The sequence below is a fragment of the Calothrix rhizosoleniae SC01 genome (genome assembly GCF_900185595.1).
In the GTDB taxonomy this organism is placed as follows: domain Bacteria; phylum Cyanobacteriota; class Cyanobacteriia; order Cyanobacteriales; family Nostocaceae; genus Calothrix_A; species Calothrix_A rhizosoleniae.
The window spans coordinates 1-40639 of the sequence record NZ_FYBH01000172.1; the positions used below are offsets into that span (position 1 = coordinate 1).

A 40639-nucleotide genomic window follows, 5' to 3' on the forward strand; every position below is an offset into this window, starting at 1 on the left:
AGCACCCCATACCCTGTTCTTGGTTATCCTTATCTGACCAACACCCAATTGTAAAAAGCCTACACCTGCTCCCTGCTCCCTGCTCCCTGCATTTCAAGCGATTGATTATTTTTTTATTTGGAAGTCCCTTAAACTATCCCACCGACTTTATTAACTCTTTACAACCAAGTAGCAGAACTTATCAGCATTTTCGCTGACAATAGCCTACATAGGCTATACATTTAAACATATAACTCAATAGCTCAACTCAAATCCTGATGAACTCGAATTCAGAAAGAATTTGTAGATAGAGTGTATCGTGATATTCTCCAGTGTGACTGTGTGTGGAGTGTTTAAACTTATGGTTTCATCAATAATTCGCAATCAAAGTCCTGTAGGATTGACTGGGAAATTAGAAAATATTGAAGGCAGTTTACCGAAGGATGGTATCACATTACCAAAAACACCACTCTTTGGTACAGATGGGATTCGAGGCAGAGTCGGGGATTTACTGAGTGCGCCTTTGGCGTTACAAGTTGGTTTTTGGACTGGTGTAGTGTTGCGTACTTATGCATCTAATCCTGGGCCGATAATTCTCGGACAAGACTCCAGGAACTCCAGTGATATGTTAGCAATGGCATTGAGTGCTGGGTTGACTGCTGCGGGATTAGAAGTTTGGTATTTAGGTTTATGTCCCACTCCCTGTGTCGCTTATTTGACAAATACGACTAATGCTGTGGGTGGGGTGATGATTTCTGCCAGCCATAACCCCCCAGAAGATAATGGCATTAAAATTTTTGATGCCAAGGGTGGAAAACTATCCCCAGGACTCCAAAGAGAAATTGAAGCTGGAATTAGAGGTAATATATCGACCGCAGACAATGTAAATAACTGTGGTAGACATTACTCTCGTCCAGAGTTAATCAGTGATTATGCTGATAGTTTAAAGCAACCCTTCCAGAGCAATCATTTCCAAGGGATGAAAATAGTCTTAGATGTTGCCTGGGGTGCGTCGGTAGGCTTAGCTCTATCTGTGTTTAAGTCTATGGGTGCGGAAGTTATTTGTCTACATAACAAAGCTGATGGCGATCGCATAAATGTTGATTGTGGTTCCACCCATTTGCAAGTTCTGCAAGGGGCAGTAAGAGAACATGGGGCGGACTTGGGTTTTGCCTTTGATGGCGATGCTGATCGGGTTTTAGCAGTGGATAATCAAGGGAGAGAAGTCAATGGCGATTATCTTCTTTTTTTATGGGGCAATAGCTTAAAGCAAAAGCAACAGTTGCCAGATAACTTAATTGTTTCCACCGTCATGGCAAATCTCGGCTTTGAGAGGGCATGGAAACAACTCGGCGGCAAATTTATTCGCACTGCGGTAGGTGACCAATATGTACAAGCAGAAATGCGAAAAACTGGCGGTATGCTGGGTGGGGAGCAATCAGGACATATTCTTTGCCGTCACTATGGAATAACCGGTGATGGTTTGCTAACAGCATTACATCTAGCTGCCTTAGTTCAAGAATCTGGTATGTCCCTGGCAGATATGATCGATGGAAGTTTCCAAACCTACCCCCAATTGTTACAGAATGTGCGAGTAGAAGATAGAAACCAACGCATTAATTGGAAAAAATATCAACCATTGCAAGATGCGATCGCTGCAGCTGAAGCTGCTATGGGTGACACTGGTAGAGTTTTAGTACGTGCCTCTGGTACAGAACCAGTAATCCGAGTCATGGTAGAAGCAGAATTAGCTGATGTGGCTAGTTATTGGACTCATGAATTGGTATCAGTTGTACAGCAACATCTCACTTAAAAATAGGCAATCAAGCTAGTAGGGGCATGATATCTCTCGCCCCTACATTTTATTTTGTTTCCACAAATAATTGCTTGTAGAGTGCTCCAAAGCTTAAGTGGTATTAATTTTTACATACATCCATTGACACATAAGAATTTATACATGGTATAACAGAGATGAATTGGTGAACAATGAAATAACTTGGTCTAACTTAAGGAATCATTTTGATTGTTTAAACATTCATTCATCTTGCGAAAATACAATACCATTTTAGTGATTATGATTTAATACCAATTTTAAAAATGATTGCGACAGATGGAAATTTGAAAAGCTGATGTAGTAACTCTTTCATAATCTCGGACAGTTGTTCATGAGGGAAACCTCCAAGACTACACTGTCCTCAAAATCTAAAATCTAAAATCCAAAATGATTTAAGTTAATAATGCTTGTCTTTGTTGTACCTCTAAAAAGTCGGCAAGTTTCCAAATCATGGGAGCATGTCTCCAAATTATTGGAAAGATGTGTTAAATCTATTTGTGCTCAAACCTCACCAGAATTTAGAGTCATTGTTGTTTGTAATGAAAAACCAAACATTACATTCACTCACCCTCATCTGACATATGTTGAAGTTAATTTTGCATTGCCAAATGAAGTAGAAACTGTAAATAAAGGACGCACAGATAAAGGTCGTAAAATATTAAAAGGACTAATAGAAGCGGAGAAATTCAATCCTACTTATACAATGACAGTTGATGCTGATGACTGTGTCAGTAAAAATTTAACTCAATTTGTCAATTTAAACCCTGATTGTAATGGTTGGTTTATTAATCGAGGATATAAATATCAAGAAGATAGTCAATATATTTATATCAAGCGTAAAAATTTTTATAAAATGTGTGGTAGTTGCAATATCATCAGATATGATTTGAACTTCTTACCCAAAAATCCAGAATATAATCGAGGTTACGGTTATTATAAATATTATATAGATCATGCTCAAGTCAGGAAAATATTAACAAATAAGGGGAAATCCATACAACCATTACCATTTCCTGGAGCAATTTATATGTTGGGAACAGGAGAACATAATTTTTACGATCCGACAAAATTAGGATTTAATATTATTAATCGTAGGCTATTGAATCAATCAATTCAAGAAGAATTTGGAATATATAAGGTATAAAAAATATTCTCATAATTACTTTTATTTTAGGCAATTACGAACAAGTATCTCATGCCAAAATCCAAAAAGAAAAATCAATCAGTCAAACAACAGTCAAACTCAAAAAAAACAACTTTAACTCTCAAGGAGAAATTCGCTCAAAAGCGCCAAATTGCCCGACAACGGAAAGAATTTACTAACCTGCTGACAACCGCCATCTTTGGCGGTTTATTCTTGGGATTTATTCTTTTCTTTGTCGGAGGAATTAAGGCAGCAGTTTCGGCATTATTGGGGACTATCATCATGTCTTTTTCTTATAAATATCCCCGTCTTGCTCTTTATACTTTTATCATTTATATTCCCTTCGCAGGTACTATCACCTACTACATTGGAAGTAGCCCTGTTTTACAACTGGCAAAAGATTCTTTTTATATTCCAGCATTAATTGGAATTTGGCAAACTTGTCGCCAAAAAAGACTACCTGTAATTCTGCCTACAGGTATTAAAACACCGCTATTTATATTTCTAGGTTTATGTATGCTAACTTTCCTATTTGCCAACGGAATGCAGCAGCTAAACCCTAAATCAGCAGAATTATTTCAGAAAGCACCCCAGGAATTACCCATAGGTATGGGAATTTTAGGATTAAAAGTATTATTAGGTTATTTTCCTGTAATTACCTGTATATATTATTTAATTCGCAATCAGAAAGATTTTTTATCTCTTTCGCGCCTACAAGTTAGTCTGATTCTTATTTGTTGCACCCTAGGATTAATTCAATACTTACTATTATTAACAGGTATATGTCAAGGAACTAGAGAAGCAACTGGAGATGCTTTATTTAAAGCAACAGTAAAAGCTCGTTGTTATTTTGGTGGTGCTTTATTATATAGTCCTAGTCAAGGAGTGATTCGTCTACCAGGAACCTTTGTTGCTCCTTGGCAATGGGCATGGTTCTTAATATCTAGTACATTTTTTGCCTTTGCTACTGGCTTTGGTGATCCTAAGATAAAATGGCGAACAGTTGGTTTAGTTTCTATGGCATTAATTTTTGTTAATGCTGCAATTTCCGGACAGAGAATTGCCTTAGCATTAGTGCCATTTTGTTTCTTATTATTATTAATAATTACTGGTAAGATTGGTGATCTCAAACGCTTTATTCCCATTGGTATAGGGCTAGCAATAATTTTGGGAATTGCCATAGTAAATTATCCAGAAATTGTTCAAGAAAGAATAGATAGCTTATTTGGGCGTTGGGAAGCCTCCCCTCCTCATGAATTTATTATTCAGCAATTTGAAGATACTTGGAAAGAGCAAAGAGGTTTTTTTGGTAGAGGATTAGGACGCGCTACTAACTCTGCTCGTGCATTAGGTAAAACCCGCCTAATCGAAACTTATTATCCTAAACTTCTATACGAAATCGGAGTATTAGGTACTTTGGGATTTTTAGCTTTAGTCACAACCCTAACAGTAATTTGTTATGGACAATATCGCAGGATAAAAAACCGTAATTTCCGCAGTTACGCAGCAGCTATGTGGACGTTTATACTGTTTATTAGTTATAACACTTACTACTATCCTTTAGATGTAGATCCGGTTGCCGTATATTACTGGTTTTCTGCAGGAATACTTTTGAAATTACCAGTCATAGATAAACAAGAAAAAATTTTAGAAAATTCTCAAGGAACTAAACGGAAAAATACTAAAATACCTAAATCTATATCATCTTAATTAGCAATTTTGGCTTTGAAATTTGTATTATAGATTATGGGTCATATATAAACCCAAACCATAAATTTAGCATTATCAAACATAATGTGAAATTAAAGGATATTAAAGTTTTATAGGTATAAAAATCATGAATGACTATCCCTTAATTTCTGTGATTATCCCCACTTATGGTCGTGAAGAAATATTACGAAGCACTGTTACAGATGTTATCAAACAAGACTACTCAAATTTTGAGATATTGGTTGTGGATCAAACTCCCAAACATCAGCCAGAAATTACCAATTACTTAGAAGAATTAGCAAAACAGGATAAAATTAAGTGGTTTCATCTGACATGGGCTAGTTTACCAGGTGCTAGAAATTATGCTATCCGGCGTTCTCTAGGGGAAATTATTTTATTTATTGATGATGATGTACAACTAACTCCTAATTTTTTAATTACTCATGCTAAAAATTATCGAGATAATCCTGAAATTGGAGCAGTTGCAGGGCGCGTTTTTGATAGAATGAAATTAGGAGAATCTGGAGGAAACTTACAGATTGATTATCTACCTCCCCAAGCAATGGATCCTGGTATTGCTTGGTATAATATTGATTTGGTACATACAGTTAAACCCCAACAAGTTCTATCAGCAAGGGGTTGCAATATGTCATTTCGCCGCGATATTTTCACAAAGTATGGATTGAATTTTGATGAGAGATTTCGTGGTAGTGCAGTGCGAGAAGAATCTGATTTTTGTTTGCGTGTAAGACAAACAGGATACAAAATTTGGTATGACCCAGAAGCTTATCTGGTGCATTTAGGAGAAGAAACTGGGGGTTGTCATGATATTAGTACCCGTTCCACACAATATCAATTTACTTTCTACCATAATCATTTTTTGATGGGTTTGAAAAATTTGACTTGCATACAAGCTTTACGTTTTTATGGACGTTTATTTGATTGTCACGTTCTTGGTAGACCTCCTTGTCATAAAAGTGGATCTCCGATCAAAATATTTACCCGCTTTATATTCTATTGTCTAGGTTTTCTCAAAGCTATGGGAACTATGTTCAAATCTCTCTGGGATGATGGTCAAATATATAGTCGCATGGATCAGCAATTATAGAGATATAGATCTACAGGTAAGTAATAAGTAACAAGTAATAAGTTTAGTTCTTCAATAATGTCTTAATTTATATAGGATTGCTATAAATTATTAGTTTAATGAGGATAGGGTTAATTATTAATTAAAATGATGATTAAATAGAGCTTTTCACCTATTTAATATTAACATTTACATTCAGCCAATAATGAATAAATTATAATGAGAATTATAGTTGCTAGTCATACGTATATTGTAGAATTAAATTGTGAAAAGTTGCGTATATTATCACAATTAGAACCTAATTTAGAGGTAACAGTTGTTGTCCCGAAAAAATGGCAGCCAGGTGGGGTACAAAATCAAGTTATCGAAACTGAATATAAAGAAGAAGGTAATTTCAGGGTAGTTCCAATTTCTAATTTTAGTGAAAATCACCAAGGATTATTGACTTTTGGTACAGATTTAATCTCTTTATTAAGAGAGTTTAAACCTCAAATAATCCAAGTAGAACAAGGCTCAAGGGGATTAGCACATACCCAAATGATTATCTTGAATCAAATCTTAGGATTAAAAGCTAAAAATATATTTTTCACTTGGTGGAATATTCCTTACAAGTTAAAATTTCCTGTATCTCTATTAGAACAATATAACCTCAAACATAGTCATGGTATTATTGCTGGTAATCAAGATGGAGCAAAAATTCTCCATCAACAGGGATATACGGGTCATATCAAGGTTATGCCTCAACTAGGTGTAGATGAGACCTTATTTAAACACCAACGGCAACCAGAATTATCTCAGGAATTAGGTATTAAACCGGAAGATTTTGTCATTGGATTTGTTGGTCGATTTGTTCTAGAAAAAGGAATTTTAACTCTCTTAAAATCATTGACAATGATTCAAGATAAGTCTTGGAAGTTATTACTACTAGGACGAGGTAAATTACATACAGAAATTATCCAATTTGCTGTAGATAATAATTTACAAGAAAGAGTAATCATCAGAGAAAGTGTTCCTCACGATAGGGTTTATCAGTACATCAATGTTATGAGTACTTTAGTTTTACCTTCAGAAACAACTTATAACTTGAAAAATTTAACTTCCATAGGCTGGAAAGAACAATTTGGTCATGTACTAATTGAAGCAATGGCTTGTCAAATACCTGTAATTGGTTCTGATTCTGGTGAAATTCCCCATGTAATTGGGGATGCTGGCTTAATATTTCCCGAAAGGGATGCTTCGGCTTTAGCAAATTGCTTATCGCAATTGATGAATAATCCAGAATTAGCTCACAAATTGAGTAAAATGGGTTATCAAAGAGTTATCGCGAAATATAGTAATCAAGCCTTAGCAAAAGAACAATTAGATTTTTATCGAGAATTAGTCATGATTAATTAGAAATTACAAAAATTATAAAAATGCGTATATTGCAAATTGTACCTTCAATTTCTTTAGTATATGGGGGTCCCAGTCAAATGGTTTTAGGACTGGCTCCTGCACTAGCTCAAGCAGGAGTCAAAGTTACAGTTATTACTACTAATAGTAATGGCGATAATGGTCAAAAGCCTTTAGATGTACCTTTGAATTTTCCGATTCAGCAAGATGGCTATGAAATAATTTATTTTCGCTGTTTTCCTTTCCGGCGCTATAAATTTTCCCTTGATTTGTGTAAATGGTTAAATCGTCATGTATCTACATATGATTTAGCTCATATTCATGCTTTATTTTCACCTGTAAGTAGTTTATCTGCCATGATTTGTCGGCAACAAAAAATACCTTATATTTTACGCCCATTAGGTACATTAGACCCAGCCGATTTACATAAGAAAAGACAATTAAAACAAATATATGCAGCAATTTTAGAACGTCACAATTTAGCTGGTGCAGCAGCAATTCACTTTACTAGCAATCAAGAAGCAAAAATTTCAGCCAGATTTGGGGTATCTACCAAGGATTTAGTTATACCTTTAGGAGTGAATCAGGTTGATGAGGGGAAAAATAGAGGAACAGAGAGTTCTATCCGCCAGCAATTAAATATCCCTGATAAGATTCCTTTAGTGTTGTTTATGTCGCGCATAGATCCCAAAAAAGGTTTAGATTTGTTAATTCCAGCCCTGGAGAAATTAGTTGCAAATGAATTGAAATTCCATTTTGTTTTAGCAGGAAGCAATCCCCAAGATCCCAATTATGAAGCAAAAATTCGATTACAGATCCAAAATTCTACCTTGCGATCGCATACTACCATAACCGGATTTATTACAGGTGAGTCAAAAACTGCTTTACTGCAAGCTGCTGATATATTTGTTTTACCCTCTTACTACGAAAATTTTGGGATTGCAGTAGCAGAAGCTATGGTAGCTGGAATACCAGTGGTAATTTCTGACCAAGTACATATTTGTCAGCAAGTGCGAGATAGTCAGTCGGGATGGGTGGGGAGAACAAATATAAACAATCTGATAGAATTATTAACACAGGCTTTGCAAAATCCCCAAGAGCGGCAAATCAGGGGAATCAGGGCAAAAGAATATGCATTACAATATTATAGTTGGAAGGCAATCGCTCGTCAGATAATCGCAGCATACACTGAATTTATTCCCCTCTCTTAGAGACTTAATTATACAAATACTTGACTATGAAATCGTAAAAATACTGAAATTGCTAGTTAGTTTTCAGTATTTTCTACAATTCGGATTCCAATTACTTGAGATACAAATTGATTATATACTAAGCTCTTATTGCTTGATTTCCGCTAGTAACATTAGAGTATTATGTAATGTATGCAATTTGATGGATAAAATTTTATAAATTCTGCAAAGAAACTCAGTTTGTGCTATAAATCATTAATTTAAAAAATAGACATCTACAAAAAAATCAGGTTTCTGCCTACCCTTGGTTCAGTGCTTATCTGATTTAATATAATTTTGAATATTCTCATCAGGGTGTATAGATGCAATAAAGTCTTAGCTTAAGTTCTAAAGTCATTAAGATTATTACATGCTGTTTGAACAAAACACAGTATTGGTGACTTCCATAAGCATAAGCTTCACATTCCTCTGACTAGAATAAATTCCAATGAGTAACATTGCCAAAATATTTATAGAGCCTGAAGAAATTGTCAATTTCCTCAAAGCAAAAATGTCTTTGCGGAAAATTTATGAAGAAATCTTATTTCAAAGAATCATAAATTCTAGTGCTGCTCTGAAAGGAGTCAATGTTACCATTGAAGAAATTGAAGCTGAAGCAAATCGCCAACGTCGAGAAAAACATTTAGAAAAAGCAACTGATACTCTAGCTTGGTTGTCAGAACAGTTAGTCACTCCCAATGATTGGGAAAATGGCATCAGAAATCATTTGCTAGCTGAAAAATTAGCCGAAACATTATTTTCTAAAGATGTTGAAACTTTTTTTTTCCAACATCGTCTAGAATTTGAGCAAGTTGTACTTTATGAAATAATTGTTGCTGATGAAAAACTTGCCCAGGAACTTTATTATCAAATTGAAGAGGGTGAAATTAGTTTCTATGATGCTGCCCATCGATATCATATAGACGAGCAATGTAGACAAAAATGTGGTTATGAAGGGGAAGTGTATCGCTGGTCTATGCAACCAAATATAGCTGCAATTATATTTAGTATACCTCCACAACATTTAATCGGCCCAATAAAGACTGATAAAGGCTATCATCTAATGATAATTGAAGAAATGATACCCGCAGAGTTGACAGTTAATAGATATCAAGAAATTCTACATCAAATGTTTCAACAATGGTTAGTTTCTGAATTAGAATATCTACTTTACTCTTCTTGATTTTAGCTAATTCTATATAACAAAGATAACCTTGCTGACTGCATTTTGTAAGATTAATATGTGGCAGTAGCTAAACTGTCTACTCACTATGCAATATAGTCGGTTAGAATAAAATGTTGACCTGCTCAATTTAACAACTGATGCATAATTTAGAAAGGATATAACTTAGCAAAGAATTGATAGTTCAAAGTAGTTAAGTAGGTTGGCGTAAAAAATTATCGTTTGGATAAGGCAGGGGGCAGGGAGCAGGGAGCAGGGGGAACAAGGGTTTTAGGCTTATTTACTATTCTTCACATAGTTTGGTTTTATTGTGCCGACTTACTTACTAAATAAATATTTTTCATAATTGATTTGGAACCTTTTGGTTCGATTAACGACATGGGATATAAAATCAACACTCAATAAAAATTTGGTGAAAATTATGCCACGTTTTATCAAATCTTTAGTGACAATTTCTGTATTGTCCTCCTTTATCGCTGCACCTTTAATTCTTTCTGCCGAACAAGCTACTGCCAAACCCCGACGAGGTACTAATGCTAACTACATTGGTGCTGGGGTGGCTGCTGGGGTTACTAATGGCGGTAAAAACGGTGATGCTGGGGATGCAGCAACATTCGGCGGTAATCTTTCTGGTCGTGTGAAGTTAGGCGACCTTCCAGTTTCTGCCCGTGGTCAAGTACTCTGGAGCGATGATACTACAGCTATCATTCCTCAAGTTTCAGTGGATGCGCCCATTGCTAGAGGTACTAATGCTTATGTAGGTGTTGGTTATTCTTTTGTCGAAAAAGATGGTAAAGCTACTCCTCTAGGTAACAAAGATGCCCTAGCTGTAACTGCTGGAGTGGAGTCTGAAGTTGGTAGAAACTTCCTAATTTATAGTAACGCCACCGTCGGTGTTGATGCCTATAAAGATAACTCTGCTTCCGCCGTCAGTATCAATGGTGGTGTTGGCTATCGCTTTAGATAATGGCTAATAGTTTTTATGGCAATCAATTAGCTATTATTTTTTGATAATTATCGCCCAATGTTGTGATTATGTCTACCTCTGCCGCAAGCCAGGGCAGATATGATTTGTAACTAAAAATAGATAATTAATAACTAATATTGCTGGGTTTACTAAGTGTTGCATCGCTGAGGAACCCGGCTTTTTGCCGTGGTAAAATATATTATATTCTTCTAAAATCCGACCGGATTACCGGGGAAATAAGCCGAATGGATGCTGCAAAATTCCTACTTCGGTAGTTGCTGATGCCTTATTGAGAAAACTATAACAATTGCAATGGTTAAATCTGCTCCTCCTGCGACAAATATTCATAAGCCTTCTAAGTTAGAAGGAATTAAGGAACGCAGTAATTTTCTGCGGGAACCTGTAGCAACTGAGTTGCTTCAAGATACAACTCACTTCACTGAAGAAGCCATACAAATTTTGAAGTTTCATGGCTCTTATCAGCAGGACAACCGTGACAATCGAGTCAAGGGGCAGGAAAAAGATTATCAGATGATGCTGCGTACTAGAAGTCCTGGTGGCTTTATTCCACCGGAGCTGTATTTGACTCTAGATAAATTATCTGATGAATATGGCAACCATACTTTGCGAACCACCACTAGACAAGGTTTTCAACTGCATGGAATTTTGAAAAAAAACCTCAAATCCACCATTGCTGCCATTGTCAAGAGTATGGGTTCAACTCTGGGAGCTTGTGGGGATTTAAACCGCAATGTGATGGCACCACCAGCACCTTTTAAAAATAAGGCAGAATATCAATATGCCTGGGAATATGCCCATAAGATTGCCGATTTGCTCACGCCACAAACAGGAGCATATTACGAAATTTGGCTGGATGGAGAGAAAGCAATTAGTGGGGAAGAAAGCCCAGAGGTAAAAGCAGCTAGACAGCGTAATGGGAATGGTACTATTTCCCACGATGGGGAAGAACCGATCTATGGTACTCATTATATGCCCCGGAAGTTTAAAATTTCCGTCACAGTTCCAGGGGATAATTCTATAGATTTGTACACCCAAGATTTGAGTCTGGTGGTAATTACAGATAGTCAAGGAGAGCTAACAGGATTTAATATCTTTGCCGGTGGCGGTATGGGTAGAACCCATAATAAAGAAGAAACATTTGCCAGGATGGCAGATGCCATCGGTTATGTGGCAAAGTCAGATGTTTACGATTTAGTCAAGGCTGTTGTTGCGACTCAAAGAGATTATGGCGATCGCACAAATCGTCGCCATGCCCGGTTAAAATATTTAATCTACGATTTGGGTGTGGAAGAATTCCGGTCAAAGGTAGAAAAATACTTTGGTAAAACCATAGAGCCATCCCAACCTTTACCGGAGTTTAAATATCAAGACTTCCTCGGCTGGAATAAACAAGGAGATGGCAAGTTATTTTTAGGAATTTCCATTGATAATGGTAGGGTGAAGGATGAAGGTAGTTTTCAATTGAAAACCGCTTTACGGGAAATCGTTGAGCAATTTAACTTACCGATTCGTCTCACTCCTAACCACAACCTATTGCTGTATGAGATTGCACCGGAACACAAACCAGGAATTCAGGAAATTCTTGATCGTTGTGGGATTATTACTAATGCCAAGGATATTGAACCCTTAGTTCGCTATGCTATGGCTTGTCCAGCCTTACCCACCTGTGGCTTAGCAATTACAGAATCAGAACGGGCAATACCAGGGATTATAGAACGGATTCGGGCTTTATTAAATAAATTAGGCTTAAAGAAAGAGCATTTTGTCATCAGAATGACTGGTTGTCCCAATGGTTGCGCCCGTCCTTACATGGCAGAATTAGGTTTTGTTGGTAGTGCTCCAGAATCTTACCAACTTTGGTTAGGGGGTTCACCAAATCAAACCAGATTAGCACAACCTTATACCCAGCGGTTGCACCACAATGATTTGGAAAAATTCCTAGAGCCAATTTTTGTCTTCTTTAAAAAATCTCGGGAGAAAGGGGAGAGTTTTGGTGATTTTTGTGCCCGTATTGGTTTTGATACCATTCGTGAATTTTCTGCTAATTATAAGCCATCAGCTAGCAGGGGGAAAAATACAGGTGGTCATCGCATAACTGTGCGCGATGATGTTTACAATCAATTAAAAGCTACTGCTGAAAATCAAGGTAAATCCATGACTGAGTTGTTGGATCAGGCATTGAGGAATTATTTGAAAAGTGAAGAATAGTAATATCTACATCAGAAATAAAAGCCTGTAATAGTATCAAATTAGCCCGTGAAAGCGGGCTATATTTATTCTTGAGTTTGTTGTTGAAATATATTTTCTCCTCTTCTCGAGTACCGATTCAGTAATGCCAGAATCTCTGATTAGATGAGATGGGGAAGAGGGAAAGAGGGAAAGAAGTGTGGGAAGTGTGGGGAGATAAAATAACTAACTATCAACTATCAACTACCAACTCCCAACCATCAACCATCAATCCTCACTTTCTCACTCTACACTCTCTCACTCCCACACCCCCTAAACATCCCACGCTCCCCGATTCTATGGCACAACTGCAACGCATAGCGATCGCATCCTCTCAAATTCAAAATGGGCAAATTGCCCTCACATCCCCACAGCAGCATTATTTATACCGGGTACTACGGTTACAAGCAAGGGATAATTTTATTGCTATGGATGGTATGGGACAATGGTGGCTGGCACAACTAACGGGTACAGTCGCAGCAATCATTCAACCCCTGAATGTAGCCACAGAATTACCAACAGCTATTACCCTCATGGCAGCTTTACCCAAAGGAAATGCCTTTGATGAGGTTGTCCGTTTTTCCACTGAATTAGGTGTAACTTGTATTGCTCCATTATTGAGCGATCGCACCTTACTCAAACCTAGTCTGCAAAAACTCCAACGCTGGCAAAGAATTTCCCAAGAAGCGGCAGAACAATCGGAGCGAGCTTGTATACCGACAATTTTAGAACCAGCTACATTTAGGAATGTGATACTAAATACTACTGCAACCCATCGTTATCTTTGTGAAAGCCGTGGTAACTATCCTCACTTAAAAAATATAATTAACGAAATCTCTGTCCCCGATGAAATTGCCATTGCTATTGGACCAGAAGGAGGATGGACAGAAGCAGAAATAGAATTTGCGATCGCTCATGGATTTCAGCCTGTATCCCTAGGAAAGCGTATCTTGCGAGCAGTCACTGCTCCCATCGCAGCCTTATCTATTGTCACAGCTACACTAGAATCAGTAGTAAACTAAGTACATTAAGCTACACTAAAATGCCAGAATATGCTTAATTATTATCAGCGTTCTGGTTTCATCTACCAATACACTCAATTTTTATCTGTATAAATTTATTTATGATTGACCAAGTTGCTACTGCTTTTGCTAGCGAAGACTATCGCACCGCAGCCAAATTAATTAAGCGATTGCTCAAAGAATCCCCAGAAAATCCTTGGGTGCAATTTTATCTAGGAAAGCTACAGGAAGTATCCGGGAAACATCAAGATGCAGAAAAAATGTATCTTCAGCTACTACGCAGTACAACTAACTCCAAAATATTAGCTCAAGCTCGTCAAGGAGTAAAAAGGTTACAAGATATTAAAGAAGAAGAAACCAAACAAGCCATTGCTCAAATCAAAACAAACCGCATTAATAGTGAAATAGGGGTATTAATTTTAGAACCAATTAACAGCGAACTCAAAGCCCAAATTGCTCCTAAATTTGCTGAAATTATGCAAATAGATCCCTACAGTGCTCGCCTAACCATACCTAGTCGAGGCTGGCGCATGTACCGTAGTGGAGGAATGGGAGAATTACAATACTACGGCGAACATTTACAAAATGCAGGTATTCCCTGTTTCTGGGCGAAATTGGCTGATGTACAAAAAATTCAAGTCTTTCAAGTTAATTATTTTACTGAATCTGCTAACCAAGGTACTGTAGTTTGTCGTAATGCATCTAATCAAATGGGTTCATTGAACTTTAACTGGTCAGAAGTTAAACAAAGGGTAATAGGGCTAATACCTATATTTGAAGAAGTAGTAGATCTTGATATCAGAGGAAAACTAGAAAGAAAAACTCAAATCCAAGATTACTTTCATTTTTGTGACTTACATCTGCCCAGTCGCCATTGTATTTTAAGAATCTACGATAATGCCTATGAATTCCAGCAAGGGGTACCATTAGTTTCCCAGCCTAGCCAGAATACTATTAGAATGAATTGGAATAGTTTACTAGACTGGATCGAAGGAAAATTACCCTCAGGAAAAGTTTGGTCTGAGTTTACAATCTTTGCAGAAACTGTTCTGGAACAAAAGGAACTATTGAATAAAATTCCCTCCCATATGCACATATTTCGTCGGGAAGCAACTGCTTGGGATCCAGCTTTTCAGCTATATAGTGGATTGGCTTTTGTGCGGAATGTATAGCGCTAGAAAACTGATTCAGTGCCAAAATTCCTGGTTAGGTGAGAGAGGGAAGAGGGGAAGAGAGAAGGAGGGAAGGAGGGAAAGAGGGAAAGAGGGTAATTTATACTCATCTTCCCATCACTCCATCACTCCCCACACTCCCCACACTCTCCACACTCCCCTCTCTAAGGCTCTAACTAGTCTTCCCGCTACCAATTAAATACAACAAAGCCATACGTACAGCCACCCCACTAGTAACCTGATTCTGAATCAAACTAAACTCTAGATCATCCATTAAATCAGAACTAATTTCCACACCCCGATTTACTGGTCCTGGATGCAATACCTTAACATTTGATTTGCATAGTTCTAGCTTTGACCTAGTAATACCAAAATAATGGTGGTATTCACGTAAAGAAGGCAATAGATGAGCAGTCATGCGCTCCTTTTGTAAACGCAAAGTCATGACAAAATCTGCATCCTCTAAAGCTGATTCTAAATTCCAATGGACAAATAATTTTCCTGGTCTATCTTGACCACATTCTGCAAATAACTTGGGTAATAAAGTGGGTGGTGCGGCTAAATGTAGTTCTAAATCCGTGGCTGTCAAACTCCAAATATTAGAACGAGCTACCCGAGAATGGAGAATATCCCCCACAATGGCAATTTTTTTCCCTTTTAATAGGTCCAAACGGGGATTGTTGGGGTCTAGTAAGGAACATATGGTAAATAGGTCTAGGAGTCCTTGGGAAGGGTGTTCGTGTTGCCCATCTCCAGCATTCAGGACACTCACCTTCACCTCTAAACGATCCATCTCTTGGGCGATCGCTTGAGGGACTCCTGCTTGCTGATGGCGGATCACCATAATATCAGTTCCCATTGCCAAATAGGTTTTAGCAGTATCAAGAATTGTCTCTCCCTTAGTCATGGAAGAGGTGGAGGAGGCAAAATTTAGGGTATCTGCAGAAAGACGCTTGGCAGCGATTTCAAAGCTACTGCGAGTACGAGTAGATGGCTCAAAAAATAAATTTGCTACCACCTGTCCCTGTAAGCTAGGAACTTTCTTTGTCCGGCGCGATAGCACTTCCCGAAAACTAGCAGCAGTTTGTAGAACGGTATTATATTCAGTTGTAGTGAAGTCAGCCAGGGAAAGAATATGTTGACGACTCCAGGTACTAGCAGGCATAAATTTTCAGTTTTTCTGTAAATATGCGATCGCTTATCTACAGTTTTTTTAATGTACATATGCAGAGCAAATCATACCATCTGTTATTCCCAGCAATTCTAAATCAATTGTGAATATGCTGTTGTGTAGGGTGTAGGAGGGAATGCCGTTTTCCCCTGCTCCCCTGCTTCAAAATGAAAGTTGAGCCTTAAAATTCTCATGAAAATACAGGAAAAACAACCTGAAATACACTTCCTTCTTCTAACTTCGATCGCACCGTTATATTTCCCCCCATTCCTTCTACCAGAGTTTTCACAATAGATAAACCCAAACCAGTACCACCAGCCCGGTTTCTGGCTTCATCTACCCGATAAAATCGTTCAAAAACGCGAGATTGTTGTTGTAGGGGGATACCATAACCGCGATCACACACTTGCATAATAGCTTGTGTTCCTTGTTGCTTTAATTTAAGGGTGATTGGTGTACCATCATCGGAATATTTCACCGCATTATCAATTAAATTAAGCAAAATTTGCTTCATATACTGATAATCGAGTTTTACCTCAATTGGATTAGCTTCTGCTTGAATTACAATTTGGCGATCGCTATGTTGGTTTGCCATTCCCACAATTTCAGCAACTAGATCGTTAAGTACACAAGGCTGCATCTTATAGTGTAAATAGCCACTATCAGCCCGTGCTAGTTCTAGTAAATCCTCTAGCATTTGGATCGTATTTTCTGCTTCCAATGCAGCAGTTTCTAAACCTTCTATTTGGGTTTCTGTCAAATTTTGCCGTCTTCGCAATACACTTTGTAAATAACCATGTACTATAGTCAAAGGTGTGCGTAATTCGTGGGAAATATTACTCACAAATTGTCGTTCTTTTTCCCAAGACTCTGAGAGACGCATTAACATTTGATTGCAGGTTTGAGCCAATTCTTTGACTTCACTGGGTGCATTCTGAAAATATAATTGTGCCTTGCCCAAATCTGATACGGAAATCACTTCTGTCATGCGACTTACCTGACGCAAGGGTCTTAAAGAGCGGCTAATGTAAAATGCAATTGCTCCAGAAATAATCATAATTACTAAAAGGCTGGCAACACTAGAACTCTGTACCATTGCCATAAACATAGTTTGTTCGCGGGTAATGTCATGTGCGACTGATAATTCACCTATGAGCTTGCCTTTAATTTCTAGGGTATTGCTACATAAAATAAAATAATTTTGATCAATTTTATGTACTTGGGGAGCAACAGGCATTTTAGTCAGATTAATTAATGTTTTTTTCGTAGAATCAGATGCCTGTTGAAATGATTTAGATGTAACTAAAATTTTCTTATTTTGATTTTTTATCCATAAAAAGTATTAGTATTAGTTAAATTTTTCACGCTTTTTTCCAAGGAATCTTGTAATGAATACATATCGGTGTAAACCTGTACATCCTGGGGTAAACGTTCTGTTAATTCTTGCAAATTTTGCTTATGACTATCAATTAAAATATGCTGCACTTTCCAATTAGTCCAAATTGCCAGACTACCTAAGCCGATAGCAGAAAGTGCAGCGATAACAATGGTTAAACGAACTCTTAAGGAATTAGGATCTACCTGCTTTAAAATATGATTTATGTACTTCACTGTGATGGTTTAGGGTTGGGAGTAGGACAAGTTCTATTGGCAAAATTACACTGATAAACATGGGATTCCTGCCAACTGAGAGGAATTTCGAGTAAATCCCTAGTACCGGTAAAACCTTGACCGATAAATAATAATAGAGCAATACAATTTAATATGGTGTGGATAATGCGCCAGCGATGAGTCCTATCTTTATAAATTTCTTGGATAATTGCTAAAGAAAAATCATTAATAAGGCGGCGATAATACCATAGTAATAATGAGACCAATACCACTCATCGGTACGACGAAATACTCCATCTTGAAGACCAAGAACTACTAAACCAACACCAGTTAAAGTGGCAAAAACTCCGCGCCATAGCTTCTGTTTTGCCCGGTAAAGAAAGACTAATGAGGCAATAGTAGCTGCAAACATTAACAAGATAAAAATACTTGTGGGAGATGACCAAAGTTGGTTTTTAACAATATTTTTGCCAATTGGGTAAGCCAATCCTAACAAAGTCAACCCCACCACTGCACCAGTGAGTAACTCTCCTAAACGTCGATGCTCTGGACCAGATACTGGAGGAATTTTACTTTTACCTTTATTAGCAGTTTGTAAGCGACGTTGACGTGCTTGCCATGCTAAATTAGCTACATTGCCAATCAACGGAAACACAAAAATAACTGCGATCGCGGGATGAATTAAACTCAGAAAATCTGTAAGTTCCATAAAATATCTATTAATACAACCTGACTCGGTGCAGTAGCATCATACACTGCAAAAACAAGCTTAATATGATTATTTCCAATCTTTGGCTTTAGACATCGGGTGGCAACTCCTGGGTTTCCTAGTGACTTGACTCTTGCAGAGGAGCTACTCTCCTAATACCAAGAGAGAAAAATGATTGCGACATATGAAAATATGAACAGCTTATGTCATCAGAACTCTTTCAACATCCAAAATCGTTCGACTGAGCGCTTACGACAAAGTCTAAAATCTAAAATCTAAAATGGTATAACGTCATTGCGGGATCCCTCGTCAATCCAAAATCCAAAATTGCATGACTAAATTTTTAAGGGAGCATAACCAAAAGTAGCGTTAAATTTGCGACACCAAATAGCAACAGATTGATATTTTTTCAAGTCTACCCCTTGAGGGATTGCATATTGTTGAGTCCCACTAGTCTTTGTTAAAGGGGCAATGCTAGTGTAGTCTGTTTCTTTAATGCCGGAAATTGGCAGCTTTTTATCCTTATGTAAAATTACGAATAAATCTGGGCCACTGTCAGTCTTGAAACTAGCATCAAATTCTAAGTATGATTTTCCATTCTTCGTAACTACTTTGACAATCCCCTGGGTAGGATGCTCTCCGTCTTGGAATACACCTGATGGAGAAGTGTTCTTAGCAACTGGTTTCGATGCAGTTGTTTCCACCGGAGTTTGGCTATCTGGTTGTTGGGAAATATTATTTTGGGAACAACCCACCATGAGTAAGGCTGTCAGGCTGATAATCATCCAAGATGGTGACTTCATGGATATAACCTCTATAAAACTTTCATAATTACAGTCTAGGATTTTATGGTGGTCACAACATTAATATAGGCTGAGAAGTTGTTAAAAATTTAACGATTTTTTTGAGAATTTTCTTATCTGATTTTAATCTAATCTTTATGATGTTCAAATGATATTTATCGTAATACCCGTATAGGTTAATACATTTTTGAAGCTCCCAACATATGAGCAGTAAACTTATTACTTATTACTTGCGCATAGCGCTTCCTTTGGGGCATCCCTAATTAATATTTAAACAGTAATTAAGCAGTAATCGTCAAATCGTAGTTAATTGAAGATTGCTGCAATGATAATTGGATTGGTGACATTTTATTTTAATTCAGAACATCTAAACTAGAAGTAAGAAAGCAGTATCAGCGATATTATGAAAAAAATTAAAAACCTAAATTATTCAATTTTTTATAGCTGATAGCTTTTTCTTCATCAATTATTCCCTACCTCATACCCAGACTTAACTTCTGGATGAACTTCACACACTAATTCATAAAAGGAAGTTGTTGGTGTGTGGGTAAACAAGGGACTCATTTGCTTTAAAATAGCTTGGTAAGCATCACTTTGATTGGCTTGCATATCTTCTAAGTTTTCCCAAAAAATGACAGCAATCCCTTTATCAGTACCTGGTTCTTGCAGTAAATAAGCTCCTTTAAACCCATGTGTGTAAGTTGACACAGCCTGTTCATAGAGGTGCTTGGCTTCTTCAAACTTACCTGGTTTAAATTCTCCCACAGCAACATATGCATATTGATGTTTCAGAAAGTCTTGGAAATCGCTCATTATCCTCTCCTTATGCAAAGAATTGTCATTTTTTAATTTTACTTCAGTTGTGTTTGAATTTATTACTATGGGAATATCCCCAATGTTTGAACTGTCAGCAATTTGAAAAAGTATGGCGATAGATAGATAGAAAGAAAATGTATTTTGCTGGGGAACATGCTAACTCGTTCTATGAGCGGTAAGGTTTTATGGAAGGTGCTGCTATTTCAGGTATGGTTTTTGCTAAGCAAATTCTGAAATTAAAGTAGTATTTTTTACATACAATCTAATAGTTTTATGATTCACGGTGTTAGGCTTAAGTCTCTCAAATCATTTCTCTATCAGAGCTGTAAATCCCATGTATCATTTTAAATCTATTTGTGCCACCGTAATTGCAACAACTCTTATCCTGGGTGCTACCGAGTATCATTCTCCTGCCTTGGCTGGAACTTGTGCATCCCAGTGTGGTCCTCGTCCCATTCAGTTTACCCCTGGACAACGCATTCGTATAGAAGTAGTTAATCGCACATATAGGGATGTGAAATTACAGAAACCATTTATTATTGATCCTGTTTCCCTGAAACACGGTGAAGCAATGCTATTAGAGCATGGAGATGGAACTCTAGATAATGTCTCACTGTTGTTTTGGCATGAAAATGGTTATGCGATTAAAGCCACTGTATCTAAACCCAATTTTGCAACTTTGCGGGTAGAATTACGTCCTGAACGGCGTACCCGTGGCGATCGCTCTATCTATATACTAGATAATGGTCGCATTCAAATTTTGTAAATTAGTTTATTCTACTCCTTGCCAAAGTCCCAGAAACAGAAGAATGGTTTTGCATCTTTATTCTCGTTGCAAATATATGTTTTTGCAACGGGTTTATTATATATTGACAAGATTATGATTATGCTTCGCCCTAATTATAATTTTGTTCAACCAACATGCAACTGTGTCAGTAGAAACCCGTAGAAAAGTACCGAATCAGCGTTGGCAAATTTATCCCCAAAAGGATGAATTGGCACAAAATTTGGCAGAAGTTACCCATGTATCCCCTTTAATCTGTCAATTGCTGATTAATCGTGGTATGGAAACCCCAGAACAAGCACAACTATTCTTAAATCCAGAATCTCTTGTTTTGCCTTCCCCCTTGGAAGAATTTCCAGATTTAGCTATTAGTTTAGAGTTATTGCAAAATGCCATCGCTTGTCAAACAAAAATTGCGATCTGCGGTGACTATGATGCGGATGGGATGACTAGCACAGCTTTATTGTTGCGGAGTTTACGTTGGTTGGGGGCAAAGGTAGATTATGCTATTCCCAGTCGGATGCATGAAGGTTACGGCATTAATAACCGGATTGTGGAAGAATTTGCCGATGAAGGAGTACAACTAATTCTCACCGTAGATAATGGTATTTCTGCATTCGCCCCTATTACTAGGGCTAAGGAGCTGGATTTACAGGTAATTATTACTGACCACCATGATATTCCCCCAAAATTACCTCCAGCTGATGGGATTTTGAACCCCAAGCTAATTAATCCCCAGTCTCCCTACTATGGGGTTGCAGGAGTGGGAGTTGCCTATATTTTAGCTGTGTCTTTGGCTCAACAAATAGGGGATGGTTACAAGGGTTTATTTAAGCCAATGTTAGAGTTATTTACCCTGGGAACTATTGCAGATTTAGCTCCCTTAATCGGTGTAAATCGCCGTTGGGTAAAGCGAGGTTTGCGACAGTTACCAAAGTCTCAATTATCTGGGATCCAGGCTTTGATTCAACTGGCTGGGGTGCAGGGAAGGAAGAGGGAGCAGGGGAGCAGGGAGAAGGGAGCAGAGGGAGAAAAGATGAGTTCCCAAACTTTGAAACCTGATGATATTGGCTTTCGGTTGGGTCCTCGGATTAATGCGATTGGCAGAATTTCTGATCCACAAATTATCATTGATTTGTTGACTACTGATGATATGGGAATCGCACTGGAAAAAGCAATGCAGTGTGAAACTATTAACCGTCAACGTCAGGAAATGTGCGGACAAATTGAACAGGAAGCGATCGCAATTGTGGAAACAGAATATATCCCATCTCTACAGGATGACAGGGTATTGGTAGTGGTTGCTCCTCATTGGCATCATGGTGTAATTGGGATTGTTGCTTCCCGTTTGGTAGAACGGTATGGTGTGCCTGTGTTTATTGGCACATACGAAGATGAAGGTCAGATTCGCGGTTCGGCTCGGGGAATTCCGGAATTTAATGTATTTGACGCATTAGAATATTGCCGAGATTTATTAGGTAAGTTTGGAGGACACAAAGCGGCGGGGGGATTCTCCTTACCGGCTGCAAATTTACCAGAATTGCGATCGCATCTGAGCAAGTTCGCCAATCAATGTCTGGAAGTTCAACATCTCAAACCTCTGCTGAAAATTGATACCCAACTTCATCTCCATCAAATTAACCAGGAACTCTATCAACAACTCCACTCCCTAGAACCCTGCGGAATTGAAAACTCCAACCCCATATTCTGGACAACCAACGTTACAGTGGTGGAACAGCAAATAGTGGGTAAGAATCATATAAAATTGACAATAGGAGAACAAATTGGCGAGACTCCTTCAGAGTCGCTACGCGAACGCCACTATACAATCAAAGCGATCGCTTGGCGTTGGCGCGATTATTTCCCTTTACCATCCCGCCTTGATATTGCTTACAAACTGCGGGAAAATACCTTCAACGGCAATACCACCATTGAATTAGAACTATTAGGAGCTAGGCTACCCAATCAACCCCAATTTTCCTTCGATTCTATCCATAAATCTGCCAAAACTTCCTTTGTATATCGCCAGCGCCGCTACACTTGTGGGATGTATGACAACGGCTCTGTACCCGAATTAAGGATTAAAAACCCAGAAGGTAAAGTCCTAGCTATTCATCCTCATAATTCTACAGGCTTATTAGGTAGCAATCGGCAAAATGCAAAAGAGGTTGATATTTCTCAACCCCCTTATGAAAACATTATTCAAGCTGCATTTGCAGCTTTATTTATCCTAAGTCCAAAGCAGTGAATTTACATTTATTTACTCAAAACTCAGAAATCTTACATATCACCATTGCGGAATGCCAGCACAAAAATGACCACAGGACCAGACAACATAATCAGTGATACAAATAGCAGTTGAAAAATAACTTCAAAATTTATGTTGTTGAAAACGTCAAAAATACCGCCTAAACTGTCAAACATTGTGCCTCCTAACTATTTTCAAAAATCAATCACACAGTTGCTAATCCCGAAAATCATCATATCCGGCTGTAGCAGGTGGATTTTAAGTTACTTAACAAAATTATAGAAAACAACATACAACTGTAAAACTCTGAATTTAAATAAAGGTAAAAAATATGGCTACTTGGCAATGTATAAAACAATGTGGAGCCTGCTGTCACCTCGATCCTGAGGAACGTCCAGATATATATGAATATTTACTACCAGATGAGTTGGAATTATATCTGAGTATGGTGGGAGAAGGGGGATGGTGTGTCAATTTAGATCGAGAAACCAGAGAATGCAAGATTTATGCTCACCGTCCCCGTTTTTGTCGGGTAGAGCCAGAGGTATTTGAGGATATGTATGGTATCCCACCAGAGGAGTTAAATGACTTTGCTATTGAGTGTTGTCGTCAGCAGATAGAAGCGGTTTATGGCTGGCGCAGTTTAGAACTTTTACGTTTTGACAAAGCTGTAGGGATTTAGGTAATTTCTAGAATTAGAATTACCACAATTGGAGGTTTTGATGACAGACCCACAGATTGAAGATATTTACGCTCGTTTAGATAGCCTTACGGAGGAAGTAAATTCCCTCAAAACCCAGATTGGTGTAGTAGGTACAACCCAGTATGCAGTAGTACAAATTTTAGATCGCTTGGAGCGAGTTGAGACTACCCAAGCCCAACACACTCAATTACTCGCCCAACACACTCAATTACTCAATGAGATTTTGCAGATACTCCGTGATCGTAATGGCGGTAGTGGGATATAAGGCGATCACTTTACCTTTGAAATATTGGAAACAAAATCTTTAACTGTCACTTTCAGCATAAGCCTCATACACACCCTTGACGTTATACCAATTGAGAAAAATCCGAGCAACTTCTAATGCCAACTGGGGTTTACCTAAATCAATCAACCATTGTAAAAAAGGAGCCATAGTCCGCTCATTTAACAATCCATTGAGGGAGAGTATCCCCCATAACAAACGGTGTAACCAAGTCATTTGGATCATCATTCTCACTTCCCATGTCGGGTGTTTTTGATAGAACAAAACCCCCATGCGCCCCCGTTGTATCTCTTTATCAATTAAACTGGGTATTTCCTTTAAACTAAAGGCTGGATGCCAGTGATAGCCTACTGCACCTGGACACTTAATTAGTTGTAAACCTAATTTTTTCAGTCGCACACCTAATTCTAAATCTTCCCACCCATATAATTGAAAGCTGCTGTCAAACAGCCCAACTTTTTCTAACCAATGCTTGGGAATAGCAACATTACCAGTGGCAAAAAAAGCGGCGGAAAAATCTGTAATTTTATATGGCTCGGTAGTAGGATTACTGAAATTACAAGTATTAACTACAGCACCGTATGTAAAAAAGCGATCGCTCCCCAATTTTTTCTCACCCTCCACCAATGCATCTGCGTGAGCTTGGAGGAAATTCTCTGTAACTACTAAATCGCTATCAATAAAAATAATCCGATCACCAAGAGCCTGTTGAACACCCAAATTTCTAGCTGCGGCTGGTCCTTGGTGTTCTTGCTGAAAAACACGTACATGGGGTAATTCTGTTTTATATCTTTCCAACCATGACAAAGTTTCATCGTCAGAACCATCATCCACTAAGACAATCTCATAATCCCTAATCACACTAGATTCACTCAATACCTGAGCTTCTAAAGCCTTGAGACATTTTGCTAAAATTGGTTGACGATTGTAAGTTGGAATTACAACACTAAAAAACACAGTTTTCCCCACAACATTTATTACCCATCTCCAGCATAAGACAAGGCTGAATTTCCAACAGTTCCTGACCTAAAAATATAACCGAAAACTGAAAATAAATCCGACCAAAGTATATATAAAAACTATCGTAAATTATCAATCAGTATAATTACAGAAGAGAATATACTGAGATTAATTAGATAATATCAAATCGTCGTTTTGCAGCATTTAGAAATTACCAATGGGTCACGCCAAAAAGGTTGTCTTAGCATATTCTGGTGGAGTAGATACTTCAGTGTGTATTCCCTACCTCAAACAAGAATGGGGAGTAGAAGAGGTAATCACCTTAGCAGCAGATTTAGGTCAAGGGGATGAATTAGAGCCAATTAGAGAAAAGGCACTGAAATCAGGAGCCAGTGAATCCTTAGTGGTGGATGTCAAAGATAGTTTCATCAAAGAATATGCTTTTGGGGCAATTCAGGCAAATGCTCTTTACGAACAACGCTATCCTTTGGGAACAGCATTGGCTCGTCCTTTAATTGCTAAAGCTCTGGTAGAAGCAGCAAGCAAATATGGTGCTGATGCCATCGCTCATGGTTGTACTGGTAAGGGTAATGACCAAGTTCGTTTTGATGTTTCCATCGCAGCACTCAATCCCAACCTGAAAATATTAGCACCAGCCAGGGAATGGGGCATGAGTAGGGAAGAAACCATTGCTTATGGCGAACGGTTTGGTATTCCTTCTCCAGTCAAAAAATCTTCCCCTTACAGTATTGACAAAAACTTACTTGGTCGTAGCATTGAAGCTGGTGTCTTGGAAGATCCAACGGTAGAACCACCAGAAGAAATTTATGAAATGACAAAAGCGATCGCGAATACCCCAAATGAACCAGAATATATTGATATTGGTTTCACTCAAGGTATTCCTACCGCACTCAACGGTACATCTAAAAATCCAGTCGAATTGATTGGACAGTTAAATCAATTAGTAGGGAATCATGGTGTTGGGCGAATTGACATGATCGAAAATCGCCTAGTAGGGATTAAATCTCGGGAAATCTACGAGTCTCCGGCAATGATGGTATTAATTCAAGCACATCGGGATTTAGAAAGCTTGACTTTGACAACAGATGTCACCCATTACAAACGGGGAATTGAGGAAACATACAGCCAAATAGTTTACAACGGTTTATGGTATAGCCCCCTCAAAGCAGCCCTTGATGCCTTTATTCAGCAAACACAGGAGCGAGTATCAGGGAATGTCAGGGTAAAACTGTTTAAAGGTAACGCTACCATTGTTGGACGTGATTCCCAAAATTCCCTTTACACCCCTGATTTAGCAACCTATGGTGCAGATGATAAATTTGACCACAAAGCTGCTGAAGGTTTTATCTATGTTTGGGGATTACCCACTCGGATTTGGGCAAAAGGTTAAATAGTAGAAGGAGTGAGGAGTAATGCAATCAAAACACATCATTCCTCACTCCTGACTTCCTTCACTTGGCGAGATTCTAACCACAGAGGTATCAGTATTAAAGCCAACAGAAGCAATAAAGCCAAAAGGGCAAATTGGCTTACCCAAGTTACTAATTGCTCTAGAGAGATGATTTTGCCGGCGAAAAAAGCCAATGTCACCATCACACTAGCCCAAGCTGTAGCTCCTGCTAGGTTATACATCATAAATTTTCCAAAAGGCATTTCTGCTATACCAGCTAGTGGAGCAGAAAAAATTCTGAGTAGTGCAAAAAAACGACCAAAAAACACTGCTTTAGCAGCATTTTCACTGAATTGCTCCTTAATATTAACTATTTTGGCTTCTGAAATCCTGAAAACCCCTGCTAGTTTCACCAACAAAGACCACCCACCAATCCGACCAATCCAGTAACCAAAAGTACCCCCAATTACTGCACCCGCAGTGGCATCACTGAGAACTAACCAGTAATTCAGCTCATCACTACCAGCAAGAAACCCACCTACTAGGGTTACGGTTTCACCAGGAAGGGGAATACCTAAATTTTCTAACAAAATTCCTAAAAAAATCGCCCAGTAGCCATACTCGTGAGCAATGTCTTGGATATTTTCTAGTGATACGAATTCAAGAGACATCGACCACCACAGCCTTTACAAATGTTTATTTTTATCATCTATCTTGGCTTGGATTGAGGTGTGGTGTCAACGTGAAGGAAGAGGGAAGAAGGAAGAAGGAAGAAGGTTTTTATATTTGTCAGAAGCTTGGATTCCTCCCAAACTCCTTCCGTCGTAGACGACGGGGCTTTTACCCACGGGCTGTTGGGGCTGTCTGTTTCCCCAACGGGACTTGGCTTAGTATTTAGAATTGGACAAACCATAACTAATATCTAATATCAAGTATAGATTTTTGACTATTTTATTCAGAAATCGGTTACCACATTTATGAATTTAATGAACAAAATTTTCAATATTTCATTAAAATTTCATATAATATTGCGTTAATGATAAATTTTTTGTAAAAAGTAAAAATGTTACCATTTTTCTCCCAGTGTTATGAATATATTTATGGAAGATTTAGACAGTTTATAGGGCATGAGTACTGATTACACTTTCCTCAATTGTATATCAGTGACAAACTAACTATTTGGGTAAGTCATTGATATTTAATTTGTGATCAACATTAGTACTTGTGTCAATTTGTTTTTTTTGGAAATTAGTTTAAATTACTCGGTTAAAAATATGCTCCTAACAAAGGAAGTTCAAATAGTTTTATTCAAACCAGAAGGACGTATTGATTTACAGGGTGGAATGGTTTTGAGTGCCAAAATGACGGAAGTTGAGCCCCAGCCAAACCAACTGTGGATCATCGATTTGCTAGCGGTAGATTTTATGGATAGCTCTGGCTTATTTTCCTTAGTTAAAGGATTAAAAGTTGCTCAACAAAGTGGTTGTCGTTTGGTAATTTGTAACTTACAAGCATCTGTACGCTTGGTTTTAGAGCTTACACAATTGGATTCAGTATTTGAAATTTTTCACACTTATGAAGATGTACTCATGACTCTAGACAACAAGAGTATGACTTCTGCTCACTAGAAATAATATAACTTTTTGCCTGGTTGTCAGGAAACTAAGCAGTAGCTTTACCAAAAAATTAGATCTAAAGCCCCGTCCTTTGAGGACGGCTTTTTGATATGATTGTATTGTCTGAGTTAAAATATCCAACCATACAGGACGACCCAAATGGGTGAAACACGATGGGTAGGGAAACAATAAAGACAGCTCGGTAGCGAACACGAGTGTAAACATAGCTGGCGAAATCAACAAAGTAGCAATCCAGAAAAGTTAAAGCTTTTCCACTCTTGTCTGATCAAATAAAATGTATCGTGGGGCGCACGATAACTCTAGGCTGAATATTCTAGTACGCCTCTGGAGACGCTACCCTCTGGGATTATCTAAGTTAAGCCTGCTAATTGTTTCTATTGAACTATTAGACGGTTTAAGTATTGCTCGCAAGAGATAGATGATTTAAAGGTCTGTTTAAGAAAGAGGAAACCTAAATAGTGATATTTAGAATCTCCGCTCCTTGAGGATGGAGAGAACGTCAAAGCCAGACAATCCAATTTAAGAATTTGGTACTGGAGAAATATTGCTTTCAGCAGATAGAGGGCTAGGAAAATTAGGTAAATCAATGCCGCTATGGTTGTTAGTACGAGTTTTAAGTGCCAAACGGTAACTGACACTTTGTAATTCTGCTTGGAGTTGGCGATTTTCCTTTTTGAGACTGGCTACCTTCTCCCTGATAGGTGCCATACGCTCTTCAAACTTATGGCGGTAAATTTGTGGCAATTCTTGGACAACCTGTTCCAACATCCGAGTCCGATCTGTTAATTCTTGAACTGTCTGTCTCAATTGATAAATTTCTGTATCCCGTGATGTAATCTGTTCCTGATAAAAATTAACTTGTTGCTCAACCGCCTCTAACTGTTCTTGTAAGGCTTGTACCTCAGCTTGATTATTTGCAGATGCTTCAATTTGGGGTACAAAATTATTATTGCCCTTTACGAGTCGAAAGAGTTCGCAGGATAGTTGTTGCACTAATTGATCACGCAATTGCAACTCTTGTCGCAGTTTTGATACTTCTTCCGAAAGGGATTGAATTGTGGGATTGTCAGTTTGGCTCACAGTAAATTCTACTTCCCGTATTTTTTTTAATGCTTTGGCATAGTTCAGATGAACAAGCCCTTAGCCCTTGCAGGACTACTGTAGGACTTGGGGTGTAGGGTGTAGGGGAAGAATTCCCGTAATCTGGGTATAAGCCCTTGCTTTTAACTAATGGGGTTCCCTATATCGTACACCCTATCCCTTACACCCCGTTCATAAATCCCTATCCCCACCCTATCAAAAGTTAAAGGTGGAGACTTTCGCGTTAAGTTAAACAGCAGTGGGAGTAACAGCTTCAGTCTCTTCGACTTCTATTGCTTCCGCTTCTGTCTGATCTTGCTTGATTGTGAGGTAACGAATTACTTCTTCACTCAAACGCATGGCACGTTCCATAACAGCAATAACTGTGCCTGGTCCAGTATAATTCATCTGAATGTAGATGCCATCGCGATGTCTATTGATTTCATAAGCAAGACGACGCTTACCACGATTTTGGATTTCAATATCACTTGCACCAGCTTCCTTGATCAAGTTTTCGTATTTAGCGATCGCTTGTGTTACCTGCTCATCTCCCATATCTGGACGCAGGATGTACATTGTTTCGTAAAAAACTGACATTTTGACTTTATTCTCCTTACGGACATATTGGCTGCTGATGTCAATTCTTAACTGGCTGTGTTATAAGATACCAGTAATTATCAACATCAAAGGCAGCAAGGAATTATAATCTTACCAGCTTTCAATTTGTATCGTTAACCCCATCGATTAAATTTATGCTTTGTGATAACCTCAGAAAAATTTTGAATCAGTTCATCTATTACAGCGTAGTGACTAGTAGTGGTAATAGTTGAGAGGTAATGATCCCAGGAACTTGTAAACAGTTCATGGGTAAAGAAAGAAAAACTAGGGTTTGATTCTAAACAAGAGGATATAAGTCAAAAGTTATGGCGCAGCGTTATGTGCGAATTCAAAATCAGGAAGGGAAGATTTTCTATGGTTTACTACAAATATCACTAAATGTTCAATTATTGGATGCACCTCCTTGGCTAGGAGGACAACCAACAGATGTGTATTTAGAAGTAGATAATTATCTGATTTTAGCTCCTTGCTCTCCCTCTAAAATTGTGGCAGTGGGCAAAAATTATGCGGCTCATGCTGCGGAAATGGAAACAGAAGTACCAGAGGAACCATTAATATTTATGAAGCCTCCTACCTCTGTAATTGCCTGTGACAAAGAGATTCATTATCCTCCGCAATCACAAAGAGTAGATTATGAAGGAGAATTAGCCCTAATAATTGGCGATCGCGTTTTTAATTGCGCTCCAGAAAAAGCTCACACCAAAATCTGGGGTTACACTATTGCTAATGATGTGACAGCAAGAGATTTACAGAGAAAAGATGGGCAATGGACAAGAGCTAAGGGATTTGATACCTTTTGTCCTTTAGGTCCTTGGATTGTACGGGAGTTGAATCCAGGAGCAAGATTACAAACTTTTTTGAATGATGATACTAAACCCGTACAATCAGCCTGCATTGATGAAATGGTGTTTTCTCCCGATGTATTGGTTTCCTATATTAGCCAAGTGATGACTCTGTTACCTGGAGATGTAATCCTGACAGGAACTCCTGTGGGAGTAGGTGAATTGCATATAGGCGATCGCGTCCGCATAGAAATAGAAGGGATTGGTCGCCTAGAAAATACAGTTACAGCCAACACCCATAAAAAGCTCTGAAAAACTGGATATCAATCCCCAAATTCATCTGTGGAGAAGAAATAAGCTGACTATTATTTCCAGGCTCTGGTTTGAGAAATGGGGTCAATCCAAAATTGCATGACAAATTTATTGATGGTGTTCTAACGCACTTGCATATACACAGCATCAGATATGGTGGGAATTTCTGCATAACGTCCCATCAGTGATTGAGCCAGAGAATAAACCACTGCGACTATGATTCCCAAGAAGACTGTAGTTGAAAGGGTTTGAATCGCAAATTGACCAGATATTATAGCCACTATTTGCATTAATATTCCACACAAAAAGATGGAAATACCTAACAAAAGGGATTGCATGGTGTTAAAGCGAATGAAATGACTAATTTTTTCGTTCCTAACCACAAAGATAAATAAACCAATGAAAATTAGTAGTCCAACATAAGGTATTCTATAAATTTCTAATAAAGGCGCAATAGGTCGAAACAATATTTCCAGAAATGGAAACTGTCTGATTAAAAACCCACCATATCCATAAACTGCAACTAGAGGTAAGAAATAAGGTAAACAAGCTAAAATCCTATCTTTAACTGTTGTTGAGCCGCGCCAAGTCATTTTATATATTCTCCTACGATTCAGAATCATCTCTTGAACCTAGGATAACGCAGTTATTTGACATTCTGCTCTGTAAAGTATGAACAAGCCAGAGATTACTTCCTACTTCACCAGGAGCATGAGAGCGGTTATCCCTCAGTAGGCTTACACGGTAGAGCCATCCGCGTTTTTAGATATTATTATTCAGATATTAAATTATTTGTGGCTCTCTCAATCAGTGCTTGTTTTTTGCATAAAAATCAAGAGATTATTCGTTAATTATCATATTGATTATAGCTTTAATTATGCATAAAATATATGAAAAAGTGTTGACAATTGTCTAGAAAAACAGTACCCAGCTCAAAGCTCCCCTTGTTAATTTGAAAATCAAGTATCTTATTCGATTTGGGCAACCCGGAAACCCATCACACATTCAAACTGCTCCGACTGTTGTTCTGCTACCTTCTTAACTGCTTGACCACAGTAAAGTCGTCCTCTACGCCAACGTGGTTGTCCAGTTTGATCTGCAAGTAAGCAAGACTGACATACCTGACCAGGTGCGAGAATTTGATTATCCGTTAAAATAACTAACATCCAATACCTCCGGGGAAATTTCCATTTCTAGCAGTATTTTTTTATAATTGCCAGTTTGGATTTTCTAGCACTGATATACATGAAGATGTGCAAGGAATCTAAATGATAATTTTTTCTGATTCTTGCTTGCTATTGCTCCTTGGTTCTTTTATGGAATTTTATCAAGGTGGGCAGCTACTACCTGCTTTAGGGAGTAATCCTCGTTCTCAAAAATCTAGCAATTATGGCAATTATGTTAATTTTATTTTGATTAATTAACTATATTGTATTGGTTATTTTTGGTTATACTTTTAATTTTTAGTAAAAGGTAATACGTATTTGCAGTACGTCATATCATAAATACAGGGGTTGAAATCCTCTAAACTTCTAATGGAATGGCTAAATTTTGTCCTATCAGGTGCAAAATTACAATGCTAATTCCCTGCAAACCAGTTATTAACTAGCAAAGTCAATAGTTAAACAAGTTTGCTAAATTACTTAGTTTTATCTCAAACTAAGTATAGTGTAAATTTCCTTCAGGATAACTCTAGTGACTAGAAACAACTCAGAATTTCTTTCATCTACCGATCCTACAGTTGCGGAGTTGATTAACCAAGAACTCCAACGTCAGCAGGATCACTTAGAGTTGATTGCTAGCGAAAACTTCACTTCCCCAGCAGTAATAGCTGCTCAGGGTTCGGTATTGACAAATAAGTATGCCGAAGGATTACCTGGTAAACGTTATTACGGTGGTTGTGAATTTGTCGATAAAATTGAGCAAATAGCAATTGACCGCGCCAAAGAATTATTTGGTGCAGCCTATGCCAATGTCCAGCCTCATTCTGGTGCCCAGGCAAATTTTGCTGTATTTCTGACTCTATTAGAGCCAGGGGATAAAATCATGGGTATGGATTTGTCTCACGGAGGACACCTAACCCACGGTTCCCCTGTTAATGTTTCCGGAAAGTGGTTTCAAGCTTGCCATTATGGTGTTAATAAAACAACGGAACAGCTAGACTATGACCAAATTCGAGAGCTGGCGCTAAGGGAGCGCCCTAAGCTTTTGATTTGTGGCTATTCAGCTTATCCACGAATTATTGATTTTGAGAAGTTCCGTAGCATTGCAGATGAGGTGGGAGCCTACTTACTGGCAGATATTGCCCATATTTCCGGTTTAGTAGTGACTGGTCATCATCCCAATCCCGTTCCTTATTGTGATGTAGTTACTACTACTACCCACAAAACTTTACGGGGTCCCCGTGGTGGTTTAATTCTCACCCGCGATGTAGAATTGGGCAAAAAATTGAACAAATCTGTTTTCCCTGGGACTCAAGGTGGTCCTTTAGAACATGTAATTGCTGCCAAAGCAGTTGCTTTTGGAGAGGCACTGAAACCTGAATTTAAAGTCTACTCTGGGCAAGTAATTGAAAACGCTCAAGCTTTGGCAAATCAACTACAAGCTCGTGGCATTAAAATTGTTTCCAATGGCACTGAAAATCATTTAATGCTGTTAGATTTACGTAGCATTGGCATGACAGGCAAACTGGCAGACCAGTTAGTTAGTGGTGTGAATATTACCGCCAACAAAAATACTGTTCCTTTTGACCCAGAATCACCTTTTGTTACTAGTGGTTTACGTTTAGGATCCCCCGCAGTAACTACAAGGGGTATGGGAGTAGCAGAATTTATAGAGATTGGTAACATTATTGCTGATCGCCTGCTGAGTCCTGATTCTGAGGAGGTAGCAGCAGATTGTCGTCGTCGGGTGGCAATATTGTGCGATCGCTTCCCCTTATATCCCCATCTTAATGCTCCTGTAGCAGCCATAGCTTGATGAAGAAGCAGGGTAGCCCGATGAAGAAGCAGGGTAGCCCGCTTTGCTAGGGAGCAGAGTGCAAGGGGGAGTCAAAGAAATAGATTCAGTACAGAAGTTGGATAATTTATTTCTGTGATTTCCTTAACCGCGAATCTGTCCCTTGGCAAAATATTTTCACAATTGGCAAAAAATATTTTTGCCAATTTTTTTGTCATCATAGACAAGGGCTGAATCTGAATCTAATTACTTGCGCGTAGCGCTATATAATCCACAATCTAAAATCTAAAATCCAAAATTTCATGAGTGCAGAAATAATTTGTGTGGGTACAGAACTATTATTGGGCGATATTTTAAATGGCAATGCTCAATATTTGGCGCAGCAACTAGCACAGTTAGGGATTCCCCACTACTATCAAACCGTTGTCGGGGATAATATTGCCAGAATTAAACAAGCGATCGCTATTGCTATGTCCCGATCACAAATTCTCATTTTTACCGGCGGTTTGGGGCCCACTCCTGATGATCTGACCTGTGAAGCGATCGCAGATTTTTTTGGTTCTCCTTTGGAAGAACGTCAGGAAGTCCTGGAGGAATTGCACCAGAAATATGCAGCTCGGGGACGAGTTATGGCTCAGAATAATCGGAAGCAAGCTTTGATACCTCAAGGGGCAGAAATTTTACCTAATCCGACGGGCACAGCACCAGGGATTATTTGGCAACCCCGTCCAGATTTAACTATTTTCACCTTTCCCGGTGTTCCCAGTGAAATGCATCGCATGTGGGAGGAAACGGCAGTTCCCCATCTGAAAAATCAAGGTTGGGGTCAAGAAGTGATTTACAGCCGGATGTTGCGATTTTGGGGAGTTGCAGAGTCTACTTTAGCGGAAAAAGTTGCTCCCTATCTGGATTTGCCTAACCCCACGGTAGCGCCCTATGCCGGGAAGGGTGAAGTTAGGCTGAGAATTTCCGTTAAATCAGCTAATCCCGATGCAGCTGAGGCTTTAATTACACCTGTTGCTCAAGAAATTCAAGCAATTACCGGATTAGATTACTATGGTGCCGATGATGACAACCTCGCTTCCGTGGTGGGTGAATTATTGCGTCAAAAGGGAGAAACTGTAGCAGTGGCAGAATCTTGTACCGGCGGTCTTTTAGGACAGATGTTAACGGAAATTTCTGGTAGTTCTGATTACTTCCGAGGTGGGGTAATTGCTTATGATAATTCGGTGAAAATGGGATTGTTGGGAGTGAACCCACAGGACTTGGAGAAATTGGGTGCAGTTAGTGGGACAGTTGCGGAACAAATGGCTGCGGGGGTGCGATCAAGCTTAGGAGCCACTTGGGGGTTAAGTATTACGGGTATTGCTGGTCCTATGGGGGGTACGGAGAGCAAGCCTGTGGGATTGGTTTATATTGGTTTAGCTGGGCCAGAGGGGGTAACTAGTTTTGAGAATCATTTTGGTGCAAGGCGGGGTCGGTCTTTGATTCGTCATTTTAGTGCTTGTATGGCTTTGGATCGTTTGCGGAGAATCCTGTTACAGAATTCTCAGTAGATCGAAAAGTTACCAAGTTCAGGCTGCAAGGGAGCAGGGGGAGTGTGAAGAGTGTGGGGAGTGTGGGTTAATTCCTAAAGACAACCTAGGGATACTAGTCTAGTTGTACAATTCCATATATCATACACATCTTTTATTTCCTATTCCTATGGCACGGATAAGTATTGCTTCCGGTTCTCAAATATCAGCTGACGCTGGCGCTAGGGTTGCCGATATGGGAGGGAATGCTGTTGATGCCGCCCTGGCTGCGACCCTGGTTTCCATGTGTACTGATTTAGGGGTTATGGCTCCAGGAGCCAGTGGTTTCATTTCTATCTGGGATCCCGAGCATGATCCTGTAGTCATTGATGCCTATGCAGAGATGCCAGGTAGGAGACTAGAGCAAGAACGTTTTGGTCAGGAAATGCATGAGACCTTTTTTGACTATGGAGGTAGTGACGTTATCCGCACCATTGTTGGTTATGGTACTATCGCCACCCCAGGGATTTTTGCGGGTTTGGGCATGGCGAACCAACGATATGGGAATCTTCCCTGGGCAAATGTAGTTGCTCCAGTTTTGCAATGGACGGAACAGGGATTTCCCTTATTAGGTGGTGCTGCTGATTACTTATTGCATACTCACCAAGCAATCTTTAGTTGGCATCCTGAAACTTACCAAGCATTCCACCATGCAGATGGTAGTCCCCTCCAGGAAGGAGAAATTGTTCATATTCCCCATCTTGCCCATAGCTTGCGCCTGATTGCTGAGTCTGGTGTAAAAACTCTGTATACAGGGGAATTAGCACAGCAAATTGTTAGTCACATACAAGAACATGGAGGATTGTTAACAGCTGCTGACCTTGCAGCTTATCAGGCAATTGAGCGATCGCCTATTCCTATAAACTGTGATGATTGGGAAATTGTGACTAATCCTCCCCCTGCTGTGGGTGGAGTTTGTTTAGCAGCAATGCTATTACTACTGAATGACAAGTCTTTACAAGTATGGGATACAGCAACAGTACAAAAAGTATCGCAAATCCAACAAGCTGTCCTCGGATACCGTCAGCAACATTGTCATGGAGAGAATAATTCTGGAGCTGAAGCGGCACAACTATTGTCATTAGCGAAGCAAGGAGATTTACAAGCATTAATCACATCTCCGTCAACTATCCATGTCTCAGCCGTAGATAGCAACGGTTTAGCTTGTTCTGTCACCGCTTCTGCTGGTTATGGTTCCGGGGTTATGGTGCCTGGAACAGGATTGTGTTTTAATAATTCTTTGGGAGAAATGGAACTTCATCCCCAAGGATTACACAGCTTATCCCCAGGAACTCGCCTGACTTCCAACATGGCACCAACCATTGCCCGTCATCAGGATGGCACAGTACTTGCTATTGGTTCCCCTGGTGCTTCTCGAATTACCACAGCCATCGCCCAAGTACTATTAAACTTTATTCATTTAGGGATGTCCTTAGAGGAAGCGATCGCCCATCCTCGACTCCATTATGAAGTATTAGCGCAGCAACCAACCATGGTTGGGGAATCAGGGCTACCTATGGAGGAAATAAAAGGATTTGTCACATTCCAATTTCCTGAACTTTCCATGTATTTTGGTGGAGTGCAAGCTAGTTTGTGGCATCCTTCCTTGGGTTTATCCGCAGCTGCCGATCCTCGGCGAGCTGGTGGCGTTGCTTATGGAGGGATGTAGGAAAGCAGGGAGCAGGGAGCAGGGAGCAGGGGGAGTGAAGCAAGTAGTTCAAGTGTAGAAATTGGGTAATTTATTTTTTGGTGTTCCCCTAGAAACCCGGTTACTTGGGTTTTAAGGTTGACTTTACAAATAACCTCTTATGAGGCTTTAGGGTTAATAATATTCATTTTTTCTTTTCGCCATTTATGCACACTTTTTTTAACAGCTTCTATTTCTGCAAAATCTACTTCCATGGTTGCAGCTGTAAATTATACACCTAAAGCAGTACTGACTTCGAGGATTTCTCCAAAACTGGCAGATTGATAATCCGTATCCTCATACTCTTTAACTATTTGTTCATCAATTCCTAAAATATCAGCCAGTTCTTGCTGACTAATGTTTGCCGCTATCCGAGCTTTTATTAATACATCTGGCAGCTTATTTAAGGAATTAATTTGAATTTTAAAAGGTGTGCTGGTGTCGCAATTAATAAGTCTTTCGTATTCTATAATTTGTTCTTTTAAATCGTCAACTTGAATTTGGTAAGAGTCTCTGTGAAGTTGACAACGCTTTGGTTTTGTTTTTAAATAACACAAGAAAAATTAGACTTCAGAAAAGTTTTATCGGCTATTTACTGCTAGCGATCGCGCTAATTGTTTTTTAAACTATTTCCCAAGCAAGATTATCAACCCATTGTCAATTGTCATTTACTATTACCATTGAGTTAGCGATCGAGAAATAGACCAATGACAGAAAATAAAGACCTTATCTGGGGGCATAAATGGGGTTATCGAGATACTTCCTTAAAGATTAGTGAAGATCGTTCGGTAATGATGACGGGAAGTCGCTATGCTCTTTCGGGCTACAAAATGCCCTATCTAATTCCTTATATCGAAGAATTATTAGACATTAAAATCGAACCACAAGATACCCTCTCAGAAGTTTCGCCACCATACATTACACCGCCTCATATTCAACCTGATTTTTGCCAAGCTATTAAAGATTCATTTCCTCCCCATCAATATAGCTTGAAAAATTCAGAACGTCTGCTACACAGTCATGGACAAACTACCTTTGAAGAAGTTCACAAAGTTCTCTATAACAGGCTAGAACGAATAGTAGACATGGTGTTTTACTGCGAGTCTAGCGTAGATGCTCAAAAACTAATCGAACTAGCGACTCAATACAATGTTTGCCTAGTACCATTCGGTGGTGGAACTAGCGTTAGTTGTGCTTTAAAACTTCCTCCTACAGAAACTCGCACTATCGTCTCGGTAGATATGAAGCGGATGAATCGAATTGAGTGGATTGATCGAGAAAATCTGCGTGCTTGTGTTCAAGCAGGAATTACGGGCAAACAGTTGGAAGCTGAGTTAAATGAGCAAGGTTTTGTTTGCGGACACGAACCCGATAGTTTGGAACTATCTACCTTGGGAGGCTGGATTGCTACCAATGCTAGTGGGATGAAGAAAAATCGCTATGGCAACATCGAGCAAATCGTAGAAAATATCACTCTCTTAACACCCACAGGTACTATCGAACAAGTTGCACCAACGCCCCGTGCCTCTATGGGAATGCAACTACACAATCTCTTATTTGGCAATGAAGGTAACTTGGGGCTGATTACCCAAGCAGTAATTAGGATTCATCATCTACCCGAGGTGACTAAATACGGTTCGCTACTTTTTCCTAATTTTGAATTGGGGGTTAAATTCCTCTACGAATTAGCTCATAGTGGATTTATGCCCGCTAGTATTCGCTTAGTAGATAACAATCAGTTTCGTTTTGGTCAGGCATTAAAGCCCAAGGCTACTGGTAGCAAAGCCTATATTGATAAACTAAAAAAACTCTACGTACTAAAAGTGCGAGGTTTCGATCCGCAGCAGATGGTAGCTGCTACTATCGTCATGGAAGGTAATGCAGAAGAAGTTGCTTATCAAGAAAAAATATTTATCGATTAGCTAGAAAATATGAGGGGTTAGCCACAGGAGCGACTAACGGGCAACGGGGCTATATGCTTACCTATGCGATCGCTTATTTAAGAGATTTTTTCTCTTCCCAATATATCATTGGCGAAACTTTTGAAACCTCTGTACCCTGGAGCAATATTCAAAAAGTCTGCAACGGTGTAGAGCAAAAGCTTATCGAACTGCATCATCAGTATAATTTACCTGGTAAGCCCTATCTCTCTTACCGTATCAGCCAGTCTTACCATACAGGAGTCTGTCTCTATTTTATGTTTGGTGTTTACATCAAAGGAGTAGAACAGCCAGAGGTAATTTGCGGTCAAATAGAGCATTCCCTACGGCAAACTATCATAGCTAATGGAGGCTCTATTTCTCATCATCACGGAGTAGGTAAAATTCGCCAAAATTTTATGCAGGATACTTTATCTCCTGCCAGTATCGAATTACTACATCAAATTAAACAATCTACCGATCCGCAAAATATTTTTGGCATTCGTAACAATGTTTTTGCGGAAAAAAAAAGTCGCGATTGCCATTAATGATTTAATTAAACTATGTTTGCAGAAAAGGCAATTTCTCTCAAATCTCAACCCCAGTGGATTCAGCAAGGAGTCAAGCTGGGCAATGCCTATCACTATCGTCAGAAAAAAACGGCAATTCACAATAGTCTAAATATTGCGATGCTGATTTTGATCTTGGCATTTGCAGGTAGTCTTTTATACTTGGGTACTGTGCTTGAGTTTTGGCTATATATTCCCTTGGGTGCTGTTGGGTTGGGTTGGGTTTACTTTATGCTCTTTATTTTAGTGGTGCATGAAGCCTCCCATAATATGTTTATCCTGCGCAAAAATCTCAAACAGGCAAGAGCCTGGAATCGATGTTGTGGTTTGCTTGTCTGTATTCCTTTTGGGACTGAATATATCAAGCATTGGGAAGTAGGACATCAAATCCATCATGGCTATCCCGTCGAGCCACAAGATCCACAAAATTGCCCAGAGACTGTTTATACGGGAAATAAGTTATTCAAATATCTAGCGAAAGTTCTCTTCATTCCTGGCTACGCTATTTTACGGATTGATTATTCTTGTCCCGCAGAAAAAGCATATGGCAGCAATTGGCAGTTAACTCTAAGTTCGGTAATAGTTTGGTTTGTCTCAATGAGTTTGGAGACAATTTTATTAGATTGGCAAGTTGCGCTCGCCTCTTTTTTGGGCATTCAAGTATTAATTATCTTAAATACGATTAAAATTACCATCGAACATGGTGGTGCGGTAGGTTGCAGAAATAATTATTGGCTGCGATCTTGTAGTTCTTTTTTCCCTCTCAGAAAAATATTGATGCCCTTTAATATTTCCCTTCATTTCGAGCATCATCTCAATTATTGTGTTCCCTGGTATGATTTAATCAAATACCACCAACAAATGGAAGTAATCGTACCTCCTGAGCTTCAGCAAGATGTTTACAAATTTAATGGTGAAGTATGGCAACAAATCAATTCTTGACAATATATGAACAGATTTAATCATAAAGTCGTTCTGATTACAGGAGCATCATCAGGTATTGGTGCTGCTTTAGCTCAAGAATTCGGTTCACAACTG

General features: G+C 38.9%; 35 protein-coding genes and 2 pseudogenes. 24 read left to right on the forward strand and 13 right to left on the reverse strand.

Translation table 11 applies throughout. From position 1 onward, the window contains the following. Positions 1–340: 340 nt before the first annotated feature. The 11 genes from glmM to CALSC_RS10460 all read left to right on the forward strand — a co-directional run bounded on the left by glmM (position 341) and on the right by CALSC_RS10460 (position 14966). Positions 341–1792: a phosphoglucosamine mutase gene (gene glmM, locus CALSC_RS10410; protein ID WP_088241283.1), complete on the forward strand. Its 1452-nt coding sequence runs from the start codon at positions 341–343 to the stop codon at positions 1790–1792. A 424-nt stretch (positions 1793–2216) separates the two neighbouring features. Then, entirely contained in the window at positions 2217–2957 is a 741-nt protein-coding gene (locus tag CALSC_RS10415; protein WP_088241284.1) for a glycosyltransferase family protein, read from the forward strand. A gap of 51 nt (positions 2958–3008) precedes the next feature. Further along, complete coding sequence (gene hpsL / locus CALSC_RS10420) at positions 3009–4667, forward strand: hormogonium polysaccharide biosynthesis protein HpsL (RefSeq protein WP_088241285.1); 1659 nt, start codon at positions 3009–3011, stop codon at positions 4665–4667. A gap of 127 nt (positions 4668–4794) precedes the next feature. Next, positions 4795–5775 carry a hormogonium polysaccharide biosynthesis glycosyltransferase HpsN gene (gene hpsN / locus CALSC_RS10425; protein ID WP_088241286.1) on the forward strand — a complete coding sequence of 327 codons (981 nt, stop codon included), beginning with the start codon at positions 4795–4797 and terminating at the stop codon, positions 5773–5775. 198 nt (positions 5776–5973) lie between these two features. Then, complete coding sequence (hpsO, locus tag CALSC_RS10430; RefSeq protein WP_088241287.1) at positions 5974–7149, forward strand: hormogonium polysaccharide biosynthesis glycosyltransferase HpsO; 1176 nt, start codon at positions 5974–5976, stop codon at positions 7147–7149. Between the two features lie 20 nt (positions 7150–7169). Next, positions 7170–8357, forward strand: coding sequence for a hormogonium polysaccharide biosynthesis glycosyltransferase HpsP (gene hpsP / locus CALSC_RS10435; protein ID WP_088241288.1), 1188 nt, complete (start codon positions 7170–7172; stop codon positions 8355–8357). A 466-nt stretch (positions 8358–8823) separates the two neighbouring features. Further along, positions 8824–9558, forward strand: a complete 735-nt coding sequence (locus CALSC_RS10440; RefSeq protein WP_088241289.1) for a peptidylprolyl isomerase — start codon at positions 8824–8826, stop codon at positions 9556–9558. Between the two features lie 421 nt (positions 9559–9979). After that, positions 9980–10525: a porin family protein gene (locus CALSC_RS10445; RefSeq protein ID WP_088241290.1), complete on the forward strand. Its 546-nt coding sequence runs from the start codon at positions 9980–9982 to the stop codon at positions 10523–10525. 312 nt (positions 10526–10837) lie between these two features. Continuing rightward, positions 10838–12754, forward strand: coding sequence for a sulfite reductase, ferredoxin dependent (sir, locus tag CALSC_RS10450; RefSeq protein ID WP_088241291.1), 1917 nt, complete (start codon positions 10838–10840; stop codon positions 12752–12754). Between the two features lie 317 nt (positions 12755–13071). Then, positions 13072–13794 carry a 16S rRNA (uracil(1498)-N(3))-methyltransferase gene (locus CALSC_RS10455; RefSeq protein ID WP_088241315.1) on the forward strand — a complete coding sequence of 241 codons (723 nt, stop codon included), beginning with the start codon at positions 13072–13074 and terminating at the stop codon, positions 13792–13794. A gap of 101 nt (positions 13795–13895) precedes the next feature. Further along, complete coding sequence (locus CALSC_RS10460) at positions 13896–14966, forward strand: tetratricopeptide repeat protein (RefSeq protein ID WP_088241292.1); 1071 nt, start codon at positions 13896–13898, stop codon at positions 14964–14966. 172 nt (positions 14967–15138) lie between these two features. On the opposite strand, the gene CALSC_RS10465 is transcribed toward CALSC_RS10460, so the two are convergent. The 5 genes and pseudogenes from CALSC_RS10465 to CALSC_RS10485 form a co-directional block, all read right to left on the reverse strand. Continuing rightward, entirely contained in the window at positions 15139–16131 is a 993-nt protein-coding gene (locus CALSC_RS10465) for an aspartate carbamoyltransferase catalytic subunit (RefSeq protein ID WP_088241293.1), read from the reverse strand. Positions 16132–16327: 196 nt separating this feature from the next. Continuing rightward, positions 16328–17748: pseudogene (locus tag CALSC_RS10470) on the reverse strand (sensor histidine kinase). Continuing rightward, positions 17745–18457 (reverse strand): annotated as a pseudogene (locus tag CALSC_RS10475) (DUF4079 domain-containing protein). Before CALSC_RS10475 ends, CALSC_RS10470 begins: the two co-directional pseudogenes overlap by 4 nt. A gap of 335 nt (positions 18458–18792) precedes the next feature. Beyond that, positions 18793–19260 (reverse strand): DM13 domain-containing protein, encoded by a 468-nt coding sequence (locus CALSC_RS10480; RefSeq protein WP_088241294.1) that lies wholly within the window; start codon positions 19258–19260, stop codon positions 18793–18795. Positions 19261–19722: 462 nt separating this feature from the next. Then, complete coding sequence (locus CALSC_RS10485; protein ID WP_088241295.1) at positions 19723–20073, reverse strand: antibiotic biosynthesis monooxygenase family protein; 351 nt, start codon at positions 20071–20073, stop codon at positions 19723–19725. A gap of 337 nt (positions 20074–20410) precedes the next feature. Between CALSC_RS10485 and CALSC_RS10490 the strand changes: the two genes are divergently transcribed. Both CALSC_RS10490 and recJ read left to right on the forward strand, forming a co-directional pair. Beyond that, a complete protein-coding gene (locus CALSC_RS10490; protein ID WP_088241296.1) occupies positions 20411–20842 on the forward strand; it encodes a hypothetical protein in 432 nt (143 codons plus the stop codon). 142 nt (positions 20843–20984) lie between these two features. Next, positions 20985–23108 (forward strand): single-stranded-DNA-specific exonuclease RecJ, encoded by a 2124-nt coding sequence (recJ, locus tag CALSC_RS10495; RefSeq protein ID WP_088241297.1) that lies wholly within the window; start codon positions 20985–20987, stop codon positions 23106–23108. Positions 23109–23140: 32 nt separating this feature from the next. On the opposite strand, the gene psb30 is transcribed toward recJ, so the two are convergent. Further along, positions 23141–23284, reverse strand: coding sequence for a photosystem II reaction center protein Ycf12/Psb30 (gene psb30 / locus CALSC_RS10500; RefSeq protein WP_327331312.1), 144 nt, complete (start codon positions 23282–23284; stop codon positions 23141–23143). 155 nt (positions 23285–23439) lie between these two features. Here psb30 and CALSC_RS10505 point away from each other — a divergent pair, with 155 nt between their 5' ends. Both CALSC_RS10505 and CALSC_RS10510 read left to right on the forward strand, forming a co-directional pair. Then, complete coding sequence (locus tag CALSC_RS10505) at positions 23440–23790, forward strand: YkgJ family cysteine cluster protein (RefSeq protein WP_088241298.1); 351 nt, start codon at positions 23440–23442, stop codon at positions 23788–23790. A 40-nt stretch (positions 23791–23830) separates the two neighbouring features. Next, a complete protein-coding gene (locus CALSC_RS10510; RefSeq protein ID WP_088241299.1) occupies positions 23831–24076 on the forward strand; it encodes a hypothetical protein in 246 nt (81 codons plus the stop codon). Positions 24077–24115: 39 nt separating this feature from the next. Here the strand turns inward: CALSC_RS10510 and CALSC_RS10515 are convergent, their stop codons facing one another. After that, positions 24116–25051 (reverse strand): glycosyltransferase family 2 protein, encoded by a 936-nt coding sequence (locus CALSC_RS10515; RefSeq protein ID WP_235006754.1) that lies wholly within the window; start codon positions 25049–25051, stop codon positions 24116–24118. A 220-nt stretch (positions 25052–25271) separates the two neighbouring features. On the opposite strand from CALSC_RS10515, the gene CALSC_RS10520 reads away from it, so the two are divergent. Then, positions 25272–26465 carry an argininosuccinate synthase gene (locus CALSC_RS10520; RefSeq protein WP_088241301.1) on the forward strand — a complete coding sequence of 398 codons (1194 nt, stop codon included), beginning with the start codon at positions 25272–25274 and terminating at the stop codon, positions 26463–26465. Positions 26466–26503: 38 nt separating this feature from the next. Here the strand turns inward: CALSC_RS10520 and CALSC_RS10525 are convergent, their stop codons facing one another. Continuing rightward, a complete protein-coding gene (locus CALSC_RS10525) occupies positions 26504–27136 on the reverse strand; it encodes a DedA family protein (RefSeq protein ID WP_088241302.1) in 633 nt (210 codons plus the stop codon). Between the two features lie 603 nt (positions 27137–27739). On the opposite strand from CALSC_RS10525, the gene CALSC_RS10530 reads away from it, so the two are divergent. After that, the gene (locus CALSC_RS10530) at positions 27740–28093 is read left to right on the forward strand and encodes an STAS domain-containing protein (RefSeq protein ID WP_088241303.1); all 354 of its coding nucleotides are present in this window, start codon (positions 27740–27742) and stop codon (positions 28091–28093) included. Positions 28094–28621: 528 nt separating this feature from the next. Here CALSC_RS10530 and CALSC_RS10535 read toward each other — a convergent pair. Both CALSC_RS10535 and rpsF read right to left on the reverse strand, forming a co-directional pair. Continuing rightward, positions 28622–29182, reverse strand: a complete 561-nt coding sequence (locus tag CALSC_RS10535; RefSeq protein ID WP_088241304.1) for an Npun_F5560 family protein — start codon at positions 29180–29182, stop codon at positions 28622–28624. Positions 29183–29431: 249 nt separating this feature from the next. After that, a complete protein-coding gene (rpsF, locus tag CALSC_RS10540) occupies positions 29432–29779 on the reverse strand; it encodes a 30S ribosomal protein S6 (protein ID WP_088241305.1) in 348 nt (115 codons plus the stop codon). Positions 29780–30105: 326 nt separating this feature from the next. Between rpsF and CALSC_RS10545 the strand changes: the two genes are divergently transcribed. Further along, the gene (locus CALSC_RS10545; RefSeq protein ID WP_088241306.1) at positions 30106–30894 is read left to right on the forward strand and encodes a fumarylacetoacetate hydrolase family protein; all 789 of its coding nucleotides are present in this window, start codon (positions 30106–30108) and stop codon (positions 30892–30894) included. 122 nt (positions 30895–31016) lie between these two features. On the opposite strand, the gene CALSC_RS10550 is transcribed toward CALSC_RS10545, so the two are convergent. Further along, positions 31017–31487, reverse strand: a complete 471-nt coding sequence (locus tag CALSC_RS10550; protein ID WP_088241307.1) for a Tic20 family protein — start codon at positions 31485–31487, stop codon at positions 31017–31019. 375 nt (positions 31488–31862) lie between these two features. Beyond that, a complete protein-coding gene (locus CALSC_RS10555) occupies positions 31863–32060 on the reverse strand; it encodes a hypothetical protein (RefSeq protein WP_088241308.1) in 198 nt (65 codons plus the stop codon). A 529-nt stretch (positions 32061–32589) separates the two neighbouring features. Between CALSC_RS10555 and glyA the strand changes: the two genes are divergently transcribed. The 3 genes from glyA (at position 32590) to CALSC_RS10570 (ending at position 37095) form a co-directional block, all read left to right on the forward strand. Continuing rightward, on the forward strand, positions 32590–33873 hold the full coding sequence (gene glyA / locus CALSC_RS10560) for a serine hydroxymethyltransferase (protein ID WP_088241309.1): 1284 nt from the start codon (positions 32590–32592) through the stop codon (positions 33871–33873). A gap of 281 nt (positions 33874–34154) precedes the next feature. Continuing rightward, complete coding sequence (locus CALSC_RS10565) at positions 34155–35408, forward strand: competence/damage-inducible protein A (RefSeq protein WP_088241310.1); 1254 nt, start codon at positions 34155–34157, stop codon at positions 35406–35408. A 148-nt stretch (positions 35409–35556) separates the two neighbouring features. Beyond that, positions 35557–37095, forward strand: coding sequence for a gamma-glutamyltransferase (locus tag CALSC_RS10570; protein WP_088241311.1), 1539 nt, complete (start codon positions 35557–35559; stop codon positions 37093–37095). Between the two features lie 248 nt (positions 37096–37343). On the opposite strand, the gene CALSC_RS10575 is transcribed toward CALSC_RS10570, so the two are convergent. Continuing rightward, positions 37344–37670, reverse strand: a complete 327-nt coding sequence (locus CALSC_RS10575) for a helix-turn-helix domain-containing protein (RefSeq protein ID WP_235006755.1) — start codon at positions 37668–37670, stop codon at positions 37344–37346. A gap of 150 nt (positions 37671–37820) precedes the next feature. On the opposite strand from CALSC_RS10575, the gene CALSC_RS27820 reads away from it, so the two are divergent. From CALSC_RS27820 to CALSC_RS10590, 3 genes are read left to right on the forward strand one after another with little or no spacing between them, the layout of a single operon-like run. Then, the gene (locus CALSC_RS27820) at positions 37821–39035 is read left to right on the forward strand and encodes an FAD-binding oxidoreductase (RefSeq protein WP_088241312.1); all 1215 of its coding nucleotides are present in this window, start codon (positions 37821–37823) and stop codon (positions 39033–39035) included. Between the two features lie 53 nt (positions 39036–39088). Next, on the forward strand, positions 39089–39580 hold the full coding sequence (locus CALSC_RS27825; RefSeq protein ID WP_088241313.1) for an FAD-linked oxidase C-terminal domain-containing protein: 492 nt from the start codon (positions 39089–39091) through the stop codon (positions 39578–39580). 15 nt (positions 39581–39595) lie between these two features. Further along, on the forward strand, positions 39596–40543 hold the full coding sequence (locus CALSC_RS10590) for a fatty acid desaturase (RefSeq protein WP_088241314.1): 948 nt from the start codon (positions 39596–39598) through the stop codon (positions 40541–40543). Positions 40544–40639: the final 96 nt, after the last annotated feature.

Bases quoted from the DNA above. Each gene is read 5' to 3' on its own strand.
- glmM (WP_088241283.1), top strand. From the start codon at position 341: ATGGTTTCATCAATAATTCGCAATCAAAGTCCTGTAGGATTGACTGGG.
- CALSC_RS10445 (WP_088241290.1), top strand. From the start codon at position 9,980: ATGCCACGTTTTATCAAATCTTTAGTGACAATTTCTGTATTGTCCTCC.
- CALSC_RS10550 (WP_088241307.1), bottom strand. From the start codon at position 31,487: ATGACTTGGCGCGGCTCAACAACAGTTAAAGATAGGATTTTAGCTTGT.
- CALSC_RS10570 (WP_088241311.1), top strand. From the start codon at position 35,557: ATGGCACGGATAAGTATTGCTTCCGGTTCTCAAATATCAGCTGACGCT.
- CALSC_RS10460 (WP_088241292.1), top strand. From the start codon at position 13,896: ATGATTGACCAAGTTGCTACTGCTTTTGCTAGCGAAGACTATCGCACC.
- CALSC_RS10590 (WP_088241314.1), top strand. From the start codon at position 39,596: ATGTTTGCAGAAAAGGCAATTTCTCTCAAATCTCAACCCCAGTGGATT.
- hpsO (WP_088241287.1), top strand. From the start codon at position 5,974: ATGAGAATTATAGTTGCTAGTCATACGTATATTGTAGAATTAAATTGT.
- hpsN (WP_088241286.1), top strand. From the start codon at position 4,795: ATGAATGACTATCCCTTAATTTCTGTGATTATCCCCACTTATGGTCGT.
- CALSC_RS27825 (WP_088241313.1), top strand. From the start codon at position 39,089: ATGCTTACCTATGCGATCGCTTATTTAAGAGATTTTTTCTCTTCCCAA.
- CALSC_RS10490 (WP_088241296.1), top strand. From the start codon at position 20,411: ATGTATCATTTTAAATCTATTTGTGCCACCGTAATTGCAACAACTCTT.
- CALSC_RS10555 (WP_088241308.1), bottom strand. From the start codon at position 32,060: ATGTTAGTTATTTTAACGGATAATCAAATTCTCGCACCTGGTCAGGTA.
- psb30 (WP_327331312.1), bottom strand. From the start codon at position 23,284: ATGTTTGACAGTTTAGGCGGTATTTTTGACGTTTTCAACAACATAAAT.
- CALSC_RS10485 (WP_088241295.1), bottom strand. From the start codon at position 20,073: ATGAGCGATTTCCAAGACTTTCTGAAACATCAATATGCATATGTTGCT.
- hpsP (WP_088241288.1), top strand. From the start codon at position 7,170: ATGCGTATATTGCAAATTGTACCTTCAATTTCTTTAGTATATGGGGGT.
- CALSC_RS10565 (WP_088241310.1), top strand. From the start codon at position 34,155: ATGAGTGCAGAAATAATTTGTGTGGGTACAGAACTATTATTGGGCGAT.
- hpsL (WP_088241285.1), top strand. From the start codon at position 3,009: ATGCCAAAATCCAAAAAGAAAAATCAATCAGTCAAACAACAGTCAAAC.
- CALSC_RS10480 (WP_088241294.1), bottom strand. From the start codon at position 19,260: ATGAAGTCACCATCTTGGATGATTATCAGCCTGACAGCCTTACTCATG.
- CALSC_RS10530 (WP_088241303.1), top strand. From the start codon at position 27,740: ATGCTCCTAACAAAGGAAGTTCAAATAGTTTTATTCAAACCAGAAGGA.
- CALSC_RS10545 (WP_088241306.1), top strand. From the start codon at position 30,106: ATGGCGCAGCGTTATGTGCGAATTCAAAATCAGGAAGGGAAGATTTTC.
- sir (WP_088241291.1), top strand. From the start codon at position 10,838: ATGGTTAAATCTGCTCCTCCTGCGACAAATATTCATAAGCCTTCTAAG.
- CALSC_RS10505 (WP_088241298.1), top strand. From the start codon at position 23,440: ATGGCTACTTGGCAATGTATAAAACAATGTGGAGCCTGCTGTCACCTC.
- CALSC_RS10465 (WP_088241293.1), bottom strand. From the start codon at position 16,131: ATGCCTGCTAGTACCTGGAGTCGTCAACATATTCTTTCCCTGGCTGAC.
- CALSC_RS10525 (WP_088241302.1), bottom strand. From the start codon at position 27,136: ATGTCTCTTGAATTCGTATCACTAGAAAATATCCAAGACATTGCTCAC.
- CALSC_RS10415 (WP_088241284.1), top strand. From the start codon at position 2,217: ATGCTTGTCTTTGTTGTACCTCTAAAAAGTCGGCAAGTTTCCAAATCA.
- CALSC_RS10520 (WP_088241301.1), top strand. From the start codon at position 25,272: ATGGGTCACGCCAAAAAGGTTGTCTTAGCATATTCTGGTGGAGTAGAT.
- rpsF (WP_088241305.1), bottom strand. From the start codon at position 29,779: ATGTCAGTTTTTTACGAAACAATGTACATCCTGCGTCCAGATATGGGA.
- CALSC_RS27820 (WP_088241312.1), top strand. From the start codon at position 37,821: ATGACAGAAAATAAAGACCTTATCTGGGGGCATAAATGGGGTTATCGA.
- CALSC_RS10510 (WP_088241299.1), top strand. From the start codon at position 23,831: ATGACAGACCCACAGATTGAAGATATTTACGCTCGTTTAGATAGCCTT.
- CALSC_RS10440 (WP_088241289.1), top strand. From the start codon at position 8,824: ATGAGTAACATTGCCAAAATATTTATAGAGCCTGAAGAAATTGTCAAT.
- CALSC_RS10455 (WP_088241315.1), top strand. From the start codon at position 13,072: ATGGCACAACTGCAACGCATAGCGATCGCATCCTCTCAAATTCAAAAT.